General features: G+C 65.0%; 46 protein-coding genes (2 of these 46 only partly in view). 17 read left to right on the plus strand and 29 right to left on the minus strand.

What is annotated here, in order from left to right; genetic code table 11:
• From C1O66_RS22565 to C1O66_RS22610, 10 genes are all read left to right on the plus strand, one after another.
• Positions 1–865, plus strand: partial view of a nucleotide sugar dehydrogenase gene (locus tag C1O66_RS22565; protein WP_102770242.1) — the 3' portion only. The gene continues 452 nt to the left of window position 1, outside the view; the window shows 865 of its 1,317 coding nt (coding positions 453–1,317); its start codon lies beyond the left edge, outside the window; it ends in the stop codon at positions 863–865.
• Positions 865–2,466: an exosortase A gene (gene xrtA, locus C1O66_RS22570; protein WP_102770448.1), complete on the plus strand. Its 1,602-nt coding sequence runs from the start codon at positions 865–867 to the stop codon at positions 2,464–2,466. Before C1O66_RS22565 ends, xrtA begins: the two co-directional genes overlap by 1 nt.
• A gap of 53 nt (positions 2,467–2,519) precedes the next feature.
• The gene (locus C1O66_RS22575) at positions 2,520–3,800 is read left to right on the plus strand and encodes a nucleotide sugar dehydrogenase (protein ID WP_102770243.1); all 1,281 of its coding nucleotides are present in this window, start codon (positions 2,520–2,522) and stop codon (positions 3,798–3,800) included.
• 28 nt (positions 3,801–3,828) lie between these two features.
• A complete protein-coding gene (locus C1O66_RS22580; RefSeq protein ID WP_102770244.1) occupies positions 3,829–5,010 on the plus strand; it encodes a TIGR03088 family PEP-CTERM/XrtA system glycosyltransferase in 1,182 nt (393 codons plus the stop codon).
• 8 nt (positions 5,011–5,018) lie between these two features.
• Positions 5,019–6,956 (plus strand): XrtA/PEP-CTERM system amidotransferase, encoded by a 1,938-nt coding sequence (locus tag C1O66_RS22585; protein ID WP_102770245.1) that lies wholly within the window; start codon positions 5,019–5,021, stop codon positions 6,954–6,956.
• 99 nt (positions 6,957–7,055) lie between these two features.
• Positions 7,056–8,372: a nucleotide sugar dehydrogenase gene (locus C1O66_RS22590; RefSeq protein WP_102770242.1), complete on the plus strand. Its 1,317-nt coding sequence runs from the start codon at positions 7,056–7,058 to the stop codon at positions 8,370–8,372.
• Between the two features lie 20 nt (positions 8,373–8,392).
• Positions 8,393–10,513: a glycosyltransferase gene (locus C1O66_RS22595; protein WP_165794745.1), complete on the plus strand. Its 2,121-nt coding sequence runs from the start codon at positions 8,393–8,395 to the stop codon at positions 10,511–10,513.
• Positions 10,514–10,525: 12 nt separating this feature from the next.
• A complete protein-coding gene (locus C1O66_RS22600) occupies positions 10,526–11,884 on the plus strand; it encodes a phenylacetate--CoA ligase family protein (RefSeq protein ID WP_102770247.1) in 1,359 nt (452 codons plus the stop codon).
• 45 nt (positions 11,885–11,929) lie between these two features.
• Complete coding sequence (locus tag C1O66_RS22605) at positions 11,930–12,886, plus strand: polysaccharide deacetylase family protein (RefSeq protein ID WP_102770248.1); 957 nt, start codon at positions 11,930–11,932, stop codon at positions 12,884–12,886.
• A gap of 7 nt (positions 12,887–12,893) precedes the next feature.
• Positions 12,894–14,504, plus strand: coding sequence for a polysaccharide lyase (locus tag C1O66_RS22610; protein ID WP_102770249.1), 1,611 nt, complete (start codon positions 12,894–12,896; stop codon positions 14,502–14,504).
• A 34-nt stretch (positions 14,505–14,538) separates the two neighbouring features.
• Here C1O66_RS22610 and C1O66_RS22615 read toward each other — a convergent pair whose 3' ends face one another.
• Positions 14,539–15,861 (minus strand): putative O-glycosylation ligase, exosortase A system-associated, encoded by a 1,323-nt coding sequence (locus C1O66_RS22615; RefSeq protein ID WP_102770250.1) that lies wholly within the window; start codon positions 15,859–15,861, stop codon positions 14,539–14,541.
• A gap of 62 nt (positions 15,862–15,923) precedes the next feature.
• On the minus strand, positions 15,924–17,444 hold the full coding sequence (locus C1O66_RS22620) for an asparagine synthetase B family protein (protein ID WP_243392933.1): 1,521 nt from the start codon (positions 17,442–17,444) through the stop codon (positions 15,924–15,926).
• Positions 17,445–18,089: 645 nt separating this feature from the next.
• Between C1O66_RS22620 and C1O66_RS24150 the strand changes: the two genes are divergently transcribed.
• Positions 18,090–19,610, plus strand: a complete 1,521-nt coding sequence (locus C1O66_RS24150; RefSeq protein ID WP_207796059.1) for a hypothetical protein — start codon at positions 18,090–18,092, stop codon at positions 19,608–19,610.
• A gap of 66 nt (positions 19,611–19,676) precedes the next feature.
• Here the strand turns inward: C1O66_RS24150 and C1O66_RS22630 are convergent, their stop codons facing one another.
• The 10 genes from C1O66_RS22630 to C1O66_RS22670 all read right to left on the minus strand — a co-directional run bounded on the left by C1O66_RS22630 (position 19,677) and on the right by C1O66_RS22670 (position 30,904).
• Positions 19,677–21,065: a hypothetical protein gene (locus tag C1O66_RS22630; protein WP_102770252.1), complete on the minus strand. Its 1,389-nt coding sequence runs from the start codon at positions 21,063–21,065 to the stop codon at positions 19,677–19,679.
• Between the two features lie 100 nt (positions 21,066–21,165).
• Positions 21,166–22,059 carry a sialate O-acetylesterase gene (locus C1O66_RS22635; RefSeq protein WP_102770253.1) on the minus strand — a complete coding sequence of 298 codons (894 nt, stop codon included), beginning with the start codon at positions 22,057–22,059 and terminating at the stop codon, positions 21,166–21,168.
• 89 nt (positions 22,060–22,148) lie between these two features.
• Positions 22,149–23,228, minus strand: coding sequence for an acyltransferase family protein (locus tag C1O66_RS22640; protein ID WP_165794746.1), 1,080 nt, complete (start codon positions 23,226–23,228; stop codon positions 22,149–22,151).
• Positions 23,228–24,691, minus strand: coding sequence for a lipopolysaccharide biosynthesis protein (locus tag C1O66_RS22645; protein ID WP_165794747.1), 1,464 nt, complete (start codon positions 24,689–24,691; stop codon positions 23,228–23,230). Before C1O66_RS22645 ends, C1O66_RS22640 begins: the two co-directional genes overlap by 1 nt.
• A 43-nt stretch (positions 24,692–24,734) precedes the next feature.
• Positions 24,735–25,472 (minus strand): tetratricopeptide repeat protein, encoded by a 738-nt coding sequence (locus C1O66_RS22650; protein WP_165794748.1) that lies wholly within the window; start codon positions 25,470–25,472, stop codon positions 24,735–24,737.
• A 9-nt stretch (positions 25,473–25,481) separates the two neighbouring features.
• Positions 25,482–27,689: a GNAT family N-acetyltransferase gene (locus C1O66_RS22655; protein ID WP_165794749.1), complete on the minus strand. Its 2,208-nt coding sequence runs from the start codon at positions 27,687–27,689 to the stop codon at positions 25,482–25,484.
• Positions 27,686–28,915, minus strand: a complete 1,230-nt coding sequence (locus tag C1O66_RS23450) for a DegT/DnrJ/EryC1/StrS family aminotransferase (protein ID WP_108724360.1) — start codon at positions 28,913–28,915, stop codon at positions 27,686–27,688. Before C1O66_RS23450 ends, C1O66_RS22655 begins: the two co-directional genes overlap by 4 nt.
• Positions 28,912–29,820: a hydrolase 1, exosortase A system-associated gene (locus C1O66_RS22660; RefSeq protein ID WP_102770258.1), complete on the minus strand. Its 909-nt coding sequence runs from the start codon at positions 29,818–29,820 to the stop codon at positions 28,912–28,914. The genes C1O66_RS23450 and C1O66_RS22660 overlap by 4 nt, the downstream gene beginning before the upstream one ends.
• Complete coding sequence (locus C1O66_RS22665; RefSeq protein ID WP_102770259.1) at positions 29,817–30,641, minus strand: hydrolase 2, exosortase A system-associated; 825 nt, start codon at positions 30,639–30,641, stop codon at positions 29,817–29,819. Before C1O66_RS22665 ends, C1O66_RS22660 begins: the two co-directional genes overlap by 4 nt.
• Positions 30,642–30,652: 11 nt before the next feature.
• Positions 30,653–30,904 carry an acyl carrier protein gene (locus C1O66_RS22670; RefSeq protein ID WP_102770260.1) on the minus strand — a complete coding sequence of 84 codons (252 nt, stop codon included), beginning with the start codon at positions 30,902–30,904 and terminating at the stop codon, positions 30,653–30,655.
• 286 nt (positions 30,905–31,190) lie between these two features.
• Here C1O66_RS22670 and C1O66_RS22675 point away from each other — a divergent pair, with 286 nt between their 5' ends.
• On the plus strand, positions 31,191–32,828 hold the full coding sequence (locus C1O66_RS22675; protein WP_102770261.1) for an acyl-CoA ligase (AMP-forming), exosortase A system-associated: 1,638 nt from the start codon (positions 31,191–31,193) through the stop codon (positions 32,826–32,828).
• Positions 32,829–32,899: 71 nt separating this feature from the next.
• Complete coding sequence (locus C1O66_RS22680) at positions 32,900–34,165, plus strand: pyridoxal-dependent decarboxylase, exosortase A system-associated (protein WP_102770262.1); 1,266 nt, start codon at positions 32,900–32,902, stop codon at positions 34,163–34,165.
• Positions 34,166–34,192: 27 nt separating this feature from the next.
• Here the strand turns inward: C1O66_RS22680 and C1O66_RS22685 are convergent, their stop codons facing one another.
• From C1O66_RS22685 to C1O66_RS22735, 11 genes are all read right to left on the minus strand, one after another.
• Positions 34,193–35,704, minus strand: coding sequence for an aldehyde dehydrogenase (locus C1O66_RS22685; RefSeq protein ID WP_102770263.1), 1,512 nt, complete (start codon positions 35,702–35,704; stop codon positions 34,193–34,195).
• A gap of 26 nt (positions 35,705–35,730) precedes the next feature.
• Positions 35,731–37,161 (minus strand): DUF3138 family protein, encoded by a 1,431-nt coding sequence (locus C1O66_RS22690; protein WP_102770264.1) that lies wholly within the window; start codon positions 37,159–37,161, stop codon positions 35,731–35,733.
• A gap of 78 nt (positions 37,162–37,239) precedes the next feature.
• Positions 37,240–38,097: an ABC transporter permease gene (locus tag C1O66_RS22695; protein ID WP_102770265.1), complete on the minus strand. Its 858-nt coding sequence runs from the start codon at positions 38,095–38,097 to the stop codon at positions 37,240–37,242.
• Entirely contained in the window at positions 38,094–39,047 is a 954-nt protein-coding gene (locus tag C1O66_RS22700) for an ABC transporter permease subunit (protein WP_102770449.1), read from the minus strand. Before C1O66_RS22700 ends, C1O66_RS22695 begins: the two co-directional genes overlap by 4 nt.
• 11 nt (positions 39,048–39,058) lie before the next feature.
• A complete protein-coding gene (locus C1O66_RS22705; RefSeq protein ID WP_102770266.1) occupies positions 39,059–40,147 on the minus strand; it encodes an ABC transporter ATP-binding protein in 1,089 nt (362 codons plus the stop codon).
• A gap of 115 nt (positions 40,148–40,262) precedes the next feature.
• A complete protein-coding gene (locus tag C1O66_RS22710; protein ID WP_102770267.1) occupies positions 40,263–41,387 on the minus strand; it encodes a polyamine ABC transporter substrate-binding protein in 1,125 nt (374 codons plus the stop codon).
• Between the two features lie 136 nt (positions 41,388–41,523).
• Entirely contained in the window at positions 41,524–42,954 is a 1,431-nt protein-coding gene (locus C1O66_RS22715) for an aspartate aminotransferase family protein (RefSeq protein WP_102770268.1), read from the minus strand.
• Positions 42,955–42,993: 39 nt separating this feature from the next.
• On the minus strand, positions 42,994–44,361 hold the full coding sequence (locus C1O66_RS22720) for a glutamine synthetase family protein (protein WP_102770269.1): 1,368 nt from the start codon (positions 44,359–44,361) through the stop codon (positions 42,994–42,996).
• 91 nt (positions 44,362–44,452) lie between these two features.
• The gene (locus C1O66_RS22725) at positions 44,453–45,196 is read right to left on the minus strand and encodes a gamma-glutamyl-gamma-aminobutyrate hydrolase family protein (RefSeq protein ID WP_102770450.1); all 744 of its coding nucleotides are present in this window, start codon (positions 45,194–45,196) and stop codon (positions 44,453–44,455) included.
• Positions 45,197–45,288: 92 nt separating this feature from the next.
• A complete protein-coding gene (locus C1O66_RS22730; protein ID WP_102770270.1) occupies positions 45,289–46,632 on the minus strand; it encodes an NAD(P)/FAD-dependent oxidoreductase in 1,344 nt (447 codons plus the stop codon).
• Between the two features lie 22 nt (positions 46,633–46,654).
• Positions 46,655–47,935 carry an omega-aminotransferase AptA gene (locus C1O66_RS22735; RefSeq protein ID WP_243392956.1) on the minus strand — a complete coding sequence of 427 codons (1,281 nt, stop codon included), beginning with the start codon at positions 47,933–47,935 and terminating at the stop codon, positions 46,655–46,657.
• Between the two features lie 218 nt (positions 47,936–48,153).
• Here C1O66_RS22735 and C1O66_RS22740 point away from each other — a divergent pair, with 218 nt between their 5' ends.
• A complete protein-coding gene (locus tag C1O66_RS22740; RefSeq protein WP_102770272.1) occupies positions 48,154–48,624 on the plus strand; it encodes an Lrp/AsnC family transcriptional regulator in 471 nt (156 codons plus the stop codon).
• A gap of 72 nt (positions 48,625–48,696) precedes the next feature.
• On the opposite strand, the gene C1O66_RS22745 is transcribed toward C1O66_RS22740, so the two are convergent.
• The 6 genes from C1O66_RS22745 to C1O66_RS22770 all read right to left on the minus strand — a co-directional run bounded on the left by C1O66_RS22745 (position 48,697) and on the right by C1O66_RS22770 (position 53,103).
• Positions 48,697–48,885 carry a hypothetical protein gene (locus C1O66_RS22745; RefSeq protein ID WP_102770273.1) on the minus strand — a complete coding sequence of 63 codons (189 nt, stop codon included), beginning with the start codon at positions 48,883–48,885 and terminating at the stop codon, positions 48,697–48,699.
• Between the two features lie 96 nt (positions 48,886–48,981).
• Complete coding sequence (locus C1O66_RS22750) at positions 48,982–49,896, minus strand: DMT family transporter (protein WP_102770274.1); 915 nt, start codon at positions 49,894–49,896, stop codon at positions 48,982–48,984.
• Between the two features lie 200 nt (positions 49,897–50,096).
• The gene (locus tag C1O66_RS22755; protein WP_102770275.1) at positions 50,097–50,801 is read right to left on the minus strand and encodes a Bax inhibitor-1/YccA family protein; all 705 of its coding nucleotides are present in this window, start codon (positions 50,799–50,801) and stop codon (positions 50,097–50,099) included.
• Positions 50,802–50,906: 105 nt separating this feature from the next.
• On the minus strand, positions 50,907–51,668 hold the full coding sequence (locus tag C1O66_RS22760; protein ID WP_102770276.1) for a TerC family protein: 762 nt from the start codon (positions 51,666–51,668) through the stop codon (positions 50,907–50,909).
• A 165-nt stretch (positions 51,669–51,833) separates the two neighbouring features.
• On the minus strand, positions 51,834–52,232 hold the full coding sequence (locus C1O66_RS22765; protein ID WP_102770277.1) for a hypothetical protein: 399 nt from the start codon (positions 52,230–52,232) through the stop codon (positions 51,834–51,836).
• A 10-nt stretch (positions 52,233–52,242) separates the two neighbouring features.
• Positions 52,243–53,103 (minus strand): ferritin-like domain-containing protein, encoded by an 861-nt coding sequence (locus C1O66_RS22770; protein ID WP_207796060.1) that lies wholly within the window; start codon positions 53,101–53,103, stop codon positions 52,243–52,245.
• A gap of 125 nt (positions 53,104–53,228) precedes the next feature.
• Here C1O66_RS22770 and C1O66_RS22775 point away from each other — a divergent pair, with 125 nt between their 5' ends.
• The 3 genes from C1O66_RS22775 to C1O66_RS22785 form a co-directional block, all read left to right on the plus strand.
• On the plus strand, positions 53,229–53,786 hold the full coding sequence (locus C1O66_RS22775; protein ID WP_102770278.1) for a gamma carbonic anhydrase family protein: 558 nt from the start codon (positions 53,229–53,231) through the stop codon (positions 53,784–53,786).
• Positions 53,783–54,751, plus strand: coding sequence for an Hsp33 family molecular chaperone HslO (gene hslO / locus C1O66_RS22780; RefSeq protein ID WP_102770279.1), 969 nt, complete (start codon positions 53,783–53,785; stop codon positions 54,749–54,751). Before C1O66_RS22775 ends, hslO begins: the two co-directional genes overlap by 4 nt.
• A 171-nt stretch (positions 54,752–54,922) precedes the next feature.
• Positions 54,923–57,216, plus strand: the 5' portion of a protein-coding gene (locus C1O66_RS22785; protein WP_102770280.1) for a hypothetical protein. It continues 1,288 nt past the right edge of the window; 2,294 of the gene's 3,582 nt are visible here — the first part of the coding sequence; it begins with the start codon at positions 54,923–54,925; its stop codon lies off the right edge, out of view.

The raw sequence follows: 57,216 nt of genomic DNA on the forward strand, positions 1-57,216 counted from the left end.
CCTGTGCTTCCAGCCCGAGTTCCTGCGCGAAGGCAGCTCCATCCGCGACTACGACAAGCCGCCCTTCACCATCGTCGGTGCCAACCACGAGTACGCGGCCGAGCGGCTGCAAGCCCTGTTCGGCCATCTGCCCTGCAAGTTCCTGAAGACCTCGGTGCGCGCGGCCGAGATGATGAAGTACTGCTGCAACAACTTCCACGCGCTCAAGATCACCTTCGCCAACGAGACGGCGCGCCTGTGCGGTGCATTGGGCGTGGACGCCTTCGAAGTGATGGACCTGGTCTGCCAGGACACGCAGCTCAACATCTCCAAGGCCTATCTGAAACCGGGCTTCGCCTTCGGCGGCTCCTGCCTGCCCAAGGACCTGCGCGCGACCACCTACCTCGCCAAGACGCACGATCTGGAGCTGCCCATGCTCTCGGGCATCCTGGCCTCCAACCGCCAGCACCTGGACCTGGCGCTGGACAAGCTGCTGGCCCTGGGCAAGCGCAAGATCGGCTTCATCGGCCTGTCCTTCAAGACCGGCACGGACGATCTGCGCGAGAGCCCGCTGGTGACCCTGGCCGAGCAGCTGATCGGCAAGGGCATGCAGCTGTCGATCTATGACCCCGAGGTGCATCTGGCCAGTCTGCTGGGCGCGAACCGCAGCTTTGTGCAGAAGCACCTGCCGCACATCGGTGAGATGCTCAAGGGCGATCTGGCCGAGGTGGTGCAGGGCAGCGAGGTGCTGGTGATGGGCCTGTCGGGCGCGGAGATCGCGGCGCAGGTGGCGGGCTTGGCTCGCGCCGACCAGGACCTGCTGGACCTGGTGAACCTGCCCAACAAGGCGGACTTCAAGGCCCGGGTGCAGGGGCTGTGCTGGTGATGAGTCCGAACAGCCCGACGCCAGTGAAGCGCGGCGCGCCCGGCGGCGCAGGCTGGCCACGTGCGCTCGCGGGGCTTGTGCTGCTCTTGCTCGTGGTTTTGGGCCTGTACCACCAGACCGCCTGGGCCATGGTGCAAATCTGGAACCGCTCGGAGACCTTTGCACATGCTTTCACGGTGCCGCCAATTGCCTTGTGGTTGATTTGGCGACTCCGAGCCTCCATCGCCGTGCTTGAGCCGCGGCCGTCGCCCTGGTTCCTGTTGCCCATGGCAGCTTGCGGCCTGTTGTGGTTGCTCGGCGACTTGGCGGCCGTCAACGCGGCCACCCAGCTGGCCTTGGTGGGCATGTTGGTGTGCGCCGTACCGCTGTGCCTGGGGGCGGCGGTGGCGCGTGTGATGGCCTTCCCGCTCGCTTTTTTCTTCTTCGCCGTACCCATCGGTGAGTTTCTGATGCCGCTGTTCATGAACTGGACGGCGGACTTCACGGTCAGCGCCCTGCGATTGAGCGGCATTCCGGTCTACCGCGAAGGTCTGCAGTTCGTGATCCCGAGCGGCAACTGGTCAGTGGTCGAAGCCTGCAGTGGCATCCGTTACCTGATGGCTTCGGTCATGGTGGGCGCTTTGTTTGCCTACCTGAACTACCGTTCCCTCAAGCGGCGCGTGATCTTTGTGATCTTCGCCACGATGCTGCCGGTGGTGGCCAACTGGGTGCGAGCCTATCTGACCGTGTTGCTCGGCCATGTGTCCGGCAATGAATTGGCGACCGGGGCTGATCATTTGCTCTACGGCTGGGTGTTCTTCGGCATCATCATGCTGGCCATGTTCATGGTCGGTGGCCGTTGGGCCGAGGCCGATGCGCAAGGCCTTGACACACCACCGGCTGCGAACGGCGCGGCCTTGACCTCTCGGGCGCCTGCCGTTGGGTTGACAACCCTGGGTGCCGGCTTGCTCGTCTTGCTGGCGCCATTTGCCTGGTCCCAGCACCTCGCCGTACCAGCGAGTCAGACCGAGCTTCGTTTGGCACTGCCCACGGGGTCGTTGGGCGCTTGGACGTCGATGCCGGCCACAGCGCCGATGTTGAAGCCCGTGTTCCAGTCTCCTGCTGCGCAGGCGGCGGCTGTTTTCCGCAAGGGCAATCAAGAGCTGGGCGTGCACGTGGCCTACTACCGCCAGCAAAGCTACCGCAGCAAGCTGATCAGCTCGGTCAACACCTTGGTCGCCAGCGAGGACCGTCAATGGTCCGTGGTGTCGCAGGGGCGGCTTGACTTGCCTCAGGCCTCTTTGGCCGTGCGTCGCGTTGAACTGCTCAATCTGCGTGGCACGGACAGCCCGTGGCCGCGGCGCCTCGATGTCTGGCAGGTGTATTGGATCAATGGTGACCCCACCAGCCGTGACTGGCAGGCCAAGCTGCTGGCCCTTTGGCATCGCCTGATGGGCCGCGGTGACGATGCTGCCTCTTTGGTCTTTTACACAGACCGCGGAGATGAGGGGGCGGGTGAGGCTGTCCTGCGTGAGTTTGTGCAAGAGAATTGGGCCGCATTCGATGCGGCCCTGCGCAAGACCCGGGACGCGCAGGCCGCGGCACCAGCGGTGCCCGGCTGAATAGCTGTTTTTGAACGATCGACTTTGAGTTTTGGACTGACAAGGGAAACAAGATGACGACCTTAGCGGTGATCGGCCTGGGCTATGTGGGCCTGCCTTTGGTGGTGGAGTTCGGCAAGCAGATCCGGACCATTGGTTTTGATATTTCGACCGCCAAGGTCGAGTCCTGCCAGCGTGGCGTCGACCCCTCGCGCGAGCTGACTGACGAGCAGGTGCAGGCGGCCACCCATGCGGTCTACACCGACAAGCCCGAGATGCTGGCCGAGGCTGACATCATCATCGTTGCTGTGCCCACGCCGGTGGACGAGGCCCACATTCCCGACTTCAAGCCCCTGATCGGCTCCAGCACCAGCGTCGGCCGCCACATGAAGAAGGGCGCCATCGTCGTGTACGAGAGCACCGTTTACCCCGGCGCCACCGAAGAGGTCTGCATCCCCGTGCTGGAACGCGAGTCGGGCCTCAAGTGGAAGCAGGATTTCTTCGTCGGCTACAGCCCTGAGCGCATCAATCCGGGCGACAAGGAGCACACGCTGACCAAGATCCTGAAGATCGTCTCCGGCGACACGCCCGAGACGCTCAACAAGGTGGCCGAGCTCTACGAGAAGATCATCATCCCCGGCGTGCACCGCGCCTCCAGCATCAAGGCCGCCGAGGCTGCCAAGGTGATCGAGAACACCCAGCGCGACCTGAACATCGCGCTGATGAACGAGCTGGCCATCATCTTCGACAAGATCGGCATCGACACCTCCGAGGTGCTGGCCGCGGCCGGCACCAAGTGGAACTTCCTGAAGTTCAAGCCGGGCCTGGTTGGCGGCCACTGCATCGGCGTGGACCCCTACTACCTGACCCACAAGGCCGACATGCTGGGCTACCACCCGCAAGTCATCCTGGCCGGCCGTCGCATCAACGACAGCATGGGCAAGTTCATTGCCGAGCAGACCATCAAGCACATGATTGCTTCGGGCTCCTACATCAAGGGCGCCCGTGTCAATGTGCTGGGCCTGACCTTCAAGGAAGACTGTGGCGATCTGCGCAATTCCAAGGTTATTGACATCATCAACGAACTGCGCACCTACGGCGTGGAAGTGTTCGTGACCGATGCGCAGGCCGAGGCTGAGGAAGCCATGCACGAGTACGGCGTGCGCTTGCTGCCCTTCGACGAACTGCCGCGAGCTGATGCCGTGGTTGCGGCCGTCGCCCACAAGGAGTACGCGAAGCTGAGCGTCGAAGACCTGGGCAAGAAGCTGGTCAAGGGCGGGGCTTTCATCGATGTGAAGGCAGCGTTTGATCAAGGCGGTCTGGAAGCTGCCGGCTTCCGCGTCTGGCGCCTCTGATCGAGCGCTGGGATTGACCCCTCACCGCATGAGCGAGCGCCGGCCTCTCGTCGTCCACCTGCTGTTCCGCTTCGACACCGGAGGGTTGGAGAACGGGGTGGTCAATCTGATCAACCACATGGACGCCAGCCGCTGGCGCCATGCGGTGGTGGCCATGACCGAGGTTACTGAGTTTCGGCGCCGCATCCAGCGAGAGGATGTGCAATTCCTGGGGTTGAACAAGCCGCCGGGGCCGGGCGTTTTGCAGTGGGGTGCGCTGTATCGCATGTGCCGTGAGCTGCGGCCCGACATCGTTCACAGCCGCAATCTGGCGGCGCTCGAAGGCCAGCTGCCGGCGTGGCTGGCCCGTGTGCCGGCGCGCATCCACGGTGAGCATGGCCGAGACATGGACGATGTGGATGGCCTCAACCGGCGCAACCGCCTGACCCGGCGCTTCTACAGCCCTTTTGTGCAGCGCTATGTGGCGCTGTCGCGCGACCTGGGCGGCTATCTGGAGAATGCGGTCGGTATTGGGTCGCAGCGCATCCACCAGATCTACAACGGGGTGGACACCGACAAGTTCCTCCCGCGCGGCGCGGCGGTGGCCTCGATAGAAGGATGTCCCTTCCAATCCGGCCCACAGCTGCTGGTGGGGACGGTGGGGCGCATGCAGTCGGTCAAGGACCAGCTGACCCTGGCCCGCGCCTTTGTCCTGGCCTTGCAGCAGCAGCCTGGCTTGCGCGAACGCCTGCGGCTGGTGATGGCGGGCGACGGGCCCCTGCGCGCTCAGGCGGCCCAGGTCTTGGCCGAAGCCGGGATGAGCGATCTGGCCTACCTGCCAGGCGAACGGCGCGATGTGGCGGAGCTGATGCGCGGGCTGGATGTGTTTGCCCTGCCGTCGCTGGCGGAAGGCGTGTCCAACACCATTCTGGAAGCCATGGCCTGCGGCCTGCCGGTGCTGGCCACCCGCGTCGGTGGCAATGCCGAGCTGGTGGAAGAGGGGCGCACCGGGCTCTTGGTGCCCTCAGCCGATGCCCCGGCCATGGCTGCAGGCCTGATCCGCCTGGCGCAGGACGCGGCATTGCGGGCCGATTTCGGCCAAGCCGGGCGTCAGCGGGTGGAGCAGCGCTTCAGCTTGCGTGCCATGGTCGCGGCATATGATGCTTTGTACAGCCAGGCACTGGGGCGGCCCCCACTCGATCTCGAACACGGTCTGCGGACCACAAAGTAGAACAAGATATGTGCGGAATCACTGGAATCTTTGACACGCGTGCGGCCCGCGAGATCGATGCGGCGCGCCTGCATCGGATGAACGAGTCGCAGCACCACCGCGGCCCCGATGAAGGCAGCCTGCACACCGAACCCGGCCTGGGCATGGGGCATCGCCGGCTGTCCATCATCGACATCTCCACCGGCCAGCAGCCGCTGTTCAACGAGGATGGTTCGGTGGTCGTGGTCTTCAATGGCGAGATCTACAACTACCAGTCGCTGATCCCCGAACTGCAGGCCCTGGGTCATGTGTTCCACACCAAGAGCGACACCGAGTGCATCGTCCATGCCTGGGAAGCCTGGGGTGAGGACTGCGTGCAACGCTTCCGCGGCATGTTTGCCTTTGCACTCTGGGACCGCAACAAGCAGACCTTCTTCATGGCCCGCGACCGCATGGGCGTGAAGCCCCTGTTCTACAGCGTGCTGGATGATGGCCAGCTGCTGTTCGGCTCGGAGCTGAAGTCCCTGCTGGCCCATGGCCAGATGCGCCGCGACATCGACCCGCTGGCGGTCGAAGAGTATTTCGCGCTCGGCTATGTGGCCGAGCCGCGCTGCATCTTCAAGCAGGCGCGCAAGCTGGAGCCGGGCTACAGCCTGTGCATCCGTCGCGGCCAGTCGATTCCCGAGCCCAAGCAGTTCTGGGATGTGCGCTTCACACTCGACCGCCAGATCGGCGTCGAGGAAGCCTGTCTGGAACTGCAGGAGCGTCTCAAGGAATCAGTGCGCCTGCGCATGATTGCCGAGGTGCCGCTGGGTGCCTTCCTGTCCGGCGGCGTGGATTCCAGTGCCGTGGTGGCCACCATGGCCGGCATCAGCTCGGACGCGGTCAACACCTGCTCCATCGCCTTCGACGACCCGGCTTTCAACGAATCTGAGTTCGCCAAACTGGTGGCCGACCGCTACCGCACCGAGCACAAGGTGGAGACCGTCAAGTCCGACGACTTCGACCTGCTCGACACCCTGGCCCGGCTCTACGACGAGCCCTATGCCGACAGCTCGGCCATCCCGACCTACCGGGTCTGCCAGCTGGCGCGCAAGCATGTGACCGTGGCCCTGTCGGGCGATGGCGGTGACGAGACCTTCGGCGGCTACCGCCGCTACCGCATGCATTTGATGGAAGAGCGCATGCGCTCCATGATGCCGGCCGGCCTGCGCAAGCCGCTGTTCGGCACGCTGGGACGTCTGTATCCGAAGGCCGATTGGGCGCCGCGCGTGTTCCGCGCCAAGACCACGTTCGAAGGCCTGTCGCGCAATGCCGTCGAGGCCTACTTCCACTCGGTGTCCATCTTGCGCGGCCCCATGCGGGAGCAACTCTTCAGCCCGCAGTTCAAGGCCCAGCTCAGCGGTTACGAGGCCCAGGAGGTGTTCGACCGCCATGCGGCCAACGCCCAGACCGACGATCCGCTGGCCCTGATCCAGTACCTGGACACCAAGACCTATCTGGTCGGCGACATCAACACCAAGGTGGACCGCGCCAGCATGGCGCATTCGCTGGAAGTGCGTGAGCCGCTGATGGACCATGAGCTGGTCGAGTGGGTGGCCAGCCTGCCGTCGGACCTCAAGATTCGCGGTCAGGAAGGCAAGTACCTGCTGAAGAAGTCCATGGAGCCACTGCTGCCCGACGAGGTGCTGTACCGGCCCAAGATGGGCTTCGCCGTGCCGCTGGCGCGCTGGTTCCGTGGCCCGCTCAAGCAGCGGGTGCAGGACGCCGTGCTCGGCCCGCGCCTGGCTGCCACCGGCTGGTTCAACCGCGAGTACCTGCAACACCTGGTCGAAGCTCATCAAAGCGGCGCCCGCGACTACAGTGCGCCGCTGTGGACGCTGCTGATGTTTGAGGCCTTCCTGCGCCAGGTGGTGGATGAAGAGTTGCCTTTGGCCGTGCACAGCCGGGACGGCGTTCCCGCCTGAGTAGGGTCTGTCCGCCCGGTTCTTGCTGATGGCGGGCATCGCTGGATTCCGGGGCGTTCGCGCCCCGGAGCTGCATCAAGATTTCGGAGACTTTGAGCAATGAAGATCAGCATTTTTGGATTGGGCTATGTGGGCGCGGTGTCGCTGGCCTGTTTGTCGCGGGATGGCCATGATGTGGTGGGCGTGGACATCGAGCCGGCCAAGCTGGACCTGATCAAGAACGGCAAGACGCCGGTGGTCGAGGAGGGCATGGTGGAGCTGATGGCGCAAGTTGCGGCCAGCGGCCATGTCAGCGTGACGACGGACGCGGTGCAGGCCGTGCTGAGCACCGAGATCTCGCTGGTCTGCGTGGGCACGCCCTCGGCGGCCAACGGCAGCCAGGACCAGGGCGCGGTGCTGCGCCTGGCCGAGCAGATCGGTGAAGCGCTCAAGCAAAAGAGCGAGCCGCATGTGGTGGTGTTCCGCTCGACCCTGGTGCCGGGCACGGTGGAAGACGTGCTGCGCCCCATCATCGAGCGCGCCTCGGGCAAGCGCGACGGCGTGGACTTCCACCTGTGCTTCCAGCCCGAGTTCCTGCGCGAAGGCAGCTCCATCCGCGACTACGACAAGCCGCCCTTCACCATCGTCGGTGCCAACCACGAGTACGCGGCCGAGCGGCTGCAAGCCCTGTTCGGCCATCTGCCCTGCAAGTTCCTGAAGACCTCGGTGCGCGCGGCCGAGATGATGAAGTACTGCTGCAACAACTTCCACGCGCTCAAGATCACCTTCGCCAACGAGACGGCGCGCCTGTGCGGTGCATTGGGCGTGGACGCCTTCGAAGTGATGGACCTGGTCTGCCAGGACACGCAGCTCAACATCTCCAAGGCCTATCTGAAACCGGGCTTCGCCTTCGGCGGCTCCTGCCTGCCCAAGGACCTGCGCGCGACCACCTACCTCGCCAAGACGCACGATCTGGAGCTGCCCATGCTCTCGGGCATCCTGGCCTCCAACCGCCAGCACCTGGACCTGGCGCTGGACAAGCTGCTGGCCCTGGGCAAGCGCAAGATCGGCTTCATCGGCCTGTCCTTCAAGACCGGCACGGACGATCTGCGCGAGAGCCCGCTGGTGACCCTGGCCGAGCAGCTGATCGGCAAGGGCATGCAGCTGTCGATCTATGACCCCGAGGTGCATCTGGCCAGTCTGCTGGGCGCGAACCGCAGCTTTGTGCAGAAGCACCTGCCGCACATCGGTGAGATGCTCAAGGGCGATCTGGCCGAGGTGGTGCAGGGCAGCGAGGTGCTGGTGATGGGCCTGTCGGGCGCGGAGATCGCGGCGCAGGTGGCGGGCTTGGCGCGTGCGGATCAGGACCTGCTGGATCTGGTGAACCTGCCCAACAAGGCGGACTTCAAGGCCCGGGTGCAGGGGCTGTGCTGGTGATATCGGGTGCCTCGCCCTGGTTGAGTGAAGGCCGTTGGCGCTGGGGCCAGCGCCTCGGCTGGCTGCTGGTCTTGCTGCCGCTACTCATCCTGCTGCCGCAGGTGCTGGGCAGCACCGACCGGGTGCGCCTGCGCAATGCTCTGGTGCTGGATGAGTCGGTCAATCCGGCCATCGACTGGCCGGCGAGTGCGCCGCCGCCCAGCTTCAAACGTGAGCAGGCGCCGGCCTCGGCGGTGTTTGTGGAGCAGGTGCGCAAGCTCGGCCTGGCCGAATTGCCCGGGCCCTGGGAGCGCTCGCTGGCGATTGCCTCCCATTTGTTGAGCTCGGCGCCGGTGCTCACCGGTGGCCCGATCCAAAGCGATCTGCAACGCACCTACCAGCGCATCGTTCAGGACGGCGAAGGCTATTGCGGCGATTTCGTGCGCAGCTTCATGGCCCTGGCCCATGCCGCAAAGATCCCTACGCGCAGCTGGGGTTTTGCCTTTGACGGCTTTGGCGGTCACGGCCACATCTGGGTGGAGATCTGGAACGAGCCCTTGGCTCGCTGGCAGCTGCTGGATGTGTTCAATAACGTCTATTTCAGCCGGAGCCAGGGGCCGCTGTCGGCGCATGAGGTGCGCGCCGCCTTGCTGGCCCGTGATGCCGAGCTGCGCATGCTGCCCATCGCGCCCAAGGCCCGCCCAGGCTATGTCGAGGACGCCAAGGCCTGGGAGTACTACCACCGCGGCGAGACCCAATGGTTCCAGTGGCTGGGCGACAACCTCGAGAGCTACGACCGCGAGCCGGCCGTGCGCATCACCGGCTCACTCTCGCGCAGCCTGGAGCAGTTCGCCGCCATCGCTACGGGCGTCTATCCCGGCATGGCGATCTGGCCCATGGCCGAGAGCCAGGCGGCGCATGCGCACCTGCGCCGTCTGAAGACGGCCTTGCCTTTGCTGGGCCTGAGTCTGGCGGCAGGCCTGGTCCTGCTGCTCCTCAGCGCCTTGCGCTTGCGCCGCCTGCGTCCGGCCTTGCAGGCTTGGTCACGTGAACACGGCCATGTGCTGCTGGTTGGGCCGCTGCCGCCGCCCGCCGGCGGCATGGCCAACCAGTGCGAACAACTCCTGCGCCTGCTCAAGGCCGAGGGTGTGCAGGTTCGCCTGCTGCGCAACAACCCACCGTACCGGCCGGCCTGGACGGGCCGTGTGCCCGTGCTCCGTGCGGTTGTTCGTTTGCTGGCTTATGTGCTGGCGGCTCGTCGTGAGATTCGCGGTGCGCGCGTGGTCCACATCATGGCCAACTCGGGTTGGGCCTGGCATTTGTTCGTGCTGCCGGTCGCGCGCCTGGCGCTGGGCCGTGGCGTGCCCTTGATCATCAACTACCGGGGTGGCCTGGCTGATGAGTTCCTCAGCCAGGGGCCGGCCCATGTGCGGCGCCTGCTTTCACGGGCCGATTTGCGCGTCACGCCCTCGGCCTTTTTGCAGCGTGTGTTTGCCAAGCATGGCCTGAGCGCCGAGATCATTCCCAACATCATCGACCTCTCTCGCTTCAAGGCCAAGACGCCTGCGGTGGCTGCGAGCGCACCGGTGCTGCTGGTGGCGCGCAACCTGGAGCCGATTTACGACAACGCCACCGCGATTCGCGCCTTTGCTCGCGTGCGTGAGCAGTTCCCGGCGGCGCGGCTGATCGTGGCCGGGGAGGGGCCGGAGCGCGCCGCTCTGCAGCAGCTGTGCGAACAGCTGCAGATCGCCGCTGCGGTCGAGTTTGCCGGGCGTGTCAACAATGCCGACATGCCCACGCTCTACCAGCGCGCCGACCTGGCCCTCAATGCCAGCACCGTGGACAACATGCCCATCTCCATCTTGGAGGCCTTCGCCAGCGGGGTGCCGGTGGTGAGCACGGATGCTGGTGGCATACCCGATTTGCTGGAGTCGGGCCGCACCGGCCTGCTGGTGCCCATCGGCGATGCCGAGGCCATGGCCGCAGCGGCGCTGCGGCTGCTGCAGGACCTGGATCTGGCCCGGCGTTTCAGCTTGGCGGCCCACGCCGAGGCGCAGCGCTACGCCTGGTCAGCAGTCAAGCCGCTCTGGCTGGCGGCCTATGACCGTGCGGGCCTGGCCCGGCAAGCCGCTGTGGCGCCGTTTCCTTCCGCCTCTGCCTGAGCCGAGAGAACCGTGAACCTCTACACCGATCTTTGTTCCCATCTGCTCTTCCCTTTGCATGAGAGGCTGAAGAGGCATGACAGCGTGGCGCGCTTGCGCCTGCTGGAGCGCAGCCAGTGGCTGTCGCCAGCAGAGCTGCAGGCCCTGCAACTCGCCCGTCTGCGCGAATTCCTGGGTGATGTGGGGCGTCACGTGCCTTACTACCGCCAGCTTTTCAAGGAGCTCAGCTTCGACCCGGCAGCCCTGCAGAGCGTGGCCGATCTGCAAAAGCTGCCCTGCCTGGACAAGCCCTTGATCCGAGCCCATCAGGACGCGCTCAAGGCCGAAGACCACGGCGTGCTGAGCCGCTACAACACCGGTGGGTCCTCGGGCGAGCCCCTGATCTTTTACATGGGCAAGGCTCGCAAGAGCCATGATGTGGCGGCCAAATGGCGCGCCACGCGCTGGTGGAATGTGGACATCGGCGACCCCGAGATCGTGGTCTGGGGCAGCCCGATCGAGCTGGGCGCGCAGGACCGTGTGCGCCGCCTGCGAGACGGGCTGATGCGCAGCCATCTGCTGCCCGCTTTCGAGATGAGCGAGGCCAAGCTGGACGCCTTTGTCGCCGACATCCGCCGCATTCGACCGGCCATGCTGTTTGGCTACCCGTCCAGCCTGTCCCTGATCGCGGCCCATGCCATGAAGCGCGGCGTGAGCATGCGCGATCTCGGCATCCGCGTGGCCTTTGTCACCTCGGAGCGGCTCTACGAAGAGCAGCGCCGCCTGATCTCGGAGGCCTTCGCCTGCCCGGTGGCCAATGGCTATGGTGCACGCGACGCCGGGTTCATCGCCCACCAATGCCCGGCCGGCAGCCTGCACATCAGCGCCGAAGACATGATTGTCGAGACCTTGGATCCTCAGGGTCAGCCGGTGGCCGAGGGCGAGATTGGCGAGATCGTCGTCACCCACATGGCCACGCGCGATTTCCCCTTCATCCGCTACCGCACCGGCGATATGGGCGTGCTGGGCAGCCAGGCTTGCGGCTGCGGCCGCGGCTTGCCGGTGTTGAAAGAGGTGCATGGCCGCAGCACCGATTTCGTGGTGGCGCAGAACGGCACCATCATGCACGGCCTGGCCTTGATCTACACGGTGCGCGATCTGCCCGGCGTCGAGAAGTTCCGCATCGAACAGCTGAGCCTGGATCACACCCAGGTGCAGGTGGTGCGTAACGCTGAATTTGATCCGGCTGGCGTGCAACGCATCGAGGACGATTTCCGGCGCAGGCTGGGTGCGGCGGTGCGCGTCGAAGTGCTGCTGGTGGACGACATCCCGGCCGAAGCTTCCGGAAAATTCCGCTACGTGATCAGCCGCGTCAAGGCTTTTGCATCTTGAGCCTGAGCTGACCACAAAGCCCCAGGCCATTGGAACCACACTGACATGCTCACGAAACTGGCTTACAGCCTGCTCTCGCCCGCCGGCGCCCGCGGGCGATTGACCATCCTGACCTTGCACCGCGTGCTGCCGCAAGCGGATGACATCTTCCCGGGCGAGGTGGACGCTGCGCGTTTCCGCGAGATCCTGGGCTGGCTGAATGACTGGGCCCATGTCATGCCGCTGGACGAAGCGGCCGAACGCCTGGCCCGTGGCAGCCTGCCGGCGCGAGCCTGCGTGCTGACGTTTGACGATGGCTATGAGGACAATGTCTCGGTGGCCCTGCCCATCTTGCAAGAGTTCCGCATGCCAGCCACCTTCTTCATCGCCACCGGCTTTCTCGGACAGGGGCGCATGTGGAACGACCGCATCATCGAGGCCATCCGGCATGCGCCGGCGGGCGCCTTGGACCTGAGTACGGTCACCGGCGATGAGCGTTCCCGCTTTCAGATCGGCGATGCCAGCAGCCGACGTCAGGCCATTGATGCGCTGCTCGGCGTGATCAAGTACCGCGTGCCGGATGAGCGTGTGCAGTGCGTCGCCGCGATCGAGACCCTGTGCGGCGGTGCCCACGATCAGGCCTTGATGATGGGCGATGCCGGCATCCGCCAGCTGCGAGCCGCCGGCATGCAGATTGGCGCGCACACGGTCAACCACCCCATCCTGGCCACGCTCGATGCGGCCGGTATGCGACGCGAGATCGGTGACAGCAAGGACTATCTCGAAGCGGTGCTGCGTGAGCCGGTGCGCCTGTTTGCCTATCCCAATGGCAAGCCGGGCCAGGACTACAACGCCGACAGCGTGGCTCAGGTCAAGGATCTGGGCTTCCTGGCTGCGGTCAGCACGGTTTGGGGCGCGGCGCGCCAGGGCGACTCGATGTTCGAGTTGCCCCGTTTCACGCCCTGGGATACGAGCCGTTTCCGCTACCGCAGCCGCATCGTCGAAAACCTGATCCGCCACTGAGGCCCACATGATTGCCTTGCGCCGCAGCCTGCTTTCCAACGCGGCGCTTTGCGCTTTCTCGTCTTTTGAAGGCGCATCGTTCTGGCGCCTCTGGGCGCGCCCGGGCTTGTGCGCTGCCGTGCTGCTGCAGACTTTGGTTTGGCCGAATCAGGCCGTGGCGCAGTTGCCCGCCAGTGCCGGGCCCGGTCTGGTGATCGGTGATGGCGAGGCGGGCCCGAGTTGCGCCTTTCTCACCGGCATGGGCGAGATCCGTTGGCAGCACCCGGGCGGCGACTGGCTCGATGCCCAGGGCAAACCGCAGGGCGACCGCGCCTTCTCGCAGATCAAGCTGCAGCGCGGCATGGGCAGGCCTTTTGTGGAGATGGACCTCAGCAGCCTGGTGCAGCGCTGGCAGGCGACGCCCAGCCTGCCTCGCGTGGTTCTGCTGCGCGCCCTGGGTGCGGCCGGGGCCGGTGACATCGTCGACTTCCACAGCAAGGAGTCACCCGACCGTGCGGCTCGCCCCATGCTCAAGCTGGAGTTGGAGGATGGCAGCCGTTTGCGACTGAGCCCGGCGGCCGATACCTTCACCGATTGCAGCAGCCTGAGCAGCCTGGGCCAGCGCCCGGAGCTCAAGTTGGGCGGCGGCCGGCATGTGCTGCTGCGCTTTGACATTCCCGAGGCGGCCAAGGTCAAGAAAGCCGTGCTCATGCTGACCTCAGACCAGCAATACGGCAGTGCCTTCATCGATATCGGCAGCTTTGCGCTCTATCCCAGCTATGCCCGGCCCGCGCAGATGCAGGAAGGGCTGGCGGCCAAGTACCCGGGCGACCAAGGCATCGCCTCCCACCCCGAAGTCTTGTTCAGCGCTGACTTCGAAGTTTCGGACTGGCTGCGCCAGTTTGGCGGCTGGGTGCTGCGAGGTGACGGCGGCGTGATCGGGCCGCAAGACTCCGCCCCTGGGTTTCAAGCCCTGTCGGGCCGGGCCCTCAAGGTGCGTATCGCCAAGGGTGAGAACCTGGGCCTGGATCTGCGCTACAAGTTCAGCGCACGTGGGCAGGCGGAGCCGGAGGACGTCTATTTCCGCTACTACCTGCGCCTGGGCCGCGACTGGCAGCCGGTGCTCGATGGCGGCAAGCTGCCCGGCATCGCAGGCACCTACGGGAAGGCCGGCTGGGGGCGGCGCAAGGCCGACGGCAGCAATGGCTGGTCGCTGCGTGGTGGCTTCGCCAAGCGCCCGGTAGGCGACCGTTCTGTGGCTGAGCTCAATGCCTTGAACTTCTATGCCTATCACGCCGACATGAAGGACGAGACGGGTGATCCCTGGGACTGGTCACAGGGCCCAACCGGCCTGGTGCGCAATGAGCGCTGGTATTGCATCGAGCAGCGTGTGAAGCTCAACCAACCGGGCAAGTCGGATGGGATTGTTGAGGCCTGGATTGATGGTCAGCAGGTCATGAAGCGCAGCGGTGTGCGCCTGCGCGACACCAAGCGTCTGGCCATTGAAGAGGTCTGGTTCGATGTCTACCACGGCGGGGTGTCACCCGCGCCGCAGGACATGCACCTGTTCATCGACAACGTGGTGATTGCGCGCAGTTACATCGGCCCCATGCGGAAGCATCCCGGCGTCCAACCCTGAGCGGCGGCCCAAGCCTGCAAATCCGTTCCGGCGTTCAACGGCCGGACAGGTTGCCGGCCGTTGTGGCGCTTGCGGGTTCCGGCGCCTGCGCCAGGGCCTTCTTCACCATGTGGTCGGCCATCATGACAATGGCGCACAGGTAGTAGGGCAGGTCGAAGTGCACCAGAGTCAGGAAAGCCCCGCCGACGGCAAACCCGAGCAAGCTGGCCTGGGTCATGCGCATCAGCAGAGGCATCCAGGACTGCAACTCCGGAATCTTCGACGCGGCAGTAGACACGCCACTGGCACGAACCCAAGTCACCACGCCGAGCAGCAGAAACAAGGCCAGGCCCGGGAAGCCGTGCTCACCCAGGGCCTGGAAGTAGATGCTGTGGGCCACCAGCACCTGCCCACCTGCGAAGTCATAACCTCCCACTTCCATGGCGGGACCGTAGAGCCGGAACACCAGCGGGTTGTCGGTGCGGAAACCAGCGCCGACAAAGGGGCGATCGAGGGCGCAATTCCACAAGGTGGTCCAGGTGTAGAGGCGCGACATGGCGGAGCCGTCGGCCTTGAAGTCCTGGATGGTGTTCATGCGCTGGTTCCAGCTGTCGGGCATGAAGATGATGGCGATGGTGAGTACCACGCCGATGCCCATCAAGGTCAACACGGGCCGGCGACTCTTCAGGCCCAGCATGCAGGCCATGGTCACGATGGCCAGCAAGGCTCCGCGTGACTGGGTGCCTAGCACGCACAAAATGCTGATCAGGCCCGAGAACAACAGGCCGCGGCGCAGCCAGCGGCGTTCGGTGATTTGGTACAGGTAGAACAGCAGGGGCAGGATGATGACCAGGGCCACGCCGATCTCGTTGTTGCCCTCGATGATGCCGCCCGATGGGCCCCAGACACGGCCGCTGCCGCCACTGGTGATGGTGAAGATTCCGCCTTTGACCCCGTAGAAAGCCAGCGAGCCCACCAAGGTCCAGACCAGCACCTCCAGCTGCTTGCGCTCGTGGATGAGCGCAATCGCCAGCATGACCATGAAGTGGATCTTGAGCACCGTGATCAGCTGTTCCATCACCAGCGCCGAGCTGTTCAGCGCAAAGATCGAGGTGACGAACATCCAGGCGATGAAAAGCAGATAGACCGTTTTGACGCTGCTCTTGGGCCAGGCCATCTTGGGCCGCATCGCGACGATACCGATCAAGGTGCAGATCGCCACAATCATGGCGAAGGGCAAGCCGCGCGCGAAGCCATAGGCCAAGCGGTAGGGGATCATCATGGCCAGCCAGACCCACACCACGGTGCCGGTCCAGGGACGCTTGATCACCATGGGCAACAGGCCCAGGATGATCGCGGTGATGATGATGTCTCTCATGGCAGTGGCCAGGCGCCCGGGGCGCGTGCGGGGTTCTTCAAGTTCGGCTCAGGCCCGCAAGCTCAGGGCGCACTGAGGCGGTAGTTGGGCTTGTGCTGCTCCAGCCATTGTTCCAGCATCATCAGGATCCAGACCATCTCGCCGTAGTAGCCCGGGTAGGCCGGCAACTGCTCGTTGAGCAGGGTGTGGATGTAGTCGGCGCGCACCAGACCACGCTCGACCAGGGCGTCCAGCGAGCGACGCGCCAGCTTTTGAAGTCCGGGGTTCTTGACCGTCCAGACGCCGAAGGGCAGGCCAAACCCCTGCTTGCGCTTGGTGATGATTTCATCCGGCAGGAAGCCGCGCAGGGCTTCCTTGAAGAACCAGCGCAGCTTCTGGCCCCGCAGCTTGAAGTTGCTGGGCAGCTGCAGGGAGAAATCCAGCAAGCCTTGGTCGAGCATGGGGAAGCCCACCGACACCCCGGCCAAGCTGGTGGCAGCTCGCACTTTGGGCAGGTCGCTTTCGCCGAGGGTGTAGCGCCAGTCGTAGGCCAGTTCGCGGTTCAATTCGCTGCAGGGCTGCGGGGTGGCGCGCCAGGTCTGGCGCTGGTGTTCCAGCGGTGCGTTCAGGTCCAGCTGGGCCAGCAGGGCCGGGCTGAGCACCTGCTCCGGGCCGACACGAGTAATCAGGTTGTAGTTGCGCAGGCGGTCGGGCATGGGCTGCTTGGCCTGGCGCACATAGCTGCCGCCTTTGCGCACCAGGGGGATGCGGCTCAAGGCGCTGTTGCCCACGATGGGCTCGATCAGGCCGGATCGCAGGATGCTGGGCACCTGCTCGTAAAAACCGAACAGGCGCTGGGTGGCATAACGCGAATTACCCCCGTACAGCTCGTCGCCGCCGTCGCCGGCGAGCAGGCGGGTCACACCGTCGTCCTTGGCCATCTTGGCGCAGTAGAAGGCGGGCAGCACCGAGGAATTGCCGAAAGGCTGGTCCAGATGGGCGGCCATGGCCGGGATGCTGCGCACGAGATCGTCCGGGGTGACGTAATACTCGTGATGCTCGGTGCCGAAATGGCGCGCCGCGAGGCGGGCGTACTCCATCTCGTCATAGCCCTCGGCATCAAAGCCGATGGAGTAGCTGGCGGCGCCCGAGGGGCTGGCGCGCATCAGCATGCCGGCCACGGTCGAGCTGTCGGTGCCGCCGCTCAGGAAACAGGCAGCCTTGCTGCCATCAAACTGGCGCTGCACCGATTGCTGCAGCAGACGCAGGAATTCCTGCTTGCCAGCCTCAAAGCTCAGTGACTTGTTTTCGTGGAACTCGGGCTGCCAGAACGGCTTGACCTCCAGCCGACCCTGATCGAACCAGGCGTAGTGCCCGGGCGGCAGGCGATAGATGCCTTTGTAAATGGTGCGGGGCGAGGGAATGCAGTGAAAGTACAGATAGTCAAACAGGGCCTGCGGGTCGAGTTCGCAGGCCTCATCGGCCAGGGTATCGGCCCGTTCGGCAAAGTGCAACTGGCCGTCCACCACCCGGTAGCACAGGCTGTAGGTCGCGAATCGGTCCTGGGCCATGAAGACCTGGCCTTGCTCGGTTCGCAATGCCACAGCGAAGTCACCTTCAGCCTCTTTCGCGGCCGTGGCCGGGCCCTGCTTCAGCGCAAGCAACCATGCCGAGGCCAAACCGGTCGCTTGGTGTGCGGCCTGAACGCTGGAGTTCTTGAAACGGGGCTGGCCGAGCACAATGGGCTGAAGCGAATGGGCAGTTGTTTCCATTGGTGACAAAAAGAGTGTGAGCGCGGCTGTGTTTCGGCCGAAAGGCGTGACTATAGTGGGCGCCCTTGGATACTCAACACCTCAATCAGGGCGTCTGGGGAAAAATGTGCGTCTGCACGCTCAAGGGAAAGCATTGATTTGAAGCCAGTGATTGAAATTGTGAGTGACCTCGGTGTCGTGAGCAGGGCCGACTCAGAACTGATGGGTTCGGCCGAAGATCGAAGCGCCGATGAACGGAGCGCGGAAGACCGTCGCCTGTTCCTGCGATCATCTCTGGCTGCCTTGGGCGGTCTGTCGCTGAGTGCTTGTGGTGGCGGCGGGGGCGGGGAGGCTGATGTGGCGCCTAAGCCCGCGCCAGCACCTGCGCCGGCCCCGATCCCTGCGCCCAGCCCCGCACCATCGCCGACGCCCGCTCCGACACCTGCGCCGGTGCCAGCGCCGGCTCCTGAGCCCAAGCCGGCCCCGACGCCTGCTCCTGTGCCAGCACCTGCACCGGGTGAACTGCCTCAGTTCCTTTCCTACGATGGTGGCAGCGGCCCCAACAATACTTACTGGAGCGAGCGCCTCAAGCTGGGCTGGTTGAACTTCCGTGTCGGCGATTGGCTGGATGCCAAACAAGTGGCCCAGGGCGGCGAGCCCTATGCCACGGCCAGTGTCGCCGTAGGCTGGGTTCAGCTCGATGCGGCTGCTTTGGTCAAGCGCTGGATGGCGCAGGGCGCGAATCGCGGCTTCTATTTGCGCACCAACCAGGACTGGTCATTCCATTTCGCTGGGCGAGACCACAGCGATGCCAGTTTGAAACCCGTGCTCGAAGTTGTGACCGATACCGGCACTTATGTGCTTCCCTGTATTTGCAATGCGGCTTGGAGCCCATCTTCTTCCGCTAGCAAGAACACCCGCAGCAAATTCGAAGTGTCCAAGACCAATTGGTTTGCGGCGCTTCAATTTGATTTGAGTGGGGTGAGCGGTCAAGTGAGCAAGGCCACCATCAAGTTGTATTGCCTGGAACTCAAGTATCCGGGCAGCATTTACGCCTTTGAGCTGAATCCCCCCACGTTCCGGATCGGTGGCGGCAGTGGCACGGCGCAGCCCGGGATTGCTGCCAAGTATCCCGGTGATCAAGGCATCGAGAAACATGGCTCGGTTTTGTTCGCCAGCGATTTCTCCGTACTCGATCGCACGCGTTGGCAGGCCGGAGACATGTCGCCTGGCTTCAGCCAGGTGCAAGAGTCGCCGGCCACCGGGACCTATGTTCGTGGCGTGATCGCCAAAGGCATGTTGAAAGGCGGTGACTTGCAGCGCAATGTGGTCAGCGGCGGCGCCAAGGGCGTGCCCACTGGTGTCGAGACCCGGCTGTTTGCCCGTTACATGGTCTACCTGGAAAAGGACTGGGGCTCGACCTTGCAGGCCAACAAGATGCCCGGTTGGGATGGCCGCTTCGGTTGGTGGAACACGGCAGGCAATGGCTATTGGCAGTCCACCACCGGCAACGGTGGCTCGCCCGGTACGGGCCGCAAAGTTGCAAACAAAAGCACCGGTGGCTGGACCTATGAGGGCTGCTCCATGCGCGGCCTCGGCGGCATGGCCAGCAAGGACGGCAATCCCTACGACGGCCTGTTCACCATGGCCAACTACATGTATCACCTCGACCAGGCCTCGGCCTTTGGCGAGGATTGCTACTGGCCGGGCGTGGTCTTGAGCAAGGAGCGCTGGTTCTCGATCGAACATGAGATCGTCATGAACACCATCAGCGGTCCTTACGACGAACTGGGCAATGGTGTCGCCAACCGCGACGGCCAGTACCGGGTCTGGGTGGATGGCGTGCTGGCCTGGGAGCGCACCAACTTGCGTTGGCGCTGCCACCCTGAGATGGGCGTCCAGGGCTTCTGGCTCGACTGGTACCACGGTGGTACCGAAGCTGCCGCCGCAGATATGCACTTCCGAATGAACTCGGTCGTGATTGCGCGGGAGTACATCGGGCCGCGCAGCGCGGCCTGAGCTTGAGCCTTGCGCAGGCAAGGGGGGGCTTCCCCCTTGCTGCGCCGCGTCGCCCGGTTGGGACTGTCAGCTCAGGCGCAATACTTGCAGGGCTTCGGTGGTGCTGCTCAGTCGAATGGCTACATCAGCGCCGGCCAAGCGTGCGATGCGAAAACGACCCCAGGTGCCGTGCTGATGGCCGAGCAAGGCGGCCGGCCCGGCTTGCCGGCTGACGCGCCAATTCCGGCCTTCGAGACCGTCAATTCGATAGAGGCCGCCGTCCTTCGCATTGCTTTGCACCCAGATGCAGGCTCGGCTGTGGTCGTAGTGCATGCCGGCATTGGCCAGAGCTCCGTCGTCTGCGAGTGTGCTGGGGTTGAAGTCCAGGTGTGAACCGTCGCTGGAGCTCAGACTCAACGGCTCATGGTAGGTGGTCCAGTTGCTGGCTTGCGCGTCCAGAGCCTGACCATGGCGCACTCGGATGCCGCGTGCATCGCCAAACAGGCAGACCTGTTCGCGTCGCTCGCGCAACAAGGTCCAGCTCCGGTTGGCATAGGGCAAGGCGGTGCTGGAGCTGATGGCATTGAAGCTCAGGCGCCCCAAGCTCTGGGTGCTCCAATCGGTCGCCTCGCTGGCCGCCAGTTCAAATCTGAAATGGGCAAAGCTGTCGTGCGGCCCGTAGATGGCGCCGCCGTCCAGAAAGGCCGTGCAGTAGGACCAGTTCGCGCTGTCCCGTGTGGGATTGAACCAATGTGCGATGGAGTACTGGCCCGAGTCCAGGTTGACGATGGCTCGCGCGTTGCCAGGGCAGAACAAGCCGCCTGCGTTGGCTCCTGCGCCGGGCAGCCCCGGAGGAATCCACACCAGACCGTCGTAGCTGTGGATGGCGGCGGGAACTCCGTTGCGCAGCGGCATATTGGTCGCGTTGCCCGAGGAACGAGGCACGATTTCACCTTGGCTGAAATCCCAGCTTTGCACCATGTCGAGCGGCGCGCGATTGACGACGCGCCTGAACTGCATCTGTGCCGCATTCAAGGCATAGATGCCGGTCTCGCATTCATGGGTGTCGCCATGGCCGCCGCCGCTGATGTACATGATCTGGTTCTGATGGTCCCAGGCTGCTCCGCCCCAGGCGGCCACGATGTTCGGGCTGGCATCCCCGCTGCTGGCCTTGGCCTTCGGGTAGCGTGGGGTCTCGATCACGCGGTCCAGGACGGCGTCGCTGACGAAGAACCACCGCATCGTCGGCAGCTGGGCCCAGTCGCTGGCGAGAACGCGACCATCGGCATCGCGTGTGGGCGACCAGGTCGCGCCCTTGATCTGAAGTGGCGGTGGCGGCGCCGGGCTTGGCACTGCATTGCCATCGCCGCCGCCACCGCCACCACCGCAAGCCGTGAGCCCGGTACCGAGGACGGGCGCCGCGCCCAGGCCGAGGAGGGACTGCACAAACTCCCGGCGTGGCAGGCGTGATTTCATGGGGGGCTTGTCCAATTCAGGCGGGCGAGCGAGGTACGTGCTTGGCGTGTTCACGGGGCTCGATGCGTTGGCGTGAGGTTAAGCGCTTGCGGGCTACGCCTCAGTGTTTGAGAGCTTCGGCAATGGACTCGGCCCAGAGCTGTGCCGCAGCCTCTTGGCCAGCGCCCGAAAAGTGGCAGCCATCCCGTCGCAGCGAGATGTCGGTCAATGTGTCTGTATCCGGTCCCAGGCGCAGTTGGGCGTGGGCTTTGCTCAAGGCCAGCAGTGCCGCACGGATCGCCACCGGACCCTCATCCGCGCGCCGGCTGGCAGCGCTCGCCTTGGGATCGAACTCGCAGTGGGTGGAGCGGGCCAGCAAGACCGGTGCTTGAATCCCCGCGTTCTGCAACTGGGTGAGCAGCCGTTGCCAGGCATGCTGATAGTTGGTGCTTGTCGTGCCCGCCAAGGCATCGGCTTCGCCTTGTTGCCAGAGCACCAGATCAGGGGTCCAGCCGGCCGCTTTCAGCGCGTGAAGCTCCCGCTGCAATGCCCGATTCAGAGGACTGCTGGGACGGCTCCAGTCTTCGATGGTGGTGGATTGCACCGCCATCACCGCCAATTGGGGCGTTCGCATCAAGCCTTGTTGTTGCAGGGCTTGCGGCAGGCGACTCCAAATGCTGCGACCATCGCCGCTGGCGCCTGGCAAGGGGTCTTGGGTCCACAGGCATTGTGAGCCGTGTTGGACTTGCACCCAGCGTGGCAGCAAGGCTTGACGGGGGGGCTGCGGACCATGGTTGCCGGCATTGGATTGCCCAAGAATCAACAGCTTGAGCGGAGCTGCCGTCGTGCCGCCGAGATCGTCATCACAAGGTCGGCTGTGGGCTGCTGGCTGTGCCCGACCCATCAGTTCGCTGTTCAGCCAAGCGTCACGCCGGCTTTGCTTCAGCCATTGAAGAGCTAAGCTGGCGCACAGGGCGATCAGGGCCAGGAGGATCAGCAGACCAGCGGCCCACATGGATTTGCGCCGGCGAGGCCGCGAGTTCTGGATGTCCCGCGCGCCTTGTTCGACCGCGAGGTCAACGGTTGAGGGCTTCAAGTGCAAATTCAGACGGAGCGAGGTGAGGCCGTGTGCCCTTGCTGCCTTTGCGCCCAGCGGCGCCGAATGGCGGCCATGGCTGGGCGCTCAACCCATTGGGTGATCAGGTGGGCCAATGCTAGGCTGAAGAGCAGGGCCAGGGCCACGACCACATCGATGGGCATGCCGCGGGCGAGCAACTGGTTCATCAACACCCAACCGATGTTCTCGTGCAGCAGATAGAGCGGATAGGAAATGGCGCCCAGCCAGCCCAGCAGACGCAGGCGCAACATGGGCAAGTGCCCCAAGGCCGCTGCATGGACCACCAGCGTCAAACTGGCGGCCAGCACAGCCATGTGCCAACCTTCGCCCCAGGCGATGGTCAGCAGGGCCAGCAGCACCGAAATGGCAATGCTGCGCTTCAGGGCCGGTGCAGGAGTTGTCGTCGGTTCAGCCAGTTGGGTCAGCTGGCGCACGCAGATGCCCAGCGCAAACCAAGGCGCCGTGCCCAGGAACAGGGCGCGATGAAGGATCCAGGGCAGATCGATGCTCAGGAACTGCGCGCATGCCAGGTACACCAGCTTGATCGAAAGCAGCACTGCGATGGCCCGGTGCACGGCTGACAACTGTCCGACCCGGTACAAGGTGAACATGGCGATGTAGAACAACATCTCCACCTCTAGCGTCCAGTAGACGCCGTCGACATGCGGAATGTGGGCGAAGCCGTGCAACATGACGACATTGGCCGCGGCCTGCCAGGCGCTGACCTCTTTGCCGGGCAAGCCGAAGATGCTGACCACAGTGAATGTCAGGGCAATCGCCAGCCAATAGGACGGGAACAAGCGGCTGAAGCGCGAGACCACGAAATCCATGGGCTGACGGCAACGGTCCAGAGTCATGAAGATGACGAAGCCGCTGATGATGAAGAACAGATTGACGCCCAGATGACCCCATGGCACTGAAAAGCTTGCCGCGGTGGCTGGCGTAAACAGCTTTTGATGCTGGGTGGTGTAGTGAAAGAACACCACCGCCAGTGCGGCCAGGCCGCGCAGGGCGTCGACCTGGTCCAGGCGTGTCGGTGCAGCGGCGGCACGGGCGGTCGAGCTCATCAGGCAGCGTGCTTTCTCAGCTTGAGTTTCTGGGCCAATGCCCCTCCCAGCGTGCTGAATTCGAGCCATAGCGGGTGTTTGAACGCGCGAATCGCCAGCAGCCAGACCGGGACGGACAGGCCTGCTGCGGCCAGCAGCAGGCGCACGAAGTTGTCCGCATTCAAAGGCACGGCCTGCAGCAGCAGCCATGCGGGAATGAAGCTCAGCACCGCCACCATGGCGCTGCTGCGGCAAGCTTCAAACAGGTGTTGAAGTCGGAAACCAACGATCTTGTGCAAAAGGGCATGCGACAGCGCGCCAGTGGCCAAGGCGGCAAGCAGCAAACCCCAGCAGGCTCCCACCAGACCGAATGGAATCACCAACGCCAAGGCGGCCAGTCGGAAACATTGAGTGGCGAATTGCAGCTTGGTCGCCAGGTCGATGCGGCCCTGGGCAATCAGCATTTCACCGGCCAGGTAGTAGGGCAGTTCGGCCGCGGCCACCAGGCACAAGATTTGCGCCAGCGGCACACTGTCCAGCCATTGCGAACCGTAAAGAATGCGGATGGCCGAATAGGCCAGCAAGCCGATGAAAAGAAAAAAGGGCCAGCCGATGCCGGTCAACAGGGCCAGGGCCTTGATATAGCCGGTCTTGGCATCTTCACCGGCGCGGGCCGCGCGGGCGAAGTAGGGCAGGCAAATCGGCATGACCGCGCGCAAGACCGTGCGGTTGAAAATTTCCATCAAGCCATTGGCCCGGCTGTAGAAGGCCACGGCCGCCATATCGAGCACACGTCCGATCACGGCCTCCGGCGCGCTGCGGCCGGCTTGTGAGAACAAGTAGATGCCCGTGGCCTGTTTGCCAAATCGGATGACCTCGCCGATGCCCTTGAGCCCTGGCCAACGGGGCATGCTGGCTGGTCGCATGAAGTTGGCCAAAGCCACGGTCCAGACGATGGAGGCCAGCGAGGACCAGGCCATGCTCATATAGCCCAGGCCGCCCAGCGCACAGGCCATGACCACGATGAAACCGACGATATTGGCGCTGATATTGACCAGGAAGATCGGCCGGTAGTTCATGTCGCGCCGGAAGCAGGCCATGGTCACGGCGCCAAAAGGCACCAACAGAAAATTCAGCGAAAGCACCCGCAAAACGTCGGTCACTCCGTCTTGGCGATAGAACTCTCCGACCCAGCTGCTGCCGAAGAAAAGCAAAGCGGCCATCAGCCAAGACACGCCGATATTGGCTGCCAGCGAGGCCCGGATCTTGTCCGCGGTCAGCTCTTTCTCCTGGATCAGGTACTCAGCCACGCCGAAGTCCCGAAATGTGGAGGCCAGGCTGGACAGCACCGCAGCGACGGCAAAGATGCCGATCTCAGTCGGATTCAAGAGCCGGGAAATGACCAGGGTGCTCAGCAATTGCAGCACCACGCCCAGATAGTTGTCGGCCAGTGAGTAAGCCAGGGAGCGACGGACAGTGGTCATCGGGAAAACGCAATCTCGTGGGCAGACATGGCCATGGGCGACGTCAGCGGCTGCGACCAGCGTCGCTGGCAGAGCCGCTGGGCGCGGAGGCAGTGGCATCGGCGGCCGTCGCGGACGAGGCCGCCGCTGGGGATGGGTAGGGGGTCACCTTGGACGGATCACCGCCCAGGCGACGGTAGAAGTTGCGCAACTCCGGGGCATCCGGAGCGTGGCGCAACCCTTCTTCGATCAATTCGCGTGCCGCATCCTTCTGGCCCGCCTTGACCAGCACCTCTGCCCAGCCGGTGTAGGCCGGCGGGTAGCCTGGCTTGATCTGGCGTGCGTTGTCGTAGGCGTCAAAGGCCTTGCTGAAGTTCTCCAACTGCAAAGCGGCGTCGCCGATGCGTGCGTACACCTCAGGCTTCAGGCGGAAGTCGGCCGAGGCATTGTTGATGACGTACTCCAGGTCGTTGAGCGCGGTCGTCACCAAGTGGGCACGTTTTTCCTTGTTGGGTGTCATGCTGGCGCGTCGCAGGCTGACCAAGGCCCAGCAGTAGTGGTGCACATGCTTGAAGGTCTCGCCCATCCGCGCGCCCCAGTACGCCCATTTGGGATGGGAAAAGGAGTAGACCGGGTAATTCAGGCGGTCTTGGCAAAAATCGGGCAGCAGGGCGATTTCTCCGGCCGTGAAGTTGCCTTGCTCTGCGCTGTGCGCGGGTGCCTGGAGCGTCAGGCACAAGAGCGTAGCGACCATCAAAACGCGGTGAGGGCGGCGGTGTGGGGTGACGCTGGATGAGGGCATGGCGGGCATTCAAGCATTGTCAGGGAGGTTGGTCGTCTGCGTTGCAGCATCTTCCGGAGCTTTGCGTAGTCTTTGCCAGGCCTGTTGCAGGCGCGCCAGCCAGGGGCGCAGCCACGTGGCCAGGCGATCTCGTACATGGAGCTTGAGACCGGGCCAGGTCTTCGGGTTGTAGGCCACCCAACCCCAACGTTCGCGCCGCTGACTGAGCCAGCGCTTCTTGTAGGGGTCGTCGCCAATCAGGTAGTCGACTTCCTTGACCTGGTCGATGTCGATCACATGCTTCATGACCTCGGCGGTCAGAACACTGCCGGGCGCAAAGCGCTTGTACTCTTCGTCGTATGCCACCTTGTAGATGTCGGCACGACCATGGGACGACAGCCACAGCTGGGCGGCAATCGGGGTGTCGCCATGCCAGGCCAGGCCGAGGCGCAGCCAACCGCGCTGGGCACAACGGCGCATCAGGTTCGGGATGAAATCAGGGTAGGGCTCGGGCTTCTTCCAGCTGCGCGCATAGACCGAGGCAAAGGCCTCCAGGCCGCGCTCGAGGTCGGCTGGGTCAGTGATCACCTCAAGCCGCCCTTGTTCTTGCAGCAGCTTCTTGCGCATGCGTCGGACTGTGCCGCGCAGACTGGTGCTCAGCTGATCCACAAAGGCATCACCGCTGATCGTGATGGTCTGGAACCAATTGCCAAAGCAAAAATATGGGTGAGTCTTGAGTCCAGCCTGGCGCATGCCTTCGCCCAGCATGCGGTAGGCATCCGAGTCGCGATCGAGCGGCGCGAAGTACATGGCGTAGATCTCGGGTCGTTCGGCCAAGATCATGCGGAACAAATGAGTGATGTCCGTGACCTGGGCCTCGGGTGCCAGGACCGGGGCGTACAACGCGGTGTAGTAATTGCCCAGTGCCACCAGCCGGCCATGGCGCGGTGCCAAGTCCATTTCCATGCGCACCGGCAGCACGATCAGCGCCTTGCCCTGACGGCGCAGCACGTAAAAGCCGGGGGCGTCTTCGGCCGTCATCACCGTGTCCAGCAGCACCTGGTACCAATCCGAGCTGAACTGTGCAGACTGGCGTTCGGATTGGGCCATCAGGGCCTTCACATCGTCCGGGAAGTCGGTAGGCCGCTTGTAGAACTCCAGCGAGGCTTCTGCCTGGGGCAGGCTGGGGTCGAGCAGGCTGGGTGTGAAGCAACGCCTGATCTGGCGCGCGGCGCTGAAGGTTCTGGCTATCAAGGCGTGGCGATACAGGCTGAAATGGAGGATGAGCCGAGACTCGCTGCCCCAGGACAAAAGATCCTGATCGGCATTGGTGTAGAACTCAATTCGGCGCCCCGGATAGCGCTGGTGCAGATTCCTAATGACAAACATCAGCAGTATCCTTCCCGGTGCAAGTCTGGCATAGGCCTCGGCGTAGGTGGTTTTGAGAAAAACCACCGATTCATTGCGCAGGATGACCAGGCGCGAGGCGACCAAATCGGCCCCGAACCACATCTCGAACACCAGCGCTTTGCCCAGCTGGGCAAACTCTCGCATGATCTCGCGGTAGAAGTGGCCTTGCTGGTTGTCAGCGCTGAGGGCTGTTCCCGTGCTGCCTTTCCATCCGCGTGATTCAAGCTCGGCATAACGAAGCACTGCCGCGTCGATGTCCTGCGCCTGATCGACCACCCGAAAATCTGGCTGCAAGCCCTCTTCCTGGGTGCGTCGCTCATAGCGGCGCATATTGCTGATGAGTTTTTTGTGCCGCGAAGCCCAGTAGCTCTCGAAACTGCCCGTCATCGGAATGGCGATGGTTCGGGCATGTTCAAGCGAACGGCTGGCAGCGCGCGGGTTGGCCTCGAGGCCAGCGGTTTGGGTGAATCCGGTGTCGATGCACATCAGATCCAGGGCCCAGGCAGGAGCGGGCAGATGGGCCAGCAGGTCTTGGGCCGCAGCCAGATCGGGTAGCAAGGCCGGCGCGATTTGGGCCTGGCTTGGCAGAAACGTGGCCCAGGTGCCGAAGTCTCGGCGGCGCAGCACCAGCATGGCATCGGCCTTGCCGTCTTGGCGGCGGATGCAGAGCAACTCGCTTCCGTTTCCAAAGTGTTTGAGCAATTGGTTGACGAACCCGCTCCAGAGCATGGGGTGGGCACGGAAGCTTTGGCGGTTCAGCTCATCCCACTCCACGCTGAAATCGCCGAGCGCATGTCGAAGCGGGTGACAGCTCCAGCTGCCGCTCATGGTCGGGCTCCTTGCCGCGACAGGCAAGCATGCAGGGTACGGCTCATCCAGTGCCACTGCGCTTCGCTCAAGCCTTGATGGCAGGGCAGGTGCAGCAGGCCCAGTCGATAGCGGCGCGCCGTGCTGCATTCCGAGGCCAGTTCGTCATCCCAGCGCCAGATCGGCAGGCCGGCATGCTTGAGTCGGGCAAAGTGGAGTTCAGGCGCCTCCAGCAGCACCGGAAACATATAAGGCACACAGGTTTCGGGCAGGCTTGCGTGCAGGGGCCGGAGCCAGGGCAACTCAGCGCACAGGTTCAGCCAGCGACGGAAGTTCTCGCGCCGCCGAGCCGCCACTGGGGCCAAGGCACTGCGAGCCAGAATGAAGCTGGAGATGGGCAGTTGGTAGCTGCCTTCATCGGTGGGGAGGTAATGGGATGAAATGCCGACGCAATCTTCTTCCCATTCCCGGGCCGGCGTAGCCGCAGCGGTCAACTGCGGATCGGGCTCGACAAAGCGCGGCGCCTGTGCAGGACCTGCCGCCAGCTCGCGCAGCAACTGAGCCACCTGTCGCCAGCCCTGGCGGCCTCGGCGGGGCGTTTCGATGTTTGCCGCGATCGGGCCCTCTGGGCGGGTCCAGAGCAGGCCCATCTCGGGCACGGGGATGAACTTGTAGGGACTGGAAACCGCGTAATCGCCGTGCATGCCGATGCCTTCGGGCAGTGCTCCGGGCCCCAGTGCCAGGCAGTGCGAGCAGTCTTCGATCAAGCTGAGTTGATGGGTCTCGCACAGGGCGCGTACCGCTTGCATCAGCTCGGGCGATTGGGCAAAGCCAAAGAAGTGGGTCAACAGCAGACAGCCGCCGCGCAGGTCTCGGCTTTGCAGCAGAGCCTGGAGCGCAGGCAAGTCAACGGCAAGATCGGGGCGCAAGGCGTAGAGCGCGATGTCAGCGCCCAGACGCAGGGCCGGGTCCACCATGGTCGGGCAGTGGTAGCTCGGGGCCAGCAAGGTGCGACCAGGCGCGAGCCCTGCGCGCCGACAGGCCTCGAACAATGCGTAGCGGCCACGCAGAAAGACTTGGGTGCGTGTCGGGTCAAGCCTCACTCCCTCTTGCCGCCACCAACTGATTTGCTTGCGGTCAACCGGCGCCAGCATGGGCACGGCGGCGCGCGGGAAGCGGCAAGGGCTGGCGTCGAAGCGCAAGCGACGCAACACAGGCCGCGGTGGACTCTCGGGCACCGAGTTCATGGGTGTGCCCGTGCGTCGAGCGGGGTCTTGCTGGAGACCTGGCGCAGCCAGTCAGCCGTCAGCTGGGCCACCTGATCGCGAGCAGCCGCGTTCGAAAAGGTGTGGTCTGCTTCGGTCAGATCGGCGCGCGTCACATAAGTTGCCTGGAGAAGACCCTGCCAGCCGGCGTCGGCCTGGGCATGTTCCAGGAACTCTTTGGCCGTCAGGTCCCGGCCGCTCAAGATTAGCAGCAAGGGCGAATTCAGCTGGCGCCAGGCGGTTGCCATTTCCACTTGAAAACTCAGGCTCGTGGCAGCCTTGGCTGCGCCTGCCGCTCGCGCACGGCGCAGGTTGCCGAGCAGATCGCGCAGAGCCGCGCCTGCAACGCGGCCACTGAGTAGCTTCTTCCAGAACTCCGGCTGCTTGAGTCGGTCCAGGTAGTAATGCTTGACGGTGGCCTTGGCCAGGCTCGCCTCGGAACGCACCCAGGGATTGAGCAGGCAAAGGCCGGCCAGACGGGTGTCACGACGGCGCTGCCAGTACATCAGCGCGGCCGAAGCGGCATCGCACAAGCCCCAGATCACCAGGCGCTGCGCGCCCGGGCAGGCCGCCTGGAAGGCGTCGAGGGCAGCGCCGATGTCGGCCGTGATCTGTTTGAAATCATGCAGCTCGCCACTGCTGTCGCCCATGCCTCGGTGGTCGAAGCGCAGCACGGGAAAGCCCTGGCGCGCCAGTTCACGGCTCAGCAGGGTGAACTGGCGATGGCTGCCCGCTCGATACTGGGGCCCCCCGACCACGATCAGCACGCCCAGCGCCTGCGCTGTGACTTCTGCCGGCGGCAGGGTCAGCACCGCCTGCAGGGTTTGCCCCTCACAGGTGAAGGTCAGTGCCTGTTGAAGGTAGGACTTGCTGGTCACCGTGCTCATGCCATCAGCTCTCGGGTGACGGTCAACAGCTCCGGCGCGTCCTCGATCTCGGTCGTCTGCCAGAAGGAAGGGCCGAGTGCCAAGGCGCTGCGCATGGCGTAACCCTGGTTCTGCCATTGGCCGATCATGGTTTGAGAGGCGGGGCTCAGCTCCGTCGCGCTGCGTGAAATCTCGATCCAGGCCACGCGGGGCTGGCTGTCAAGCTTGCGCGGCGGTGGCTTGAGGCTGGCGGTTTCAAGGCCATGCGCCACGCCTGGTGGCAGGCGATAACCTGCGATTTCGACGCAGTCGCCTTGCGTCAAGGTCTGGCGGACCTGTTCCGCCAAGCCTTTTTGCTGGCCGTCCATCATGGCGGCGGCCGTCTTCAATCGAATGAACTGCTGCAGCACCAGCTTGCCTTGAGTGCTCGGCTGCCAGAAGAGGAAATGGCAGGCTTCGTCCAGGGCTTCGGCCACTGCCGGCGCGAGCAGGCAGCCGGCGCGCAGACCCCAGAGCGTCAGCGGGGCCTCGCGGCCCACTTGCGTGTTGAGGTATTCGACCCCGAGCAGGCAGTCCTGGATCCAGCCCTGCCAGGAGGCATCGCCAAAATCGCCATCGCTGTCGCCGCAGCCCTGCAAATCGATTTGCAGCACGGCGTAGCCGGCTTCGGCCAGCGCCCGCGCTTGCAGGGCGGCCATGCGCCGGCTTTTGTTCATCTCCTCCGCGAACGGCGGGAGGTAGAGCACGCGCCCGCGAAGCGGGCCCACAGGCCGGTGAAGCAAGGCATAGCGCTGGTCGGCGCTATGAGGGGCATCCAGGAATACGGCGTGCGGCGCGCTCATGCAGGCGTGGTTCAGCCGGCCAGCTTGGCGGCGACGAAGTCCACCAGGGAGCCGACGGTGGCGAAAGTCGCGCCGTCGATCTCATCGTCGTCGGTGACGATGCCCAGCTGTTCTTCCAGTCCGGTGATGAGGCTGACCACGGCCATCGAATCGAGCTCCGGCACGGCGCCCAGCAAAGGCGTTTCGCGGGTGAAGGTGGCGCTGCGGCCATCCAGACTCAGGACCTCGTCCAGAATCCTCAGGACATGCTTTTCTGTGCTCATTCGGCTGCTTCGGTTGTAGGGCGCGGGGATTGCGCCAGCGGGCATCGCTAGTGGCGTTGCGGCGCGCGATCTTATCAGGCCGAAATGGCGCGATTTCCCTCTGTCAGCCCCCCTGCTCCTGGGGGGGAAGAGGTAGTTTTCACGCGCGGCACGAAAGCGCGGCGCCCAATCGCGTGCACACTCCCGCCTGCTCGCGTGCGGCACTGGGGCGGCTGGGTTCAGCCCGGGGGCCATGCGCTACATTTTGAGCTCTTGTTTTCTGGCCTGCCTATTTGCTTGGTGAAGCATGACTGAATCTAGTTCCGTGCCCGTTCGGGAAGCCCATTTGCTGCATGAGTTGATTCTGGTGAGCGCCGCGCGCACGCCCGACGCCCTGGCCTTGACCGCCGGCTCGACCCATTTGCGCTATGCAGAGCTGGCCGATCAGGTGCGCTCCTTCAGCCAGGGGCTGATGGGCACGGGCCTGGCGCGCGCCAGCCGCGTGGGCATTTATCTGGACAAGCGCATCGAGACGGTGGTGGGCAGCTTTGGCGCACCGGCAGCCGGCATGGTGTTCGTGCCCATGAACCCCTTGCTCAAGCCCGAGCAGGTCGGTTTCATCATGGCCGACTGCGCTGTCAGCGTGCTGCTCACCTCGCCCGAGCGCTACGCCTTGCTGCAACCCACACTTGCGCAAGGCAGCAGCCTCAAGCACATCGTGCTGACCGAAGGCGCGGACGCCACGCTGCCCCCGCCACCCGAGGGCGTGCGCCTGCACAGCTGGGCCGAGTTCATGGCCGCCCCGGCCTGCGCCGGCCACCGCGTCATCGACACCGATATCGTCGCCATCCTCTACACCTCGGGCTCCACCGGTCGCCCCAAAGGTGTGGTGCTCTCGCACCGCAATATGGTGGCCGGCGCCAAGAGCGTGGCCAGCTACTTGGAAAACCATGCGCAGGACACCTTGCTGGCAGCGCTGCCTTTGTCCTTCGATGCTGGCTTCAGCCAGCTGACCACGGCGTTCCACTCGGGTGCGCGCGTGGTGCTGCTGAATTACCTGATGCCGCGCGATGTGCTCAAGGCCATGGAGCGCGAGAAGGTCACTGGCCTGACTGCAGTGCCACCGCTCTACATCCAGCTCTCGCAGCTGGAGTGGCCGGCCGCGATCAACGAGAACCTGCGCTATTTCGCCAACACTGGTGGCCGCATGCCGCGCGAAACCTTGGATCTGCTACGCCAGCGCGTGCCGGCTGCCAAGCCCTTCCTGATGTACGGCCTGACCGAGGCCTTCCGCTCGACCTATCTGCCGCCGGAAGAGGTGGACCGCCGGCCCGACTCCATCGGCAAGGCCATCCCCAACGCCGAGATCCTGGTGCTGCGCGAGGACGGCAGCGAATGCGCGCCCGATGAGCCGGGCGAGCTGGTGCACCGCGGCGCCCTGGTGGGCCTGGGCTATTGGAACGACGCCGAGAAAACGGCTGAGCGCTACAAGCTGCTGCTGGCCGGCGTGGGAGGGCGCGAAGGCGGTCTGCAGCTGCCCGAGTACGCCGTGTTCTCGGGCGACAACGTGCGCCGTGACGCCGAAGGTTTCCTCTACTTCATTGGCCGCCGCGACGAGATGATGAAGACCTCGGGCTACCGCGTGAGCCCGACCGAGGTGGAAGAGATCCTTTACGCCACCAAGCTGGTCGGCGAGTGCGTGGCCTTCGGCGTGGACCACCCGACGCTGGGCCAGGCCATCCAGGTCATCGCCACGCCGCCGGCCGGCGCGGAAGCGCTGGACCTGGCCGCGCTGCAAGCGCAGTGCCGCCTGCATATGCCCGCCTATATGGTGCCCGCAGGCATCGAGGCCCAGCCCGGCCCGCTGCCGCGCAACCCGAACGGCAAGATCGACCGCAAGCTGCTGTCCACCGCCTGGGTCGAGCGCCAGCAGACTTCGGCCTGAATGACCACTGATTGACCGCTGATCGACCGCTGAGCCGCCACCCATTCCCAGAAGACGTTCCCGAACCCACCATGTCTGACGCCACGCCCACCCCCAAGCGCGCTCCGGTGCACGCCCCCATGACCCAGTTCCCGCAAGCGGCCGACGGCTCGCTGCAGATCGGCGGTCAAAGCCTGAGCCTGCTGGCCGAGCGCGTGGGTCAGACTCCGTTCTATGCCTACGACCGTGGCCTGTTGCGTGAGCGCGTGGCCCAGTTGCGCGCTGCCCTGCCCAAGCAGGTCAAGCTGCACTATGCGATGAAGGCCAATCCGCTGCCCGCCGTGGTGGGCTGGATGGCCGGTTTGGTCGACGGCATCGACGTGGCCTCGGCCGGCGAGTTGCAAGTGGCGCTCAATGCCGGCGCCGATCCGGTCGAGATCAGCTTTGCCGGCCCCGGCAAGCGGGACATCGAGCTCCAACAAGCCGTGGCGGCTGGTGTGCTGGTCAATGTGGAGTCAGCAAGAGAGCTGCCAGTGCTGGCCGCTGCGTCCCAGCGTTATGGTCTGCCGGCCCGCGTGGCCGTGCGTGTCAACCCCGACTTCGAGCTCAAGGGTTCGGGCATGAAGATGGGCGGCGGCCCCAAGCAATTCGGCATCGACACCGAGCAGATGCCCGAGCTGCTGGCCGAAATCGGCCGCCTGGGCCTGGCCTTCGAAGGCTTCCATCTGTTTGCCGGTTCGCAGAACCTGAAGCCGGAGTCCATCTGCGAGGCGCAGCAGAAGTCCTACGAGCTGGCCCTGCGCCTGGCGGCCCTGGCGCCATCGCCGGTCAAGTTCCTGAATTTGGGGGGTGGCTTCGGCATTCCCTATTTCCCGGGCGAGCAGCCACTGGACTTGAGCCCGATCGGCGTCAATCTGCAGCAGCTGGTCGAGCGCGCCGCGGTGGACATGCCGCAAGCGCATCTGGTCATCGAGCTGGGCCGTTATCTGGTCGGCGAGGCCGGCATCTACGTCACCCGCATCGTCGATCGCAAGGTCTCGCGCGGACAGACCTATCTGGTCACCGACGGCGGCCTGAACCACCACCTCTCGGCCTCGGGCAATTTCGGCCAGGTCATTCGCAAGAACTATCCGGTCACCATCGTGCGTCAGCATGGTGCAGCGCCGGTGGCTGAGCGCGAGACCGCCTCGGTCGTGGGCCCACTGTGCACGCCGCTGGACCTGCTGGCGGATCGCATGGACCTGCCGGTGGCCGAGATCGGCGATCTGGCGGTGGTGTTCCAGTCGGGGGCTTACGGCGCCAGCGCCAGCCCCGAGCATTTCCTCGGCCACCCGCGCTGCGTGGAAGTGCTGGTCTGAGTCTCGGTCTCGGACCTCCGGCCCTGTTCAGGGGTTGATGCGCAGCCAGGTCGTTTTCAGCTCCGTGTACTTGTCGAAGGCATGGAGTGATTTGTCCCGCCCGTTGCCGCTTTGCTTGTAGCCGCCGAAGGGCACGGTCAGGTCGTCTTCGTCGTACTGGTTGACGTGCACCGTGCCGGCGCGAAGGGCGCGGGCCACGCGGTGGGCGCGGTCGATGTGGCTGCTCCAGACACTGGCCTGCAGGCCGTAGGGGCTGTCATTGGCCAGGCGCACGGCCTCGGCCTCATCCTTGAAGCGCAGCACGCTCATCACGGGGCCGAAGATCTCTTCGCGGGCGATTTTCATGCCCGGGCTCACGCTGTCAAAAATGGTGGGGGCGACGAAGTAGCCGCCGGTTTCGACGCGTTGCTGTTCGCCGCCGACGACCGCACGCGCGCCCTCGCTGCGGCCCGATTCGATATAGCCCATCACCGTGCCCAGCTGCCCGGCGTCCACCAGGGCACCCATCACCGTGCGCGGGTCCAGTGGGTCACCGGCCTGGTATTTGGGCGCCTCGGCGGCCAGCAGCGCCAGGAACTCATCGGCGATGCTGTCATGGACCAGCACGCGTGAAGGGGCATTGCAGCTCTCGCCCTGGTTGAAGAACATGCTGCCGGCCACGGTTTTGGCGGCGCGCGGCAGGTCGTCGAAATCGGGAAAGACCAGGAAGGCCGACTTGCCGCCCAGCTCGTTGTAGACCCGTTTGAGGTTGCTGCGGCCCGCGTACTCCAGCATCTTGCGGCCCACGCGAGTGGAGCCGGTGAAACCGACGGCATCCACATCCATGTGTAGGGCGAGCGCCTCGCCGGCCTCATGGCCGTAGCCGGGCACCACATTGAAGACCCCCGGCGGCAGGCCGGCGTCCAGTGCCAGTTCGGCCAGGCGCAGCGCCGTCAGTGGCGACTTCTCGCTGGGCTTGAGCACCACCGAGTTGCCGGCCGCCAAGGCCGGCCCCAGCTTCCAGGCGGCCATGATCATGGGGTAGTTCCAGGGCACGATGGCGCCGATCACGCCCATTGCCTCGCGCTGGATCAGGGCCAGGGCATTGGGGCCTGTGGGCGCGATCTCGTCGTAGATCTTGTCGATGGCTTCGGCATACCAGGCGATGCAGCGCGCGGTGGAGGGCACATCGACGGCCAGCGAGTACTGGATGGGCTTGCCCATGTCCAGGGTCTCCAGCAGGGCCAGCTCCTCCTTGGCCGCCAGGATTTTCTCGGAGAAGGCTTGCAGCACCCGCTTGCGCGCGGCCGGCGCGCGGCGGGCCCAGCGGCCGTCGTCAAAGGCCGCGCGGGCCGAGGCCACGGCGGCGTCAATGTCAGCAGCCTGGCCACGCGACACAGCGCCGAGGCTGCGGCCGTTGAGGGGCGAGATGCAGTCGAACTGCAGGCCAGCCTGGGTGTCGACCCGGCGGCCTTCGATGACGGGGCGGCCGTCGATCTGCACGGCGGCGGCGCGCGCGGCCCAGTCGATGCTGGGGCGGGTGGAGGAGGAACTGCTCATGAAAATCCTGTCGTGCTTGCACCAACTCAGAAACTGACCACCACGGAGGAGCCCAGCAGGTGGTTGCGTTTGGCCCATTGTCCGTTGCTCGGGTTGCCGAATACGGCGCGGTTGGCGCCGTCGAGGCGGTACTCGAACTTGAAGATGGTGTTCTGGTTGAAGAGATAGTTCAGCCCCAGGGTCAGGGCATAACGGTTGGCGCCCTTGGAGGCCGTGTCGGGGTCGGGGTTGGCCGCGTCCCAGGCGAAGCCACCACCGCGTCCCAGGCCGTTGCGGCTGTCGTCGCTGCTGTAGCCGAACAGGCCGCCGCCGTTCTTGGCGTTGCGCAGATAGTCCATCCGTGCCACCGCTTCCCAGCGCGGGATGAATTTGTAGCCGACCAGGGTGGACAGCCCGGTCCAGCTGGCGTCGCGCAGTTGGCCGTCTTCGTTGAAGATGGCGCTGCCGCGCTGGCGGCCCCAGCTGATCTGGCCTTGGACCGTCCAGTCACCGCGGATGAAGTAGGCATCGGCCTCGAGCAGGTCGACGCGCGTGTCGCGGCCGTTGGCATCGGCAAAGCGCAGATCACCGTTGGCGTCCACGCCATCGGCGGCGTAGTTGTAGGCCTTGCCATGCAGGCCGGTGAAGCCGAAGCCCTGGAATTCGCCCTTGGCATAGTCGACGCGATAGATGAAGGCCGGGGTCTTGTTGCCCGGGGATTTACGGGCGATGTTGACATTGGCCAGGCCGGCCCGGATCAGCCATTTGCCGCGGGTCAGGTCCAGCGCCGCGCCGGTGTAGGCGGTAGGGGCGGTGAAGTCGAACAGCAGGTTGTGGGTGATCAGCTTGTTGAGCGGAGGCAAGGTCATTTCATAGCCGGTCCAGTCGGGGATCTGGCCCAGCCAGAGCCGGGTTTGCAGGTCGCCCAGCGGGATGTTGACGCTGGCCTCATGGACGATGGAGCCGGTGTTGAAGGTGGCGCCCACGCCGCGTTCGGGTGCCAGGGTCAAGCGCCATTTGGTGCCACCTTCCATTTCCTTCTGAAAATCGATCAGGGCCATGCCGAAGTAGCCGCTGTCGTAGGCGTAGGCATCCTTGTTGAGCAGCTGGAAGCTGCTGCTGTTGTTTTGGCGGTTGTAAATGTAGGTGGGGTCGATGAAGCCGCTGATCTTCAGGTTCTTGGTGCCCATGGCCTCTGCCGAGTCTTCCAGGGCCTCGGTCTTGACGGCGATGCGGTTGAACTCCTGGGCCTGGGCCGGCGTCATGCCCCACTGGGCGCTGCTGGGCGCGGCGGCTTTCTGCTCGGCGGCCTTGAGTTTTTCTTCCAGCTGGCCGACGCGGTCTTTCAGCGCGCGCAGTTCCTTGAGCAGCTCTTCATTGCTTTGCGCCAGGGCCGCACTGGGGTAGGCCGAGGCCAGCGCCAGGCTCAGGGCGGCCAGCAAGGGGGCGGCCGTCTTTGCGTTCGGGGTGGGCTTCATCGCATCTGCTCCTTGGCTTGATTGGGTGGGTATGGGGAGGACGAAAGAGGAATCGGTTCTGTTGAATGGGCAGAGGACTCAAGCGGCCCGCTGTGCGGCCGCCATGTCCAGGCTGCGCCGGCGTTCGGCCCTGGCGATCAGGTAGCTGGCCAGCACCACGCCCAGGGCCACCAGGACGATGATGACCGTGGCCACGGCATTGATGCTGGGGCTGACGCCCAAACGCGCGCGCGAGAAGATCACCAGAGGCAGGGTGGTCGAACCCGGCCCGCTCAGAAAGGCGGAGAGCACCACATCGTCCAGCGAGAGGGTGAAGGTCAGCAGCCAGGCCGACATCAGGGACTGCGTGATCATGGGCAGGGTCACCAGGCCGAAGACCTGCAGCGGTCGCGCGCCCAGGTCCATGGCCGCTTCTTCCAGTTGCGGGTTCAGCTCGGACAGCCGCGCCTGGATCACCACCGTGGCATAGGCCATGCCCAGCAGCAGGTGACCGAGCCAGATGGTCATGGCGCCCCGCTCCGGGAAGCCCAGGGCCCGCTGCAGCGACACCAGCATCAGCAGCAGGGACAGGCCGACGATGACCTCGGGCATCACCAGGGGCGCATTGACCATGCCGGCGAACAAGGTGCGGCCGGTGAAGCGCTTGTACTTGACCAGGGCGAAGGCGGCAAAAGTGCCCAGCAGCACCGAGGCGCAGGCGGTGGCAAAAGCGATCTGCAGCGAAAGCTTGAGGCCGTTCAACAACTCACCGTCCTGCAGCAGCTCGGTGTACCAGCGTGTGGTGAAGCCGCCCCAGACCGAGGGCAGCTTGGAGTCGTTGAAGGAGTACAGAATCAGCGTGAATATCGGCAGGTAGAGGAAGGCAAACACAGCCACCAGCCAGCTGCGCGCGAACCAGCGCGTGGCCTGGGGGCCGAGCAGGGCACGGCGGCTCATGGCTGGCCTCCTTTGCGCGCCGCGGCCGGGCCGGCCTGGCTTTCCGCCTGGTAGCGGTTGAACAAAGCCAGGGGCACGATGATGAGCAGAATCATCACCACGGCCACACTGGAGGCCATGGGCCAGTCGTTGTTGGAGAAGAACTCGTCCCAGAGCACGCGGCCTATCATCAGGGTCTGTGGCCCGCCCAGCAGCTCAGGGATGACGAACTCGCCCACGCAGGGGATGAAGACCAGCATGGAGCCGGCGATGATGCCGGCCTTGGACAAGGGTACGGTGATGCGCCAGAAGGCCTGCCAGGGTGTGGCGCCCAGGTCGCTGGCGGCCTCCAGCAGGCGCAGGTCCAGCTTGGCCAGATTGGCGTAAAGCGGCAGCACCATGAAGGGCAGGTAGGTGTAGACCATGCCCACCACCAGGGAGAAGGGCGTGTTCAAGAGCTTGCCCAGGGCAGGGATCATGCCGGCCGAATAGAGCAGCTGGTCCAGGCCCAGGCCCTCGATGGCCTCGGCCACCCAGCCGTGCTCGCCCAGCAGGCCTTTCCAGGCATAGACGCGCAGCAAGAAGCTGGTCCAGAAGGGCAGCATCACCAGCATCAGCAAGGCCGGTTGCAGGCTGGCCCGGGCTCTGGCCATGAAATAGGCGAAGGGGTAGCCGATCAGCAGGCAGCCCACGGTGGTGATGGCCGCGTACTTGAGGCTGGCCAGATAGGCCTTGAAATAGAGCTCGTCCTCGGTGATGAAGAGGTAGTTGCTGAGCTTGATCGCCACGCGCAGCATGCCGTCCGCATAACTGACCAGATCCTTGAAGTGCACCGTCTCCATCTCGGAGACGCTGATCTTCAGCACGATCAGGAAGGGCAGCGCAAAGAACAGAAGCAGCCAGGCATAGGGCAGGGCGATGACAGCGCTGCGCCCCGTGGGCAGGCGCAGGCGGCGGAGCGGGTTCTTCATGGCGGCCGCGGTCATTGCGTCAGCACCACCTGGGCCGTGGGCGACCAGTGCGCCCAGACCTGCTGGTCCCAGCTCAGCGGGTCGGCGCGGTGGCGCTCCAGATTGCTTTCGCTGACCTTGAGCACCTGGCCGCTGGGCAGCTGCAGGTGGTAAACGGTGAAGGCGCCGAAATAGGACAGGTCGCGCACGGTGGCCCGCACCTGGTTGAACTCGCCCTCGGGTTTTTCGCTGCTGAGGCGGATCTTCTCGGGCCGCAAGGCCACGCTGACCGCCATGCCGGCGGTGCCGGTGATGCCGTGGCCCACATAGTGCTGGCAGTCGGCGCAAGCGATGACCACATGGTCGGGCTCGTCGACGCTGAGCTGGCCGTCCATCAAGTTGACGTTGCCGATGAAGTCGGCCACGAAGCGGGTGGCCGGGGTTTCATAGATGTCGGCCGGTGCGCCCACCTGCAGGATGCGGCCCTCGCTCATCACGGCGATGCGGGTGGCCATGGTCATGGCCTCTTCCTGATCGTGCGTCACCATCACGCAGGTCACGCCCACGCTTTCGATGATGTTGACCAGCTCGATCTGGGTTTGCTCACGCAGCTTTTTGTCGAGGGCACCGAGCGGCTCGTCGAGCAGCAGCAGCTGCGGCTTCTTGGCCAGGCTGCGCGCCAGGGCCACGCGCTGCTGCTGGCCGCCGGAGAGCTGATGCGGCTTGCGCTTGGCGTACTTGCCCAGCTGCACCAGCTTGAGCATGGCCTCGACGCGGCTGGCAATTTCGTCCTTGGGCAGCCCGTCGCGGCGCAGGCCGAAGGCGACGTTGTCCCAGACGCTCAGGTGCGGGAACAGCGCATAGCTCTGGAACATCATGTTGATGGGCCGGGCAAAGGGCGGCAGGCCCGCCAGGTCCTGACCGTTCAGGATGATTCGGCCGCTGGTGGGTGTCTCGAAGCCGGCCAGCATGCGCAGCAAGGTGGTCTTGCCGCAGCCCGAGGAGCCGAGCAGGGCGAAGATCTCGCCCTTGGCAATGTCGATGGACACACGGTCCACCGCGACGGCGCCGCCGCCAAAATCCTTGACCACGTTTTCGATGCGCAGGTAGTTGGTGGACATGGGGTTTGAGAGGTGAATAGGTGAACGGGTGAACAGGGTGATTCGTGAGTTCTGGTGCAGCTGGGTGAGGCTGTAGTTCACCCATTCACGCGTTCACCTGTTCACTGCCAAGTACTTACAGTCCCGTCTTGAAGCTCGTGTAGATGCGCGTCATCTGGCGCCGCACATCGTTGTTGATGGCGTCGGGCGCAGCCATCTTCTTGAGGTCGCTGTCGCTCAGGAACACGCTCGGGTTGTTGGCCACATCGGGCTTGACGAACTTCTTGGCCTCTTTGTTGGGGTTGGCGTAGAAGACCTTGTTGGTCAGGCTGGCGTGCACCTCGGGGCGCAGGATGTAGTTGATGAACTTGTGGGCATTGCCGGGGCGCGGCGCATCGGCCGGGATGACCATCACGTCCATGAAGATGATGCCGCCGCTCTTGGGGATGAGCGCCTCGATCTTCTGGCCGGTCTTGCCGTCGATGGCGCGCTGGCGGGCGATGTTGATGTCACCCGAGTAGCCCATGGCCACGCACAGCGAGCCGTTCGCCAGGTCGTTGATATAGCCCGAGGAGCTGAACAGGCTGACATAGGGCCGCACGCTCTTCAGTAGGGCTGGCACATTGGCGAAGTCGCCGATGTTCTTGGTGTAGGGCGGTTTGCCCAGGTAGTGCAGGGCAGCGGGCACCACCTCGGTGGCCGAGTCGAGGAAGCTCACGCCGCAGCTCTTGAGCTTGGCCATGTACTCGGGCTTGAAGATCAGGTCCCAGGCGTTTTCGGGCATGGGCATGCCGCCCAGCGCCGCCTTGACCTTGTCGACATTGATGCCCACGGTGGAGAAGCCCCAGAGCCAGTTGACGAAGAACTCATTGCCCGGGTCCAGCTTGGCCAGTTGCGCCTGCACCTCAGGGTCGAGGTTCTTGTAATTGGGGATCAGGCTTTTGTCGATCTTGCGCAGCAGGCCACCATCGGCCTGCATCTTGGCCCAGTAGCTCGAGGGCACGACGATGTCGTAGCCGGTCTTGCCGGCCACCAGCTTGGCGTGGACGATCTCGTTGTTGTCGAAATTGTCGTAACGCACCTTGATGCCGGTCTCCTTTTCGAAGTTCCTGATCGTGTCTTCGGCGATGTAGTCGGACCAGTTGTAGATGTTCAGGACCTTCTCTTCCTCTTGCGCTCGGGCCGGACCGGCCGCGGCCAGCAGGGCGAGCAGCGGGGTGAGAGCACAGGCGAAACGACGCAGGGCAGGTGACAGCTTCATGGTGGGGTTCCCGAAAGTTCAGTCTGACAAAGAAGGTGAAGGGTGAGAGGAATCAAGGACAGGATTGCGCCCCAGTCTAGGCATTGGCCGGGCCGCGCCCATCGGCCAAAACCCGGGGCTGTGGCGCGGGCCCCGCTCAGAGCCAACCGCGCTTGCGCAGGTCCTCCAGGGTCAGGTCGAGGCAGCGGCGGATCAGGCCCATCATTTCGTCGACCTGGGCGCGCGTCATCACCAGCGGCGGCGCCACGATCATGCGGTCGCCCACGGCGCGCATGATCAGGCCGTTGCCGAAGCAGTGGCCGCGGCAGACCATGCCCACTTCGAGAGCCTCGTCAAAGGGCGTGGCCGTGGTCTTGTCCTTGACCAGTTGCACCGAGGCCATCATTCCGCAGCTCTGGGTTTCGCCCACCAGCGGGTGATCGTTCAGCTCGGCAAAGCGCTGGGCCAGATAAGGCCCCACATCCTCGCGCACATGGCGCACCACATCGAGTTCGCGCAGCAGGCGGATATTGGCCAGGGCCACGGCGCAGGCGGTCGGGTGGCCGGAGTAGGTGAAGCCGTGGTTGAACTCGCCGCCCTGCTCGATCAGCACCCGGGCCACCCGATCGCCCACCATCACCCCACCGAGCGGGATGTAGCCCGAGCTCACACCCTTGGCAAAGGTCATCAGGTCGGGCTTGGTGCCCATGGTCTCGCAGCCGAACCACTGGCCGGTGCGGCCGAAGCCGCAGATCACCTCGTCGCTGACCAAGAGGATGCCGTATTTGTCGCAGATGCGCTGGATCTCGGGCCAGTAGCTGGCCGGCGGCACGATCACGCCGCCCGCGCCCTGCACCGGCTCGCCGATGAAGGCGGCCACCTTGTCGGCTCCTAGCTCCAGGATCTTGGCCTCCAGCCAGCCGGCGGCCTTGAGGCCGAAGGCCTCGGGCGTCAGCCCGGCCGTCTCGCCGCGCAGGCCAGCGCCATGCTCGAACCAATGCGGCTGGTCGATGTGGGTGATGTTGGGTATCGGCAGGCCGCCCTGGGCATGCATGCCGCTCATGCCGCCCAGCGAAGCGCCCGCCATGGTGGAGCCGTGGTAACCGTTCTTGCGGCCGATGATGACCTGGCGCTCGGGCTGGCCCAGCACATCCCAGTAGCGCCGCACCATGCGCACGATCGTGTCGTTACCTTCCGAGCCCGAGCTGGTGAAGAAGACATGCTGGAACTGCGGCGGGCTGATCTCGGCCAGCACCTCGGCCAGCTCGATGGCCGGCGTGGTGGCGGTCTGGAAAAAGGCGTTGTAGAAGGGCAGCTCCTTCATCTGCGCCGCGGCGGCGTCGATCAGGCTTTGCTGGCCATAGCCGACGTTGACGCACCAGAGGCCGCTCATGGCATCGAGGATTTTGTGGCCCTCGCTGTCCCAGAGGTAGATGTTTTCGGCGCGGGTGATGATGCGCGCGCCCTTGCGCGCCAGGCCCTGGAAATCGGTGAAGGGGTGGAGGAAATGCCGGCTGTCGGCAGCTTGCCAGTCTTGGGTGTTACGGCTGGGAGTGGCTTGAGAGGCGACGGTGGAGATGGCGTTCATGATGTAGATCCTTGGCTCAGTTCAGCGATGCGATGGCGCTCACACATGGAGCAGCAGATGCTCCCGCTCCCAGGGCGAGATCACCTTCATGAACTCGGCGTACTCGATCTCCTTGATCTCCGAATACACGGTGACGAAGGATTCACCGAGCACCGCGGCCAGCTCCTTCTCGGCGCGCAGCAGATTGAGCGCCTCACCGAGGCTGCGGGGCAGCTGGAAGTCGCCGAGGTAGGCATCGCCCTTGCACTCGGGCGTGGGCTCGATGCGGTTCTTGATGCCCAGATAGCCGCAGGCCAGAGTGGCCGCCAGCGCCACATAGGGGTTGGCATCGGCCCCGATCACGCGGTTCTCGATGCGGCGCGCCGCCGGCTCGGCCAGGGGCGAGCGGATGCCCACGGTGCGGTTGTCCGTGCCCCACTGAATGTTGATCGGGGCGGCCGTGTGGCGGGCCAGGCGGCGGTAGCTGTTCACATAGGGCGCGAACAAGGCCATGGCCGCCGGGATGTACTTCTGCAGGCCGCCGATGTACCAGTAGAACTCGGGGCTGGGCGAGCCGTCCTCGTTGCTGAAGAGGTTGCGGCCCGTGGCCTGGTTCACCACGCTTTGGTGGATGTGCATGGCGCTGCCGGGCTCGCCGGCGATCGGCTTGGCCATGAAGGTGGCGAACATGTCATGGCGCAGCGCCGCTTCACGCACCGTGCGTTTGAAGAAGAACACCTCGTCCGCCAGGCCCATGGGGTGGGCATGGAAGAAGTTGATCTCCATCTGCCCGGCGCCCACCTCGTGGATCAAGGTGTCGACATTGAGCTCCATCTTCTCGCAGTACTCGTAGACGTCTTCGAACAGCGGGTCGAACTCGTTGACCGCGTCGATGGAATAGGCCTGGCGCGAGGTCTCGGCCCGGCCCGATCGGCCGATGGGTGGCTTGAGCGGCATGTCGGGGTCGCTGTTTCGGGCGACCAGGTAGAACTCCAGCTCCGGGGCCACCACCGGCTCCCAGCCTTCGGCCGCAAACAGGCCGCAGACGCGGCGCAGCACCGAGCGCGGCGCGAAGGGCACCAGCTGACCATCGCGGTCAAAGCAGTCGTGGATGATTTGCGCCGTCGGGTCGATGGCCCAGGGCACCAGGCGCGCCGTCGTCGGGTCGGCGCGCAAATGCATGTCGCGGTCGTTGGGGCTGATGACGTCGTAGTAAGGGCCTTCTTCCGGGAACTCGCCCGTCACGCCCATGGCCACCACCGCCTCGGGCAGGCGCATGCCGCGGTCTTCGGTGAACTTTTCGCGCGGCAGGATCTTGCCGCGGGCGACACCGGTCAGATCGGGCACCAGGCACTCGATCTCGGTCACACGTTGCGCCTTGAGCCAGGTCTCCAGCTCGCTGAATGTGAAATTGCTGCGATCAACCATCTTGAATCTCCGTGGGTCTTGAGCCCCCGGCCGGCCGCGGCGGCGGCCCGGGTGCCGGGGCATGGGGTCTTGGGAGTTCAGGCGATGGGACCTAGGTCTCGGGGTCGCGCAGCGAGTCGTGCCGGGGTTGGTGGATCTGGTCGCGGTAATCGCGGCAGGCCTGGCCAAAGGCCTGCAGCAAGGCCATGGAATGCGGGTTGTGCGCGGCCTGCCACTCGGGGTGCCACTGCACACAGAGCGAGAAGCCGGGGGCCTCGGCCATGCTGAAAGCTTCGATCAAGCCATCGGGCGCCAGCGCCTCGACGCGCAAGCCCGGCGCCAGGCGCTTGACGCCCTGTCCGTGCAGCGAGTTCACACGGATGCGCGCCTGGCCCAGCAAGGCCTGCAGTCGGCCGCCGGGCTGGATGGCGATCTCGTGCTGGTCGGCATAGGCGATCTCGGGCGGCTGGCCTTCGGGGGCGCGGTGGTCGTGCAAGCCGGTCTGTTCCTGCACAGCCTGGTGAAGGCTGCCGCCCAGGGCCACATTGGCCTCCTGAAACCCGCGGCAGATGGCGAACAAGGGCATGCCGCGCGCCAAGGCCTTGGGGATCAAGGGCAGGGTCCAGGCATCGCGATCCGGGTCCAGGGGCAGGGCGGGGTTGTGCACCGCCTCGTCAAAATGGCTCGGGTGCACATTCGAGGGCGAGCCGGTCAGCAGCACACCGTCGGCCTGGTCCAGCAAGGCATCGAGGTCTTGCAGGTCCAGCGGCGGCACGATCAGGGGCAGGCAGCCGGCCAGACGGACCGCGTCGACGTACTTCTTGCCGGCGATGTGGTTGGGGTAGTCGCCCACCATGCGTTGGCAGGCGGGCACCAGCACCACGGGTTTGCGTGGTGCTGATTGCGGCGGTGCTTGAGGTGCTTCCGCTTGGGGCTTCTTGACCTGTGTCACAGCAGATCCTTCAGTCGGTAGTACGCCATGCCCAGCACCAAGGCCGGCATGCGCATCAGTGTGCCACCGGGGAAGGGCCGGTGGCGCAAGGCAGCAAAACAATCAAAGCGGCTGGCGTCGTCCGCGATCGCCTCGGCCACGAGCTGGCCCGCCAGCCCCGTCAGGGCCAGGCCATGGCCGGAGAAGCCCTGCAGGTAATAGATATTCTGAGCGGTGCCCAGGCGGCCGAAATCGGGGGCGCGGTTCATGCTGATGTCCACAAAGCCACCCCATGCATAGTCCATGCCAATATCGGCCAGTTGCGGGAAGGTGGCCTGCATGCGCGTGGCCATGCTGGCCTTGAGATCGCGCGGCGTGCGGGTGCTGTAGCTGACCCGCCCGCCGTACAGCAGGCGCTGGTCGGCCGTGGGGCGGAAATAGTCGAGCACGAAATTGTTGTCGCACACCGCGCTGCGCGAGGGGATCAGGGCATTCAGGCGCTCGGCTTCGATCGGCGCGCTGCAGCCGATGTAGGTGCCGACCGGCATGATGCGCTGCGTCAGCTGGGGTGCCAGTTCGGGCGCCAGTTCGGGCAGGTAGACATTGCCGGCCAGCAGCGCAAAGCGGGCTCGCAGCTGGCCCTGGCTGCTGCGCAGCGTGAGCCCCGCTTGAGCGCTTATGCCCTGTTCCAGTGCCAGGGCCGGGCTGTGTTCGAACAGCTGCACCGGGGCGGTGCCTGGGCGGCGCGCGGGCTCGCTCAGCAGCTGAGCCAGGCCGCGGCAGTACTTCAGCGGATGCAAATGCCCCGAGGCCGGGTCGTGCACGCCGGCCTGGTAGCGCGGGCTGGCGATCCAGTTGGCCAATTCGTTCTTGGGAATCCAGCGTTGCTCGTAGCCATAGACCTCGGCCATGCCCTGCTGCCAGGCTTGCAGGTCAGCAGCCTTGCGCGCGCTGGTGGCCACGCTCAGAAAACCGTCCTGCCATTCGCAGTCAATGCCGTAGCGCTGGCTGCGCTGACGGATCATCTCGACGGCTTCCAGGCTCATGGCCCAGATGCGGCGCGCCTCAGCGAGGCCCAGCTGGCCTTCGACCTCGGCCATGTCACAGGCCAGGCCAGCCAGTGCCTGGCCGCCGTTGCGGCCGGAGGCGCCGCCGCCGATCTCGCCCGCTTCCATCAGCGCGACGCTGAAGCCTCGCTCGCTCAGCTCCAGGGCGGCCGACAGTCCTGCCAGGCCGCCGCCGACGATGGCCACATCGGCCTCCACCGTGCCCTGCAGCGGCGCGAAGCCGGGGCCTTGCGGCGCGGTGGCCGCGTAATAGCTGTCTCTCGCGAGCTGACGATCGATCTGCAGCAAAGGCATGCAAGCGTGGGTTGGTGAGGGCTCAGGCGGCGCGTTGCAAGGCGCCGCGCACGGTGTCGATCAGGCGATCGATGTGGTGCTTCTCGATAATCAGCGGCGGGCTGAAGGCAATGGTGTCGCCGGTGGTGCGGATCAAGACGCCTTGCTCCCAGCAATCGAGGAAGATCGAGAAGGCGCGTTTGGCCGGCTCGCCCGGCAGCGGCGCCAATTCGACGCCGCCGACCAGGCCCAGATTGCGGATGTCGATCACATGGGGCGCGCCCTTGAGCGAATGCAGGGCTTCGGCGAAGTAGGTCTGCATCTCCGCGGCGCGGGTCAGCAGGCCTTCTTCGGCATACGTGTCCAAGGTCCCCAGGGCCGCCGCGCAGGCCAGGGGGTGGGCCGAGTAGGTGTAGCCGTGGAAGAACTCGATCAGATGCTCAGGCCCCTGCATGAAGGTGTCGTAGATGGACTGCTTGGCGAACACCGCGCCCATGGGCACGGCGCCGTTGGTCAGGCCCTTGGCCACCGTCATCAGATCGGGCGTGACGCCGAAGGTCTGGGCGCCAAAAGGCTGGCCGGTGCGGCCGAAGCCGGTGATGACCTCGTCGAAGATCAGCAGGATGCCGTGCTTGTCGCAGATCTCGCGCAGGCGCTGCAGATAGCCTTGGGGCGGGATCAGCACGCCGGTGGAGCCGGCAATCGGCTCGACGATGACGGCCGCGATGGTGCTGGCGTCATGCAGGGCGACCATGCGTTCCAGATCATCCGCCAGCTCAGCGCCGTGCAAGGGCTGGCCCATGGCGTAGGCATTGCGCGCCGGGTCGTGGGTGTGGCGCAGATGGTCCACGCCGCTGAGCAGGGTGCCGAACATCTTGCGATTGGCCACCATGCCGCCGACCGAGATGCCGCCGAAGTTCACGCCGTGGTAGCCGCGTTCGCGGCCGATCAAGCGCGTGCGCGAGCCTTCACCGCGCACGCGGTGGTAGGCCAAGGCCATCTTCAGCGCGGTCTCCACCGACTCGGAACCCGAGTTGGTGAAGAAGGCCTTGTTCAGGCCGGCCGGCGTCAGCTCGACCAGGCGCTCGGCCAGCTCGAAGGCCTTGGGGTGGGCCATCTGGAAGGGCGGCGCGAAATCAAGCTCGGCCGCCTGCTTCTGGATGGCCTCGACGATGCGCGGCCGGTTGTGGCCGGCGTTGACGCACCAAAGCCCGGCAATGCCGTCCAGCACCTGGCGGCCTTTGTCATCGGTGAAGTACATGCCGTCGGCGCTTGTGAGCAGGCGCGGCGACTTCTTGAACTGCCGGTTGGCGGTGAACGGCATCCAATAGGCGTCCCGCTTCGGGTCCGCACTGGCGGTGGTGCTGGGGGCCGAATCGGGGGCGATGGTCTGGCTCATGACGGGCTCTCCTCAAGTCAACAACTGAGAGCCAGTCTAGAGAGCCTTGCGCGCAATGTGCGAGCGCATTCGCCCCGGTGCTTACCCGAGGTTCTGCACGTTTGTGCCATCATTCAGTGAACGATTCGCACAAAATTCGAAATATGAGTTCAGAAGTGACTTTGGATGCGATTGACCGCGGCATTCTGGCGGCGTTGCAGCGCGATGGCCGCATCAGCAATGTGGAGCTGGCCAAGCTGGTCCATCTCTCGCCCTCGGCCTGTCTGCGGCGGGTCAAACAGCTGGAAGACGCCGGTGTGATCGCCGGCTATGTGGCGCTGCTGAACCCCAAGGCCATCGGCCAACCGGGCACCAGCTTCACCATCATCAATCTGGAGCGGATGACGCCGCAGGCGCTGGGCGCCTTCGAGCAGGCGGTGCGGGACATCCCGGAGATCCTGGACTGCTTCTATGTGGCGGGCACCAATGACTACCTGATGCGCTTTGCCTACAAAGATGCCGAAGACCTGGAGCGCCTGCACAGCGATGTGCTGATGCATCTGCCTGGTGTGGCGCGCAGCAACTCGATGCTGGTGCTGCGCACGGTCAAGAAGACCACGGCGTTTGAGCTTTGAACGCTGAACTTGGAGCCCGGGCCGAGTGGTTTCCGTGCTGTGCGGTGGATCGCGGCAGCGATCCCGCCGGTCTTACATGGCCAGGCCCATCATCAGGGCGGTCAGGCCGAAGCAGCTCAGGGTAGCGGCCAGGCCCAGGGTCTCGGCGACCAGGTTCACTTGCTTGCCGAAGGCAAAGGTGCCGGCCAGGGACGGTTGCTGTTGTTCAGCGTTCAGCAGGTACTGTTGCGATTGAGCGAGGAAGGCGGGAGTTGCAGTCATGATGATGTTTTGTCTCTGTAGCGACACCCCTGTGGGTGACTTCGAGCGCAATTATCAATGACATCCGTGAAAACCCTATGACAAAAATCAGGGTTTCTACTTAATTGGTAAAACTTCACTTGAAGTCTTGGCTGGCTGGAGCAGAGGCAGCAACTGCACCACCAGCAGGCTGCCCAGGATCAGGGCGCAGCCGGCGAGGCCCGCCGGGGCCAGGCGGTCCCCCATCAGCCAGTAGCCAAACAGTGCGGCAAACAAGGTCTCCGAGGACAGCACGATGGCGGCGTCGGCCGCATGGGCATAGCGCTGCGCCACCACCTGGGCGGTGAAGGCCACGCCGACCGACAGAATGCCGGTGTACAGAATCGGCGTGGCAGCGGCCTGGATGCCGGCGCCGCTGAAGGGCTCGAACAGCAGCCCCCAGATCAAGGCCAGCAGGCCGCAGACGAAAAACTGGCCGCAGGCCACGAGAAAGGGCGCCGCCATGCGGTCCGCGACGCGGCCGATCAGCAGCACATGCAGGCCCCAGGGCAGGGCCGAGGCGATCACCCAGCTGTCGCCGAGGCCGATCTCCAGGCTTTGCGCGCCCGAGAGCAGAAAAGCGCCGACCAGGCAGGCCAGCGCGCCGGGCCAGACCGACCAATGCGGCAGCTGGCGCAGCAGCAACCAGCCCAGCACCGGCACCAGGGGCACGTAGAGTGCGGTCAGAAAGCCGGCATTGGTGACCGTGGTGTACTTGATGCCGATCTGCTGCATGGCTGCACCCAGGGTCAGCAGCATGCCAAGGCCCAGGATCTTCAGGCCGTCATCGCGGTTCAGCGCCAGCTGCCGCCCGGCCAGGTAGTTCCACTCGCGCCAGGCCAGAGGCAGCACGACCAGGGCGCCGACCAGAAAGCGCAGGCCGGTGAACATCATCGGCCCCAGCTCCTGCATGCCGTGGCTTTGCGCCACAAAGGCCGAGCCCCAGATCAGGGCGATGAGGGTCAGCAGGAGATTGGCTTGGATGCGGCTCAAGAGATGGGGCTTTCCGTGCAAGAGGCGGGGGTCAACTGGCGTGATCGTTTCGAATGGCTTGGCGGCCAAAAGGAAACGGCGCCGATTATCGCGGCGCCGCTCCAAGCCAGAGCTGAGCTCAAGCCAAAACTGGGGTCAGAGTGATTTTCCGCGTCTGGCCGAAATCACTCCGCTCAGTTCAGCTCATTCAGCCATCCTCATCATTCCTCGCGGCCACCAAAAATGCCCAGCAGCGACAGCAGAGACTGGAATACGTTGTACAGGCTCAGGTACACGCTCAGCGTGGCGGTGATGTAGTTGGTTTCTTCGCCGTCTTGCACGCGCTTGAGGTCGTACAGGATGAAGGCCGAGAAGATGCCAATCGCCAGCACCGACAGCGTGATCATCAGCGCGCTGGACTTCAGGAAAATGTTGGCAATGCCCGCCACCAGCAAGAGGATCATGCCGATGAAGAGGAATTTGCCCATGCTGCTCAGGTCACGCTTGATCACCGTGGACAGCGAGGCCATGCCCAGGAAGATGGCGCCCGTGCCCGCGAAGGCCGTCATGATCAGCTCGGCGCCATTGCCCAGGCCCAGGACCGCACCCACCAGGCGCGACAACATCAGGCCCATGAAAAAGGTGAAGCCCAGCAGCACAGGCACGCCCGCGGCCGAGTTCTTGGTCTTCTCGATGGCGAACATGAAGCCGAACGCACCGGCCATGAAGACGATCAGGCCGACCATGGGCGACATGGCCTTGGACAGGCCGGTGGCCACGCCCAGCCAGGCACCCAGCACCGTGGGCACCATGGACAGGGCCAGCAGCCAGTAGGTGTTGCGCAGCACGCGGTTGCGTTCGCGGCGCAGCGCGCCTTCGTTGAGGCCGGTGGAGACGGCAGAGAAAGATCCGAAGTTCGGGTTCATGACAGCAACTCCTGTGAGAGTGAGTGAATGAATGGGTTGAAAGAAGAAGGGAAGACCGGGTTGTGAGTTTGATCGACCTCGATCTCGGGCGAGCGAGTCGCGGCCTCAGCCCTTGTCGCTGGCCGCTGCAGCGGCCAAGCGCTTGCCGCGGGCGCGGATGTTGAGGGCCTCAACCGCCAGCGAGAAGCACATCGCGGCGTAGAGGTAGCCCTTGGGCACATGTTGGTCGAAGGCTTCGGCCGTCAGCGCCATGCCCACCATCACCAGGAAGGCCAGAGCCAGCACCTTGACCGAAGGATGGCGGTCCACAAACTCGCCGATCGGTTTGGCCGCGATCAGCATCACGCCGACCGAGGTCACCACGGCCGCCACCATCACGCCGATGCGGTCCACCATGCCCACTGCGGTGATCACGGAATCGAGCGAGAACACGATGTCGATCACGGCGATCTGGCCGATCACCATCCAGAACAGCTTGCGCCCGGCGGCTTTCAGCGCGGCGGCATCGGCCGTCGGCGGGCCGTCCTGCTCATGGGCTTCCACTTCGACAAAGATCTCGTGCGAGGCCTTGTACAGCAGGAACAGGCCACCCAGCAGCAAGACCAGATCTCGGCCGCTGATGCCTTGGCCGAAGACATGGAAGAGATCGGCCGTCAGGCCCATGACCCAGCTCAGCGAGAACAGCAGCAGCAGGCGCGACACCATCGCAAAACCCAGGCCCAGGCGCCGCGCCTGATCGCGCTGCTCCGGCGGCAGGCGGCCGACCAGGATGGAGATGAAGATGATGTTGTCGATGCCCAGGACGATTTCCAGGGCGGTCAGCATCGCGAAGGCGAGCCAGAGATTGGGGTCGAAAAGAAAGTCCATGCGGGCGAGAAAAAGAGGCTAAGGCGGTGCACGAGGCCGCAGCACAGAGGCTGCGAACTGCCGGCGGCAAAAGAAGAGAAAAGCGGGGAGGAAGGACGGCGCCGAATGGAGTCGCTCGCAAGTGGGGCCATTCAGGCCATGGGCGAGCGCAGCAGCTGCGGGCGATCAGCCCCCGCGCGGGCGTGGCGGCCGCTGCAGGCCTTCGAGCCAGGGGGCATCTATCAGGTACGGCAACTTGGCGCCCGGCGGCGACAGGCTTGTGGCACTGAGCTGCAAGCCCGAGGGCGGCAGGCCCAGCTCGGGCGCTTCCAACCCGTCGCCAAGCTCGGCGCCGGTCACTGGGGTGTCGACCGTTGGTTCTACCGTGACCTCGGTCCAGGAAGTGAAACCATCCGCGTCGTTCAAGTCCGTCGCGCAGATGGTTGCGGACTGCTGAGCCGCAATCAGTCCCCAAGCTTGCGCCGGTGCGCTGCCCATCACGAGCAGGCCCAGGGCCAGGCAGAGCGCCAGCCCGAGCTGGAGCCCGCGTGCGCGGCGAAGGATGAAGGCGGAGAACAGGGTCACGGGCCGCAGTTTAGCTGGCCGTGCCGTTGACCGCCTGAGCGGCGTCGGGCGCGCCCGTTCGATCGTTCGAGAAATCCGCCTGAAGGTAGGCCAATTCTTCTTCGCTGAAGCCGGCCGCGCCGCGAGCGCTCAGGTTGAAGGGCGGGCGCAGCCGCGGCGCCTGGTAGTGCTGCACCAGGCCAGGATAAATCGCCACGGGGTCCAGGCCACGCAAGCGGCAGCAGTGGCGGTACCAGCGGTTGCCGATCTCCACATGGCCGATTTCTTCGCGCAGGATGATGTCCAGAATAGCCACCGCCCGTGCGTCGCCGGCGCGGGCCAGCTTGGCCTGCAGCGGCGGCGTGGCATCCAGGCCGCGCGCCTCCAGGGTGCGCGGTACCAGGGCCATGCGGGCCAGCACATCGTCGGCCGTGCGTTCGGCCATGGTCCAAAGGCCGTCATGGGCGTCGAAGTCGCCGTAGCGGTGGCCCAGGCTTTGCAGATGATCGTGCAGCAGGCTGAAATGCTGCGCTTCCTCGGCGGCTACACGCAGCCAGTCGAGGTAGAACTCACGCGGCATGCCGGCAAAGCGCCAGACCGCATCCAAGGCCAGATTGATGGCGTTGAACTCGATATGTGCGATGGCGTGGATCAGCGCGGCCCGGCCTTCCAGCGTGAAGGGCGAGCGGTTCGGCACTTGCAGGGCGGACAGCAAACGCGGCCGCTCCGGTCGGCCCGGCACGCCCTCGGGGCGCTGCAGCCGGGCTTCGGTGTCGAGGGAAAGCCCGTTCTGGGCCTCCAGGTAGAGGGCTTGAGCCGCAGCGGCCTTGTCGGCGGGGGAGATCAGGCAGAGAACGTGCAGGGCACGGGCGCGGCAGTCCAGAGGCATCATGGCCCAATTATCCCGCCAGGGCTTGCCAGGTTCAGGCCGGCAAAGCCCCGGTCGCGCCGTGCCGCCCAGCGGCCCGCTTAAAATAGCGGGTTTTGCCGCGGCCAGGCGCCGTCCGGGAGCACGAGATGGGGATATTCCAGTTGGACGAACACCGGCCCGAAGTCGCCGCCAGCGCCTGGGTGGCCGACAGCGCCCAGATCATCGGCCGGGTGCATCTCGACGAAGATGTCAGCATCTGGTTCAACGCTGTGTTGCGCGGTGACAGCGAACACCTGCACATCGGCCCGGGCTGCAATATCCAGGACGGCTCCGTGCTGCATGCCGACCATGGCTTTCCGCTGCGTCTGGAGGCCGGCGTGACGGTCGGCCACCAGGTGATGCTGCATGGCTGCACGGTGGGCGAGAACTCCTTGATCGGCATTGGCGCCGTGGTCCTCAACGGTGCCCGCATCGGCCGCGACAGCATCGTCGGCGCCGGTGCGCTGGTGACCGAGGGCAAGGCGTTTCCGGACGGCAGCCTGATCGTGGGCAGCCCGGCCAAGGTCGTGCGTGAGCTCACGCCTGAGCAGATCGAAGGCTTGCGTGCCAGTGCCCGCCACTACATCGCCAACGGCCAGCGCTACGCCAGCGGCTTGCAAGACATCAGCGGCGACTATCCCCAGAATTCCAAAGCCAAACCATGAGTGAACTGCATAAATTCCTGTTCGAAGGCCTGCCCGTGCGCGGCATGCTGGTGCGCCTGACCGGCAGCTGGCAAGAGGTGCTTCAGCGCCGCGAGGCGGTGGGCGCGCATCCGCCCGAACTGCGCGCCCTGCTGGGCGAGATGTCGGCCGCGGCCGTGCTGATGCAATCCAACATCAAGTTCAACGGCGCCTTGGTGCTGCAGGTGTTTGGCGACGGCCCGGTCAAGCTGGCCGTGGCCGAGGTGCAGCCTGATCTGAGCTTCCGCGCCACGGCCAAACTGGTCGGTGAGGTGCCGGAGGGCGCCCGGCTTGAAGCCATGCTCAATGTTCATGGCCAGGGCCGTTGCGCCATCACCCTGGACCCCAAGGACAAGTTCCCCGGCCAGCAGCCCTACCAGGGCGTGGTGCCGCTGCACGGTGACCAGCGCGAGCCGCTGCAAAAGCTCTCGGAGGTGCTGGAGCACTACATGCTTCAGTCCGAGCAGCTGGACACGAAACTGGTGCTGTTCGCCAACGACGAGATCGCCGCCGGCCTCTTGATCCAGCGCCTGCCGGTCGAGGGTGAGGCCAATTTGGAAGGGCAGGGCGACACCCTTCGCAACGAAGACGAGATCGGCCTGTCCGACGCCTTCAACCGCATCAGCATGTTGGCTTCCACCCTGACCCGCGATGAACTCCTGGGCCTGGATGCCGAGACCATTCTGCGCCGCCTGTTCTGGGAAGAAAGCGTGCGCCGCTTCGAGCCGCTGGCGCCGCGCTTCGCCTGCAGTTGCTCGCGCGAGCGCGTCAGCCAGATGCTCAAGGGCCTGGGCCGCGACGAGGTCGAAGAGGTGCTGGCCGAGCGCGGCGATGTCGAGATTGGCTGCGAGTTCTGCGGCCTGCAGTACCACTTCGACGCGGTTGATGTTGGCCAACTGTTTGCGCAAGAGCTGGCCCAAGCCGGCGGTAGCGGCACCGTGCAATAAGCCCGGCGACGCTGCGGTCCCCATGCCCCCGAGGCGCGGCGTGGCGCGGATGCCGCGCTCCGCTGGCAATACGACCTGAGGGATTGACGCTCCCGCCCTGATCCTCGACCTTGTCCGGCGGTCCCGCGTGTTCCGCGGGTGCGAGGCCGGTAGCGGCCTGAAAGGGCGAGGATGGACAACAAAGGCGGTGGAATCCCCTGGACCAGCTTGGCCGTGCTGGTCGCTTTCATCACCAGCACCCAGCTGGTTCCTCATGCGTTTGACCAGTTGCGTCCGGCCGAGAAGGAGCGGGCGCAAGCCGTGACGGCGGCCGACCTGGAGGTGGAAGCGCGGCTTTGGGAAGACCCCTTTGTGGCCGTGCGCCGCCATGAGGCCGAACGGCTGGAGCGCTGCGACAAGCTCTACAAGGACCCGGCCAAGGCCACCGAGTGCAAACTCAAATCGGTCGCAGCCTTGCGCACGCCGCAGGAGTTGTCGCGCCGCCTGAGTGGCGATGACGAACCGGATTCCAGCGAAACCCTGGTTCTTGTGGCCTTGGTGCCCGGCAATGCCTTTGTTGGGGCCGAGGAGGGGCGGCGGCGCACGCGCTATGCCGTGCTGGCGGGCCTGCAGGCCAAAGGCTATGTGCCCGACAACGCCGAGCGCCTGGGCCTGCTGCAGCTGGACGAAGCCAAGCTCAGTCCCCAGGCTGCTGCCAGCAATGGCGTGCGTCCGGGCTTGCTGGTGCCCTATGAGCTGCTCTCGGCCAGCAGCTTGAGCGCGGCGGTGGCCCGGACTTCTCCGGCCCGGCCGGCTCAGGCGGCCTCAGATGTGGCCGACATCGCGCAGGCTTCGCGGTACAGCCAGGTGGCTGTGCTGTGGGTGGATGAGACCGCTTTGCCTTCGCGCAAGCTCGACAGCCTGGCCTTGATGCTGCATGCCCTTTTCGAGCCCTGGGCTGCTGGCAAGCGGGAGCCACCGCCACTGGCTGTGATTGGCCCGTCCACCACCGATGCCCTGCGGGTGGCATTGGCCGATCTGCGCAGCGCCGCCTGGCGGCTGGGGCCGGGGCCCGGTTCGCGCAGCCATTGTTCGGTTCCGCCCGGGCAGCGACCTCTGGCCCAGGCCCCGACTGCCTCCGAACCTTGGCTCGATGGTTACTGGCACCTGTCGCGGGCCTTGCTGCTGAGCCCGTTCTCCACCGCCAGTGACGCCATGCTCAGCGAACTCGACGGCAGCAGCCTCGAGGACTATGTGTCCTGGCGCTTTTGTCGCCTGCAGGGGGGGCGCCAGGACCCGCCGGTGCGGCTGATCCGCAAGATCGGCAGCGACAAGGAGCTGCTGGACCAGTTGACGGGCGAGCTGAGCTTGAGACTGTCGGCCACAGCACGCTCGCCGCAGCGTGTGGTCTTGATCGGCGAACGCGACTCGCTCTACGCCCAGGCCTTGGTGGGGCAACTGCGTGCACAGCTTTCGCAGAATCCGGCCCTTCATTTGGAGGAGCTGTACTTTTTCCGTGGCCTGGACGGTGTGACAACGCGCGACGTCGGTCGCGATGAGGCGCGCGGCGGATCCGGCAAAGCCGATGCGCAAGCACGCATTGAGTGGCCCGAAGCCCGCGATCAGCTGGACTACCTGCGTCGCCTGGCCCAGCAGTTGCAACGCAGCGAGTCCAAGGTCGGGGCCCTGCCCATCGGGGCCATCGGTCTGATGGCCAGTGACGTGCATGACAAGCTCCTGCTGCTGCAGGCTCTGCACGAGAGTTTCGCGGACAAGTTTTTTTTCACCACCGATATGGATGCACGCTTTCTGCATCCGCGTGTCCAGACCTTCACCCGCAATCTGCTGGTGGCATCCAGTCTGCCGCTGGAGTTTCCGCGCCTGTCGTCGCCGCGCTGCCAGGCGGTGGCCGATCGCGTTGGGCTGCCCGCGCCCGATCTGGCGGCCGGCAATCCACCCTGGCGCGATGTGTACCAATCGTCAGCCTATCTCGCAGCTCGCCATGCCGGATGTCGCAGCAAAGCCTGCCGGGCCGTGGAGGACTGTGCGGCTGAAGAGGCACTCGATCACCCCTCGCTCTACGAGGTGGGCCGCAGCGGCGCCATGGCTTTGAGTGGTTATGCCTTCGAGCGCCGCCCGCCCGGCAAAGCCTACGGTGTGCGGCTGGCGGCCGTGGCTTTGCCGGTGCTTTTGCTGTTGGGCCTGCTGGTCTGGCCGGGCACGCCGGTGCTGCGCAACATCCGGCGTCGCCGGGCAGCGGCGCGGCTGGAGCATCTGCCGGCTGGATTGGTGCCCTCCATTTCCTTGCCGGAACTGGGCTTCGTGGCCCTTTACTGCTGGCTGTTTTTCTTCGCCCTGGTCAGTCTGAGCGAGATGCTGTGGCCGGGCCATCTGCGCTTTGCGCCTGGCATGTTGGGCCTGAGCCTGGGCAGCACGCTGCTGGTGCTCTTGTCCTTGGCGCCCGAGCATCGTTTCGGCTTCGGATT

The organism is Paucibacter aquatile (genome assembly GCF_002885975.1).
GTDB lineage: Bacteria > Pseudomonadota > Gammaproteobacteria > Burkholderiales > Burkholderiaceae_C > Paucibacter_A > Paucibacter_A aquatilis.

What these genes read in the sequence shown, in the direction of transcription:
- C1O66_RS22775 (WP_102770278.1), top strand. Translation starts at nt 53,229, where the DNA reads ATGGGGATATTCCAGTTGGACGAACACCGGCCCGAAGTCGCCGCCAGC.
- C1O66_RS22725 (WP_102770450.1), bottom strand. Translation starts at nt 45,196, where the DNA reads ATGGTGGGCGACTACCCCAACCACATCGCCGGCAAGAAGTACGTCGAC.
- C1O66_RS22740 (WP_102770272.1), top strand. Translation starts at nt 48,154, where the DNA reads ATGAGTTCAGAAGTGACTTTGGATGCGATTGACCGCGGCATTCTGGCG.
- C1O66_RS22700 (WP_102770449.1), bottom strand. Translation starts at nt 39,047, where the DNA reads ATGAAGAACCCGCTCCGCCGCCTGCGCCTGCCCACGGGGCGCAGCGCT.
- C1O66_RS22690 (WP_102770264.1), bottom strand. Translation starts at nt 37,161, where the DNA reads ATGAAGCCCACCCCGAACGCAAAGACGGCCGCCCCCTTGCTGGCCGCC.
- C1O66_RS22605 (WP_102770248.1), top strand. Translation starts at nt 11,930, where the DNA reads ATGCTCACGAAACTGGCTTACAGCCTGCTCTCGCCCGCCGGCGCCCGC.
- C1O66_RS22590 (WP_102770242.1), top strand. Translation starts at nt 7,056, where the DNA reads ATGAAGATCAGCATTTTTGGATTGGGCTATGTGGGCGCGGTGTCGCTG.
- C1O66_RS22695 (WP_102770265.1), bottom strand. Translation starts at nt 38,097, where the DNA reads ATGAGCCGCCGTGCCCTGCTCGGCCCCCAGGCCACGCGCTGGTTCGCG.
- C1O66_RS22710 (WP_102770267.1), bottom strand. Translation starts at nt 41,387, where the DNA reads ATGAAGCTGTCACCTGCCCTGCGTCGTTTCGCCTGTGCTCTCACCCCG.
- C1O66_RS22680 (WP_102770262.1), top strand. Translation starts at nt 32,900, where the DNA reads ATGTCTGACGCCACGCCCACCCCCAAGCGCGCTCCGGTGCACGCCCCC.
- C1O66_RS22660 (WP_102770258.1), bottom strand. Translation starts at nt 29,820, where the DNA reads ATGAGCACGGTGACCAGCAAGTCCTACCTTCAACAGGCACTGACCTTC.
- xrtA (WP_102770448.1), top strand. Translation starts at nt 865, where the DNA reads ATGAGTCCGAACAGCCCGACGCCAGTGAAGCGCGGCGCGCCCGGCGGC.
- C1O66_RS22665 (WP_102770259.1), bottom strand. Translation starts at nt 30,641, where the DNA reads ATGAGCGCGCCGCACGCCGTATTCCTGGATGCCCCTCATAGCGCCGAC.
- C1O66_RS22760 (WP_102770276.1), bottom strand. Translation starts at nt 51,668, where the DNA reads ATGGACTTTCTTTTCGACCCCAATCTCTGGCTCGCCTTCGCGATGCTG.
- C1O66_RS22735 (WP_243392956.1), bottom strand. Translation starts at nt 47,935, where the DNA reads ATGCCGTTCACCGCCAACCGGCAGTTCAAGAAGTCGCCGCGCCTGCTC.
- C1O66_RS22670 (WP_102770260.1), bottom strand. Translation starts at nt 30,904, where the DNA reads ATGAGCACAGAAAAGCATGTCCTGAGGATTCTGGACGAGGTCCTGAGT.
- C1O66_RS22610 (WP_102770249.1), top strand. Translation starts at nt 12,894, where the DNA reads ATGATTGCCTTGCGCCGCAGCCTGCTTTCCAACGCGGCGCTTTGCGCT.
- C1O66_RS22720 (WP_102770269.1), bottom strand. Translation starts at nt 44,361, where the DNA reads ATGGTTGATCGCAGCAATTTCACATTCAGCGAGCTGGAGACCTGGCTC.
- C1O66_RS22715 (WP_102770268.1), bottom strand. Translation starts at nt 42,954, where the DNA reads ATGAACGCCATCTCCACCGTCGCCTCTCAAGCCACTCCCAGCCGTAAC.
- C1O66_RS22705 (WP_102770266.1), bottom strand. Translation starts at nt 40,147, where the DNA reads ATGTCCACCAACTACCTGCGCATCGAAAACGTGGTCAAGGATTTTGGC.
- C1O66_RS22755 (WP_102770275.1), bottom strand. Translation starts at nt 50,801, where the DNA reads ATGAACCCGAACTTCGGATCTTTCTCTGCCGTCTCCACCGGCCTCAAC.
- C1O66_RS22770 (WP_207796060.1), bottom strand. Translation starts at nt 53,103, where the DNA reads ATGATGCCTCTGGACTGCCGCGCCCGTGCCCTGCACGTTCTCTGCCTG.
- C1O66_RS22655 (WP_165794749.1), bottom strand. Translation starts at nt 27,689, where the DNA reads ATGAGCGGCAGCTGGAGCTGTCACCCGCTTCGACATGCGCTCGGCGAT.
- C1O66_RS22675 (WP_102770261.1), top strand. Translation starts at nt 31,191, where the DNA reads ATGACTGAATCTAGTTCCGTGCCCGTTCGGGAAGCCCATTTGCTGCAT.
- hslO (WP_102770279.1), top strand. Translation starts at nt 53,783, where the DNA reads ATGAGTGAACTGCATAAATTCCTGTTCGAAGGCCTGCCCGTGCGCGGC.
- C1O66_RS22635 (WP_102770253.1), bottom strand. Translation starts at nt 22,059, where the DNA reads ATGTGGGCCGCTGGTCTGCTGATCCTCCTGGCCCTGATCGCCCTGTGC.
- C1O66_RS22630 (WP_102770252.1), bottom strand. Translation starts at nt 21,065, where the DNA reads ATGAAATCACGCCTGCCACGCCGGGAGTTTGTGCAGTCCCTCCTCGGC.
- C1O66_RS22730 (WP_102770270.1), bottom strand. Translation starts at nt 46,632, where the DNA reads ATGCCTTTGCTGCAGATCGATCGTCAGCTCGCGAGAGACAGCTATTAC.
- C1O66_RS22645 (WP_165794747.1), bottom strand. Translation starts at nt 24,691, where the DNA reads ATGACCACTGTCCGTCGCTCCCTGGCTTACTCACTGGCCGACAACTAT.
- C1O66_RS22640 (WP_165794746.1), bottom strand. Translation starts at nt 23,228, where the DNA reads ATGAGCTCGACCGCCCGTGCCGCCGCTGCACCGACACGCCTGGACCAG.
- C1O66_RS22580 (WP_102770244.1), top strand. Translation starts at nt 3,829, where the DNA reads ATGAGCGAGCGCCGGCCTCTCGTCGTCCACCTGCTGTTCCGCTTCGAC.
- C1O66_RS22615 (WP_102770250.1), bottom strand. Translation starts at nt 15,861, where the DNA reads ATGAGAGACATCATCATCACCGCGATCATCCTGGGCCTGTTGCCCATG.
- C1O66_RS22650 (WP_165794748.1), bottom strand. Translation starts at nt 25,472, where the DNA reads ATGCCCTCATCCAGCGTCACCCCACACCGCCGCCCTCACCGCGTTTTG.
- C1O66_RS22685 (WP_102770263.1), bottom strand. Translation starts at nt 35,704, where the DNA reads ATGAGCAGTTCCTCCTCCACCCGCCCCAGCATCGACTGGGCCGCGCGC.
- C1O66_RS22575 (WP_102770243.1), top strand. Translation starts at nt 2,520, where the DNA reads ATGACGACCTTAGCGGTGATCGGCCTGGGCTATGTGGGCCTGCCTTTG.
- C1O66_RS23450 (WP_108724360.1), bottom strand. Translation starts at nt 28,915, where the DNA reads ATGAACTCGGTGCCCGAGAGTCCACCGCGGCCTGTGTTGCGTCGCTTG.
- C1O66_RS22585 (WP_102770245.1), top strand. Translation starts at nt 5,019, where the DNA reads ATGTGCGGAATCACTGGAATCTTTGACACGCGTGCGGCCCGCGAGATC.
- C1O66_RS22745 (WP_102770273.1), bottom strand. Translation starts at nt 48,885, where the DNA reads ATGACTGCAACTCCCGCCTTCCTCGCTCAATCGCAACAGTACCTGCTG.